Source organism: Sphingorhabdus rigui (assembly GCF_014196595.1).
Classification (GTDB): domain Bacteria; phylum Pseudomonadota; class Alphaproteobacteria; order Sphingomonadales; family Sphingomonadaceae; genus Sphingorhabdus_B; species Sphingorhabdus_B rigui.
In genome coordinates, this window is the sequence record NZ_JACIEA010000001.1 from 1,279,231 (window position 1) to 1,335,520 (window position 56,290).

At 54.9% G+C, this 56,290-nt stretch carries 57 protein-coding genes, 1 other RNA gene and 1 pseudogene (2 of these 59 running past the window's edge); 23 read left to right on the forward strand and 36 right to left on the reverse strand.

Features of this window, described 5'->3' with window-relative positions:
* The 6 genes from addB to ahcY form a co-directional block, all read right to left on the reverse strand.
* On the reverse strand, positions 1-2,695 hold the 5' portion of the coding sequence (addB, locus tag GGR91_RS05805) for a double-strand break repair protein AddB (RefSeq protein ID WP_183940930.1). Its footprint begins 281 nt before the window's first position; only the first 2,695 of its 2,976 coding nucleotides appear in the window; its start codon is at positions 2,693-2,695; its stop codon lies beyond the left edge, outside the window.
* Complete coding sequence (locus tag GGR91_RS05810; RefSeq protein ID WP_183940932.1) at positions 2,682-3,410, reverse strand: nucleotidyltransferase family protein; 729 nt, start codon at positions 3,408-3,410, stop codon at positions 2,682-2,684. The genes addB and GGR91_RS05810 overlap by 14 nt, the downstream gene beginning before the upstream one ends.
* Positions 3,403-4,377, reverse strand: coding sequence for an aminoglycoside phosphotransferase family protein (locus GGR91_RS05815; protein WP_183941576.1), 975 nt, complete (start codon positions 4,375-4,377; stop codon positions 3,403-3,405). The genes GGR91_RS05810 and GGR91_RS05815 overlap by 8 nt, the downstream gene beginning before the upstream one ends.
* 1 nt (position 4,378) lies before the next feature.
* Positions 4,379-4,810 (reverse strand): tRNA (adenosine(37)-N6)-threonylcarbamoyltransferase complex ATPase subunit type 1 TsaE, encoded by a 432-nt coding sequence (gene tsaE / locus GGR91_RS05820; RefSeq protein ID WP_183940934.1) that lies wholly within the window; start codon positions 4,808-4,810, stop codon positions 4,379-4,381.
* A complete protein-coding gene (locus GGR91_RS05825; protein ID WP_246337056.1) occupies positions 4,807-7,167 on the reverse strand; it encodes a PAS domain-containing sensor histidine kinase in 2,361 nt (786 codons plus the stop codon). The genes tsaE and GGR91_RS05825 overlap by 4 nt, the downstream gene beginning before the upstream one ends.
* A 114-nt stretch (positions 7,168-7,281) precedes the next feature.
* Positions 7,282-8,676: an adenosylhomocysteinase gene (gene ahcY, locus GGR91_RS05830; RefSeq protein WP_183940936.1), complete on the reverse strand. Its 1,395-nt coding sequence runs from the start codon at positions 8,674-8,676 to the stop codon at positions 7,282-7,284.
* Positions 8,677-8,885: 209 nt separating this feature from the next.
* On the opposite strand from ahcY, the gene GGR91_RS05835 reads away from it, so the two are divergent.
* The 3 genes from GGR91_RS05835 (at position 8,886) to GGR91_RS05845 (ending at position 11,443) form a co-directional block, all read left to right on the forward strand.
* Entirely contained in the window at positions 8,886-9,365 is a 480-nt protein-coding gene (locus GGR91_RS05835) for a peroxiredoxin (protein ID WP_183940938.1), read from the forward strand.
* 93 nt (positions 9,366-9,458) lie between these two features.
* Positions 9,459-10,904 carry an AMP nucleosidase gene (locus GGR91_RS05840; RefSeq protein WP_183940940.1) on the forward strand — a complete coding sequence of 482 codons (1,446 nt, stop codon included), beginning with the start codon at positions 9,459-9,461 and terminating at the stop codon, positions 10,902-10,904.
* A gap of 62 nt (positions 10,905-10,966) precedes the next feature.
* The gene (locus GGR91_RS05845) at positions 10,967-11,443 is read left to right on the forward strand and encodes a hypothetical protein (RefSeq protein WP_183940942.1); all 477 of its coding nucleotides are present in this window, start codon (positions 10,967-10,969) and stop codon (positions 11,441-11,443) included.
* A 45-nt stretch (positions 11,444-11,488) separates the two neighbouring features.
* Here GGR91_RS05845 and GGR91_RS05850 read toward each other — a convergent pair whose 3' ends face one another.
* From GGR91_RS05850 to GGR91_RS05865, 4 genes are read right to left on the reverse strand one after another with little or no spacing between them, the layout of a single operon-like run.
* Positions 11,489-13,363 (reverse strand): M2 family metallopeptidase, encoded by a 1,875-nt coding sequence (locus tag GGR91_RS05850; protein ID WP_183940944.1) that lies wholly within the window; start codon positions 13,361-13,363, stop codon positions 11,489-11,491.
* Between the two features lie 54 nt (positions 13,364-13,417).
* Positions 13,418-13,945 carry a hypothetical protein gene (locus GGR91_RS05855; protein ID WP_183940946.1) on the reverse strand — a complete coding sequence of 176 codons (528 nt, stop codon included), beginning with the start codon at positions 13,943-13,945 and terminating at the stop codon, positions 13,418-13,420.
* The gene (locus GGR91_RS05860) at positions 13,938-14,510 is read right to left on the reverse strand and encodes a GNAT family N-acetyltransferase (protein ID WP_183940948.1); all 573 of its coding nucleotides are present in this window, start codon (positions 14,508-14,510) and stop codon (positions 13,938-13,940) included. The genes GGR91_RS05855 and GGR91_RS05860 overlap by 8 nt, the downstream gene beginning before the upstream one ends.
* On the reverse strand, positions 14,510-15,265 hold the full coding sequence (locus GGR91_RS05865; RefSeq protein WP_183941578.1) for an alpha/beta fold hydrolase: 756 nt from the start codon (positions 15,263-15,265) through the stop codon (positions 14,510-14,512). Before GGR91_RS05865 ends, GGR91_RS05860 begins: the two co-directional genes overlap by 1 nt.
* Positions 15,266-15,405: 140 nt before the next feature.
* Here GGR91_RS05865 and GGR91_RS05870 point away from each other — a divergent pair, with 140 nt between their 5' ends.
* Genes GGR91_RS05870 through GGR91_RS05880 form a run of 3 tightly spaced genes read left to right on the forward strand, consistent with a single transcriptional unit; the run spans position 15,406 to position 18,416 of the window.
* Positions 15,406-15,846 carry a MarR family winged helix-turn-helix transcriptional regulator gene (locus GGR91_RS05870; RefSeq protein ID WP_183940950.1) on the forward strand — a complete coding sequence of 147 codons (441 nt, stop codon included), beginning with the start codon at positions 15,406-15,408 and terminating at the stop codon, positions 15,844-15,846.
* On the forward strand, positions 15,839-16,885 hold the full coding sequence (locus tag GGR91_RS05875; RefSeq protein WP_183940952.1) for an HlyD family secretion protein: 1,047 nt from the start codon (positions 15,839-15,841) through the stop codon (positions 16,883-16,885). Before GGR91_RS05870 ends, GGR91_RS05875 begins: the two co-directional genes overlap by 8 nt.
* Positions 16,860-18,416, forward strand: a complete 1,557-nt coding sequence (locus tag GGR91_RS05880; protein ID WP_183940954.1) for a DHA2 family efflux MFS transporter permease subunit — start codon at positions 16,860-16,862, stop codon at positions 18,414-18,416. Before GGR91_RS05875 ends, GGR91_RS05880 begins: the two co-directional genes overlap by 26 nt.
* Positions 18,417-18,425: 9 nt before the next feature.
* Here the strand turns inward: GGR91_RS05880 and GGR91_RS05885 are convergent, their stop codons facing one another.
* From GGR91_RS05885 to ffh, 7 genes are all read right to left on the reverse strand, one after another.
* Entirely contained in the window at positions 18,426-19,073 is a 648-nt protein-coding gene (locus tag GGR91_RS05885) for a 2-hydroxychromene-2-carboxylate isomerase (RefSeq protein ID WP_183940956.1), read from the reverse strand.
* Positions 19,074-19,077: 4 nt separating this feature from the next.
* Positions 19,078-20,103, reverse strand: coding sequence for an aspartate-semialdehyde dehydrogenase (locus tag GGR91_RS05890; RefSeq protein WP_183940958.1), 1,026 nt, complete (start codon positions 20,101-20,103; stop codon positions 19,078-19,080).
* A gap of 92 nt (positions 20,104-20,195) precedes the next feature.
* A complete protein-coding gene (rplS, locus tag GGR91_RS05895) occupies positions 20,196-20,588 on the reverse strand; it encodes a 50S ribosomal protein L19 (RefSeq protein WP_125230085.1) in 393 nt (130 codons plus the stop codon).
* A 7-nt stretch (positions 20,589-20,595) separates the two neighbouring features.
* The gene (gene trmD, locus GGR91_RS05900) at positions 20,596-21,336 is read right to left on the reverse strand and encodes a tRNA (guanosine(37)-N1)-methyltransferase TrmD (protein ID WP_183940960.1); all 741 of its coding nucleotides are present in this window, start codon (positions 21,334-21,336) and stop codon (positions 20,596-20,598) included.
* Positions 21,333-21,839 carry a ribosome maturation factor RimM gene (gene rimM / locus GGR91_RS05905; RefSeq protein WP_183940962.1) on the reverse strand — a complete coding sequence of 169 codons (507 nt, stop codon included), beginning with the start codon at positions 21,837-21,839 and terminating at the stop codon, positions 21,333-21,335. Before rimM ends, trmD begins: the two co-directional genes overlap by 4 nt.
* Before the next feature lie 3 nt (positions 21,840-21,842).
* The gene (gene rpsP / locus GGR91_RS05910; RefSeq protein ID WP_183940964.1) at positions 21,843-22,400 is read right to left on the reverse strand and encodes a 30S ribosomal protein S16; all 558 of its coding nucleotides are present in this window, start codon (positions 22,398-22,400) and stop codon (positions 21,843-21,845) included.
* Positions 22,401-22,446: 46 nt separating this feature from the next.
* Positions 22,447-23,943, reverse strand: a complete 1,497-nt coding sequence (gene ffh / locus GGR91_RS05915) for a signal recognition particle protein (protein ID WP_183941579.1) — start codon at positions 23,941-23,943, stop codon at positions 22,447-22,449.
* Positions 23,944-24,294: 351 nt separating this feature from the next.
* Here ffh and GGR91_RS05920 point away from each other — a divergent pair, with 351 nt between their 5' ends.
* The 6 genes from GGR91_RS05920 to GGR91_RS05945 all read left to right on the forward strand — a co-directional run bounded on the left by GGR91_RS05920 (position 24,295) and on the right by GGR91_RS05945 (position 30,199).
* The gene (locus GGR91_RS05920; RefSeq protein ID WP_183940966.1) at positions 24,295-25,809 is read left to right on the forward strand and encodes a putative bifunctional diguanylate cyclase/phosphodiesterase; all 1,515 of its coding nucleotides are present in this window, start codon (positions 24,295-24,297) and stop codon (positions 25,807-25,809) included.
* Between the two features lie 38 nt (positions 25,810-25,847).
* Positions 25,848-26,648 carry a diaminopimelate epimerase gene (gene dapF / locus GGR91_RS05925; protein ID WP_183940968.1) on the forward strand — a complete coding sequence of 267 codons (801 nt, stop codon included), beginning with the start codon at positions 25,848-25,850 and terminating at the stop codon, positions 26,646-26,648.
* Positions 26,645-27,910, forward strand: a complete 1,266-nt coding sequence (mtaB, locus tag GGR91_RS05930) for a tRNA (N(6)-L-threonylcarbamoyladenosine(37)-C(2))-methylthiotransferase MtaB (protein ID WP_183940970.1) — start codon at positions 26,645-26,647, stop codon at positions 27,908-27,910. The genes dapF and mtaB overlap by 4 nt, the downstream gene beginning before the upstream one ends.
* Positions 27,907-28,836 carry a signal recognition particle-docking protein FtsY gene (gene ftsY, locus GGR91_RS05935; protein ID WP_183940972.1) on the forward strand — a complete coding sequence of 310 codons (930 nt, stop codon included), beginning with the start codon at positions 27,907-27,909 and terminating at the stop codon, positions 28,834-28,836. Before mtaB ends, ftsY begins: the two co-directional genes overlap by 4 nt.
* Positions 28,833-29,462 carry an inner membrane-spanning protein YciB gene (locus GGR91_RS05940; RefSeq protein ID WP_183940974.1) on the forward strand — a complete coding sequence of 210 codons (630 nt, stop codon included), beginning with the start codon at positions 28,833-28,835 and terminating at the stop codon, positions 29,460-29,462. The genes ftsY and GGR91_RS05940 overlap by 4 nt, the downstream gene beginning before the upstream one ends.
* Before the next feature lie 173 nt (positions 29,463-29,635).
* On the forward strand, positions 29,636-30,199 hold the full coding sequence (locus GGR91_RS05945; RefSeq protein WP_183940976.1) for a urate hydroxylase PuuD: 564 nt from the start codon (positions 29,636-29,638) through the stop codon (positions 30,197-30,199).
* A gap of 51 nt (positions 30,200-30,250) precedes the next feature.
* Here GGR91_RS05945 and pspF read toward each other — a convergent pair whose 3' ends face one another.
* Positions 30,251-31,288 (reverse strand): phage shock protein operon transcriptional activator, encoded by a 1,038-nt coding sequence (gene pspF / locus GGR91_RS05950; protein WP_183940977.1) that lies wholly within the window; start codon positions 31,286-31,288, stop codon positions 30,251-30,253.
* 167 nt (positions 31,289-31,455) lie between these two features.
* On the opposite strand from pspF, the gene GGR91_RS05955 reads away from it, so the two are divergent.
* From GGR91_RS05955 to GGR91_RS05985, 7 genes are all read left to right on the forward strand, one after another.
* Positions 31,456-31,644 (forward strand): hypothetical protein, encoded by a 189-nt coding sequence (locus tag GGR91_RS05955; RefSeq protein ID WP_183940979.1) that lies wholly within the window; start codon positions 31,456-31,458, stop codon positions 31,642-31,644.
* Positions 31,645-31,753: 109 nt separating this feature from the next.
* Positions 31,754-32,437 (forward strand): phage shock protein PspA, encoded by a 684-nt coding sequence (gene pspA, locus GGR91_RS05960; protein WP_183940981.1) that lies wholly within the window; start codon positions 31,754-31,756, stop codon positions 32,435-32,437.
* A gap of 4 nt (positions 32,438-32,441) precedes the next feature.
* Positions 32,442-32,729: an envelope stress response membrane protein PspB gene (gene pspB / locus GGR91_RS05965; RefSeq protein WP_183940983.1), complete on the forward strand. Its 288-nt coding sequence runs from the start codon at positions 32,442-32,444 to the stop codon at positions 32,727-32,729.
* A gap of 1 nt (position 32,730) precedes the next feature.
* Positions 32,731-33,114, forward strand: a complete 384-nt coding sequence (gene pspC, locus GGR91_RS05970) for an envelope stress response membrane protein PspC (protein WP_183940986.1) — start codon at positions 32,731-32,733, stop codon at positions 33,112-33,114.
* Between the two features lie 14 nt (positions 33,115-33,128).
* On the forward strand, positions 33,129-33,401 hold the full coding sequence (locus tag GGR91_RS05975) for a hypothetical protein (protein WP_183940988.1): 273 nt from the start codon (positions 33,129-33,131) through the stop codon (positions 33,399-33,401).
* Between the two features lie 26 nt (positions 33,402-33,427).
* Positions 33,428-33,670 carry a hypothetical protein gene (locus GGR91_RS05980; RefSeq protein ID WP_183940990.1) on the forward strand — a complete coding sequence of 81 codons (243 nt, stop codon included), beginning with the start codon at positions 33,428-33,430 and terminating at the stop codon, positions 33,668-33,670.
* Between the two features lie 24 nt (positions 33,671-33,694).
* A complete protein-coding gene (locus GGR91_RS05985) occupies positions 33,695-34,099 on the forward strand; it encodes a SufE family protein (RefSeq protein ID WP_183940992.1) in 405 nt (134 codons plus the stop codon).
* Here GGR91_RS05985 and GGR91_RS05990 read toward each other — a convergent pair.
* The 5 genes from GGR91_RS05990 to GGR91_RS06010 are packed head-to-tail and all read right to left on the reverse strand — an operon-like array spanning position 34,087 to position 39,115.
* Positions 34,087-35,427: a PepSY-associated TM helix domain-containing protein gene (locus GGR91_RS05990; protein ID WP_183940994.1), complete on the reverse strand. Its 1,341-nt coding sequence runs from the start codon at positions 35,425-35,427 to the stop codon at positions 34,087-34,089. The two genes, GGR91_RS05985 and GGR91_RS05990, sit on opposite strands and share 13 nt — an antisense overlap.
* Before the next feature lie 10 nt (positions 35,428-35,437).
* The gene (locus GGR91_RS05995; RefSeq protein WP_183940996.1) at positions 35,438-37,411 is read right to left on the reverse strand and encodes a TonB-dependent receptor family protein; all 1,974 of its coding nucleotides are present in this window, start codon (positions 37,409-37,411) and stop codon (positions 35,438-35,440) included.
* Between the two features lie 51 nt (positions 37,412-37,462).
* A complete protein-coding gene (locus tag GGR91_RS06000; protein WP_183940998.1) occupies positions 37,463-37,855 on the reverse strand; it encodes a hypothetical protein in 393 nt (130 codons plus the stop codon).
* A gap of 39 nt (positions 37,856-37,894) precedes the next feature.
* Entirely contained in the window at positions 37,895-38,428 is a 534-nt protein-coding gene (locus GGR91_RS06005) for a J domain-containing protein (RefSeq protein ID WP_183941000.1), read from the reverse strand.
* A gap of 51 nt (positions 38,429-38,479) precedes the next feature.
* On the reverse strand, positions 38,480-39,115 hold the full coding sequence (locus tag GGR91_RS06010) for a Yip1 family protein (RefSeq protein WP_183941002.1): 636 nt from the start codon (positions 39,113-39,115) through the stop codon (positions 38,480-38,482).
* A gap of 92 nt (positions 39,116-39,207) precedes the next feature.
* Between GGR91_RS06010 and GGR91_RS11770 the strand changes: the two are divergent.
* A pseudogene (locus GGR91_RS11770) lies at positions 39,208-39,528 on the forward strand (DUF4345 family protein); the annotation flags it as partial.
* A gap of 50 nt (positions 39,529-39,578) precedes the next feature.
* Here the strand turns inward: GGR91_RS11770 and rnpB are convergent.
* The 9 genes from rnpB to GGR91_RS06060 all read right to left on the reverse strand — a co-directional run bounded on the left by rnpB (position 39,579) and on the right by GGR91_RS06060 (position 47,102).
* Positions 39,579-39,958, reverse strand: an RNA gene (rnpB, locus tag GGR91_RS06020) — RNase P RNA component class A.
* 6 nt (positions 39,959-39,964) lie between these two features.
* Positions 39,965-40,657: an N-acetylmuramoyl-L-alanine amidase gene (locus GGR91_RS06025; RefSeq protein ID WP_183941004.1), complete on the reverse strand. Its 693-nt coding sequence runs from the start codon at positions 40,655-40,657 to the stop codon at positions 39,965-39,967.
* A 64-nt stretch (positions 40,658-40,721) separates the two neighbouring features.
* Positions 40,722-41,558: a CheR family methyltransferase gene (locus GGR91_RS06030; RefSeq protein WP_183941006.1), complete on the reverse strand. Its 837-nt coding sequence runs from the start codon at positions 41,556-41,558 to the stop codon at positions 40,722-40,724.
* Entirely contained in the window at positions 41,555-42,637 is a 1,083-nt protein-coding gene (gene cheB / locus GGR91_RS06035; protein ID WP_183941008.1) for a chemotaxis-specific protein-glutamate methyltransferase CheB, read from the reverse strand. Before cheB ends, GGR91_RS06030 begins: the two co-directional genes overlap by 4 nt.
* A gap of 9 nt (positions 42,638-42,646) precedes the next feature.
* A complete protein-coding gene (locus GGR91_RS06040; protein ID WP_183941010.1) occupies positions 42,647-43,012 on the reverse strand; it encodes a response regulator in 366 nt (121 codons plus the stop codon).
* A gap of 89 nt (positions 43,013-43,101) precedes the next feature.
* A complete protein-coding gene (locus tag GGR91_RS06045) occupies positions 43,102-43,539 on the reverse strand; it encodes a chemotaxis protein CheW (RefSeq protein ID WP_183941012.1) in 438 nt (145 codons plus the stop codon).
* Positions 43,536-45,914: a chemotaxis protein CheA gene (locus GGR91_RS06050; RefSeq protein ID WP_183941014.1), complete on the reverse strand. Its 2,379-nt coding sequence runs from the start codon at positions 45,912-45,914 to the stop codon at positions 43,536-43,538. Before GGR91_RS06050 ends, GGR91_RS06045 begins: the two co-directional genes overlap by 4 nt.
* A gap of 65 nt (positions 45,915-45,979) precedes the next feature.
* Positions 45,980-46,630, reverse strand: a complete 651-nt coding sequence (locus tag GGR91_RS06055) for a histidine phosphotransferase family protein (protein ID WP_183941016.1) — start codon at positions 46,628-46,630, stop codon at positions 45,980-45,982.
* Positions 46,631-46,694: 64 nt separating this feature from the next.
* Positions 46,695-47,102: a Mov34/MPN/PAD-1 family protein gene (locus tag GGR91_RS06060; RefSeq protein WP_183941018.1), complete on the reverse strand. Its 408-nt coding sequence runs from the start codon at positions 47,100-47,102 to the stop codon at positions 46,695-46,697.
* 16 nt (positions 47,103-47,118) lie between these two features.
* Between GGR91_RS06060 and GGR91_RS06065 the strand changes: the two genes are divergently transcribed.
* The 3 genes from GGR91_RS06065 (at position 47,119) to mtgA (ending at position 49,791) form a co-directional block, all read left to right on the forward strand.
* On the forward strand, positions 47,119-48,060 hold the full coding sequence (locus tag GGR91_RS06065; RefSeq protein WP_183941580.1) for an RluA family pseudouridine synthase: 942 nt from the start codon (positions 47,119-47,121) through the stop codon (positions 48,058-48,060).
* Positions 48,061-48,132: 72 nt separating this feature from the next.
* Entirely contained in the window at positions 48,133-49,038 is a 906-nt protein-coding gene (rpoH, locus tag GGR91_RS06070; RefSeq protein WP_183941020.1) for an RNA polymerase sigma factor RpoH, read from the forward strand.
* 51 nt (positions 49,039-49,089) lie between these two features.
* Positions 49,090-49,791 (forward strand): monofunctional biosynthetic peptidoglycan transglycosylase, encoded by a 702-nt coding sequence (gene mtgA, locus GGR91_RS06075; protein ID WP_183941022.1) that lies wholly within the window; start codon positions 49,090-49,092, stop codon positions 49,789-49,791.
* 52 nt (positions 49,792-49,843) lie between these two features.
* On the opposite strand, the gene GGR91_RS06080 is transcribed toward mtgA, so the two are convergent.
* The 4 genes from GGR91_RS06080 to tig all read right to left on the reverse strand — a co-directional run.
* A complete protein-coding gene (locus tag GGR91_RS06080) occupies positions 49,844-52,483 on the reverse strand; it encodes a TonB-dependent receptor (RefSeq protein WP_183941024.1) in 2,640 nt (879 codons plus the stop codon).
* 262 nt (positions 52,484-52,745) lie between these two features.
* On the reverse strand, positions 52,746-54,017 hold the full coding sequence (clpX, locus tag GGR91_RS06085; protein WP_183941026.1) for an ATP-dependent Clp protease ATP-binding subunit ClpX: 1,272 nt from the start codon (positions 54,015-54,017) through the stop codon (positions 52,746-52,748).
* A 134-nt stretch (positions 54,018-54,151) separates the two neighbouring features.
* Positions 54,152-54,784, reverse strand: a complete 633-nt coding sequence (locus tag GGR91_RS06090; RefSeq protein ID WP_183941028.1) for an ATP-dependent Clp protease proteolytic subunit — start codon at positions 54,782-54,784, stop codon at positions 54,152-54,154.
* 265 nt (positions 54,785-55,049) lie between these two features.
* A protein-coding gene (tig, locus tag GGR91_RS06095; RefSeq protein WP_183941030.1) for a trigger factor crosses the window boundary here: on the reverse strand, positions 55,050-56,290 show its 3' portion. Its footprint extends 259 nt past the window's final position; 1,241 of the gene's 1,500 nt are visible here — the last part of the coding sequence; its start codon lies off the right edge, out of view; it ends in the stop codon at positions 55,050-55,052.

The following is a 56,290-nucleotide window of genomic DNA, read 5'->3' on the forward strand; positions in this document are numbered from 1 at the left end:
TCGCCAGGCCCGCCACACCTTTGATCGCCATCTGCTCGGCCATATAGCCGATGAGGCCAAGCTGGAGGGCAAAGCCTGCATTCACTTGCTTGGTCGATGGCGGCATGCCCGTCTTGTAATCAACGATCACCAGACTGCCGTCCGCAAGCCTGTCGATCCGGTCGACGCGGCCGTTCACGGTTATGCCCATGATGTCGACCTTGCCGGGTTGTTCGGCCACTGCGACAACGCGGCCATGGTCATGCATCTGCCTTTTGGTTTCTTCGGCCACCCAGCGCAGGCCGGCGGCAATGCGTGGTTGCCACAATGCACGTAACAACGGATCCGTTGCCTCTTGTGCCAGCAAGTCGTCCACACGCTGCACGAGCTTATCGACGGCACAATTGTCTTGTTTGAACCACTGCTCCAACAGGTCATGCACCAACGATCCGCGCCAAGCAAAGCTCGGTTCGGCATCGACCTTTTCGAGCACACGCAGGCCGAGAATGCGTTTTGCGTAAAATGAATAAGGGTCAGACTTCAGTTGGTCAAAATCCGTAACAGACAGACTAACCAATCGCTGCTGCGCCGAGGGACGTGGCAATGGGCGGCTTTCAAAGGGCACCTTATGGGCGGGTTCATCCAGCTGCGCTGCCAGCGCAAGAGACTGTTGGTCCCGTTCCATCTTGTCCGCCGTAAGCGCCTTTATCCGCAGCAGAAAGCGTGAGGCAACCGTTGGCCCGCCACGGTCACGCCGCGCACGCGTCAACAGCACTTCGCGACCACCCAATGCGGTCGCAAGATCATGCGCCGACAATCCGATATTCCGGTCCAAGGTTGGCAGTTTCAAATGCCGCCGGATGGCGGGTGCGAGCCAAGGGTCCGGCTGCGCTATTTGCGGCCATGTGCCCTCATTCAACCCTGAACAGATGATGAGGTCCGCCTGCTGCAATCGTGCTTCCAACAGGCCGTAAATGGCCACACGCGGATGTCCGCCATATGGGGGTCGCACCACCGCGCAGGAGAAGATTTCGTTAAACGTCGCCGCCAACCCCGTGGCATCGATACGTCCAAGCGTCGACAGGTCGCCGCCGCTGACTTCTTCCCACATCCGCCCAAGTTCACGACCACTTGCCCCGCGCCACACAGCGCCGTCGGTCAAGTTCGTCGCAACGTCGCGCAGTGCATCAATGATACAGCTGAACGGTTGCCCATCGACATTTTCGAGCGGCGCAAGGATTTGAAAAAAGCCCTGCCACCATTCAAGCAGCTCTGGCTTTGCTTTGCGGGCATTTTCCAACCGCCGCGTAATGGCACTCAGCCCAACACCGTTGGCGGTTCCCCGTAATTCGAGATCTAATAGCCGCACCTTATCGAGCCAATCGAGCCTGTCGGGCCCTGCAAACACCAAAGGGTGCTTGGCAATCGCCAATAGCGACGTGCCGGAAAACCGCCCCGAAATCGCGTCAACCAACGCGAGCGCCAGTGAGCCATTTGCTGTTTGCAAAAGCGGTATACCCGCGCTGTCGTCGACATATATGTCCCAACGACGCAGTTGCGCCGCAACACGGACCGCCAGCTCACGGTCAGGCGTTATCAGCGCGATCCGCTTTTCGGCCTGTTCCAACTCGCCGCGAATGCGCACCGCAATGGCCTTTGCTTCCAGCGCGCTGTCATCAGCCTCAAACCATTGCGTATGTGATAGCGCCTTGCGCGACGGTGCCAGTTCTTGCCAACCCACGCTATGTTCAGGAAGGCAGAAAATTTCCGAAATGGTATCGGCCACGCGTTCGACGCGTGCCGTTGGCAACAAATCGATTTCGCTTCGGTCTATCCCCATTAGGTCGAGCAAATGTTTCAGGTGGAATTGGGGATGCACCTCAAAACTCCGGCGGCGCGTTGGCAAATTATCGGGTTCAACTGCCGCAGAAAGACTGTCCCAACGATCCGTAGCCAAGTCGAGGTCGACGCCGGGCAAAATGACATGCCCATTTGGAATGAGGGCAACACGGCGCAGCAATTTTGCGACGGCTTTGGCTGATGTAGTTATGCCAACCGCAATGATCGGCATGTCAAAACTGCTTTCAGCCAGACGGCGTTCCAACCCGGCCAGAAGCTTGTTTCGGCGTTCGGCAGGCCCCATCAATTTTCGCGCAGCAAGTTCGGCGCGATAGGCGGGCAAGATCGTCAAAAGCTGACCATAAGCACGTTGCCAATGCCCGGCGAGGTCAGCCTCGATTGCAATGTCGGACAACGCATCGAAGTCGACCAAATCGACCTCAAGCTCATCAATGAGCTCGGCCAGCTTGCGCGCCAAACGCAGCGCTTCAGCAGACGACAAAAACGTACCTTGCGGCCGATGTTCCTGCGCCAACCGCGCCAACAGCATCAGCCGGTCAAACGATCCAATGACGGGCCAGATAATGTCTTCCGACGCAATGGGATCGAGCAATGGCCCCAATGCCTCGTCAAGTTGCATATCGCCAACCGCGACCATGCGGGGCAACAGCAAACCCGGTGCGGCTTGCCGGACGAACGCCTCTGTCATGGCCTTGATGGCGCGGTTATTGGGTAGCAGCAATATTGTGCTGCTAACCGTGAGCGGGTCCTGCCCCGATGTCTGCAATATCCATTGCGCAGTTACGTCGCATAAATCGTTCCCAAGCGGGACGTTAAAAACGCGCACGCGCTGCGCCGTGGCGTTAACAGGCGCCATGCAGGCCCAAACGTTCTTCGGTGGCGGCAATTGCCGCGGGATAGCCGACATCAAACCACATTCCTTCGTGCACCAACCCCATGCACCGTCCCTCTGCAATGGCACGATCCCAAAAGACGTTGGTCGAAAAAACATCCGACGGTGGGTCAATAATCAGCTTTTTGGAAAGCAGCTGAATACCTGTCCAGACGTAAGGCGCAGTCGCGTCACCCACGCGACGCGACAGCCGGCCATCTGCGTCCATGTTAAAGTCACCAATGCCCTGGCTATTGTATGCCGTCGCCAAAGGCACCAGCAGCATCAGCACATCCATGCGTGCAGCATCCCAATGCGCCATCAGGCGCGAGATCGCATTCTCCCCGTCGTTGGTCCACCAATTGTCGGCATTCACGCAGATGAAAGGATCGTCCGAAATCATCGGCAATGCCTGAACCAGCCCGCCGCCTGTATCGCGCAGCAAATCGCGTTCATCGGATATCAACACGTCAAAATCCGTCGCATGGGCGGCAAGATGCGCTTCAATCTGGTCGGCGCGATAATGTGCGTTAACGACAATCTTGCCAACGCCGGCATCACGCAAATGATCCAGAACATGGTCGAGCAAAGCAACGCCGCCGACCTCAACCAATGGCTTTGGGCGGTCAGCGGTGAGCGGCATCATCCGCGTCCCCTTGCCCGCCGCCATGATCATTGCAGTGTTCACATGCTTAACCATGCGTAATGTCTAATGGGCTAAGGCTGCGGACTTCGGGAGGTATGTGGGCATCGAACCATTGCTTGACGTTCGCCAGCGCCGGGTGCGCTAAATCGCGTTCCAGCAAGCCCCACATGCGTGGCAAGAAGGACAAATATTTCTCCTTACCATCGCGCTTCCACAGCCGCGTAAATATGCCGATAATCTTGGTATTCCGCTGCGCACCCAGCAACGCATAGTTCGCGTCAAAGTCAGGCCCCGGATTGGCCGCCGTCAGATAATAAGCCAGCATGTCTGCCTCAAGCTCTGGGCGGACATCGCGCCGCGCGTCTTGCAGCAACGATACCAAATCATATGCAGGATGCCCCACCAGCGCATCTTGAAAATCAATGATGCCTTGTTCCCCATCATCAAGCAGCATGATGTTTTCAGCATGATAATCCCGCAAAACTGTCACATCCTGACAAGATGCCAATGGAGCCAGCGCATCAACCCACATCTGGTCAAATGTGTTCGCGTCAAAGGGGAGCCTCATCGCCGGCATATACCATTGGGTGAGCAGCTGCACTTCGCGCAGATAGGTCGCCATGTCATAAGGTTGCGCATCCGCTGCAGGAGTGCTTGCCAATCGCACAATCGTATCAATAGCGGCGCGGTATATCTTGGCCTCATCCTCTGGATGATCATCGAGATGTTCGCGCATCCTGCGGTCGCCAAAATCTTCAAGCAATACCAGTCCACGGGTCAGGTCCGTGCCGTAAATCTGTGGCGCCCGAAATTGATGCCCCGTCAAATATTGGGCAATATCGAGGAAGGGTTGCGGATCTTCATGCGGCGGCGGTGAATCCATCAATATAGCCTTGCCGCGCGCATCGGAATTGACGCGGAAATAGCGCCGGAAAGACGCATCGCCCGCCACCGGAGATATCTGCGCATCAGTCCAGCCGTGGCGCGTCAAAAATTCGTCCAGTCCAGCGGGCGGTACCATATCAGTTACGGGTGTCATCATTATCCATTTTCAAAGTCAAAATTCTGCTGCCGTCCGCTTGCGGCACGATATCGATTAAATGGCTGGGCTGCACATAGCCGCCGCCGAAGCGTTCCGCCCACTCCACCAGCGTTACGCGATCACTGCGTTCGGCGATGAGCCCTAATTCGTCCAAGTCGTCGATATTGTCCAAGCGATACAAATCGACATGGGCAACGGCAACCAAAACCTCTGGCGGGTCATAGCTATGCACGATGGCATAGGATGGGCTCGCCACTTCACCTTCAAATCCAAGGCCTGCCAATATGCCAGCGCACAATACGGTCTTTCCAGCGCCCAGCGGCCCGTTAATGGCGACCCAATCTGATGGCGACAATGTCTTCGCCAATTCGCGGCCATATTCGCGCATATCCAAATCGGTTGCGATCATCATGGCCGCGGCAACACCATGATAACCACAGTGCCTTCACCCGGCGCAGAATGTAGATGGAAGGTCCCACCGTGCGATTCAATAATCTGACGCGCCAACGGCAAACCCAAACCCTGCGTCATGGAACCGTTGCTATCCGCGTTCTTGGGAACCGCGTTATCGGAAGAAATGCGCTGGACATCTGCCTCGCGCATACCAGGCCCGTTGTCTGACACGACGAATTCAAGGGCATCGCCTTGCCAACGTGCAAGCATTAAAACCTGCCCACCGCTTTTATTATACCGGATCGCATTGTCCAAAGCCTGCCCCACCGCTTGCATAATCCGTTTCGGATCAAGCGCCATCTCTCCAGTACCGTTGCCCGCATCGACTTGTAGCTCAACCTCAGCCGCCTGTGCCATCGCCGCTTTGCTGTCCGCAATCTGCGCGACCAATGTCGGAACATCGGTGTGCTCGAGCGCGAGCGGCAACGCTCCGGCTTCAATTTGGCTGTAATCCAGAACTGTGTTGATCTGGTCGGACAAGCGGTCAGCGGATTGCAGAATGGCATCCACATATTCCTTCGCCTGATCGCTTAGGTCGCCCGCAATACCTTCTTTTAGCAGGTCCGCAAATCCACTGATGGATGTGAGTGGCGTTCGGAATTCGTAGCTCATATTTGCAAGGAATTTGCCTTTAATCGCATCAACCTCTTGCAAGGCGCTATTCCGGTCGCGCAGTGCTTGCTCGATTTTAAGGTTGTTCGACATATCCAACATCGTGAAAAGCGCATTGCCGTCTGGTAGTGGTACCGTCGCGATCTGGAACATACGTCCGTCAGCAAAGACCGCCTTGCTCTTGCGCTGTTCGCGGCTTGACGACGTCATCCGAATGAGTTCACCCAAGGTGGTAATTTGCGATGGCTTTGACAAAAGCTGGGCCATCCAAGGCAACAGTTCATCCAAACGCGGATGTTCAAGAAGCAGGTCGTCGTTCAGCCCCCAAGTTTCGGCAAATAAACGGTTCCATATACTAAGCCGGCCGTCAGCCGAGAATACTGCAATCGCTTCGAACAAATTGTCAAAGGTTGCGCTCCGGACGCGCAGCAAAATATCGCGCGCACTGGCCAGTTGCGCTTGCTCAGTGCGGTCTTCAAAAATCATTAACAGGCCGCCGTCCGGGATTGGCTGCGCCAAAACGCGCAAATGCGTTCCGTCAGGAAGTAGCCAGTTTTCTTCGTTGGGATCGGAGGTTCTAAACCAATCTTCACGCTCCCGACGCCAGGTTGGAAAGTCCCGGACCTCAGGTACCTTCCCATTTTCGCGCATACGATCCAGTACACGCGCGAATTCCGGCTTTTCGGACAGCCATTGGTCACGGAAAGTAAACAGACTTTGGAAGGGCAAATTTGCGAAGGTCAACACATGGCGCGCGTCAAACTGGGCGACACCTGCTGACATCAGGTTCAAAAGGTCGCGCTGTGCTTCGGAAAGTTCGCGCACCTCGGACTTGGCATCAATTAAATCCTGAACATCGATCGCCAGCCCTGCAACGCCTGATTGACCCAAGGGGATATCAAACACGCGCAACTGGCGTCGTTCACCATTCAACGTCGCGGAAACAATTCGCTCACGCTGGGCGTCCGCAGCCATGGCTTCCGCTGCCCAATCAGCGGGGCTCTTACCCTTTTCAGGTTCCAGCAGTTCGATTCCCTCTTTAACCACTTGAAGGCCGTCCGTTGCGCCAACCGCATCAACATATGCATGGTTTACGAAGTGTAGGCGCATATCCGGACGTCGATGCCACATCGGAAGAGGTGCTGCTTCGATTAGGCCAGCCAGTGCAGCAAATGCGGTGCGGGCCTCTTCCGATTCCTGCGTTCGCTTCTCAAGCTCGCGCAAACTATCGGTGGAATCGAAAAACCATAACAAAGCTGCTCCATTGGGATAGATAGCTACATCGGCGATATTTCCGACAACTGTCAAACGACGTTCGGAACCTTTAATGGCCAACGCAAGGACAAAGGATTTTCCCGTACGCTGGGTCTCGCGCACTTTTGCATCAAGTGCCGCCATATCATCGATGGCAAGGCCAGCCTCATCATGCCCGCCCAAGTCCGAAAGCGTTGTCGCTGGCGTCATCAGCCCAAGCAATCTCGAAAACCGGTCTGGTGCCTCAAGTCGTCCATCGCTCTTCACCACGACCGGAAATGCAGGAGCGGTTTCAAGCAGCCTTCGTAGCCGCGACGTCTGACTTAACATTTTGCGCGATTCATTACGCAGGGACAGCCCGATCCAGATAGCGACTATGGCTCCGACGAGCCACAGCGCCATTAAAACCCCGATCAGTGCAATTGGCAGGCCGGTGCCTGTCATCGTCATGAAGCCCTTTAATTTACCCAGAACAAGCTAATGCCCAAATGCTTGCGCCGCGCAATGAAAAAAGCCCGCCACGTTTCCGCAGCGGGCTTTTCTTAGGTCTCGAAAGACGACGAATTAATAACGATAATGGTCTGGCTTGAACGGACCTTCGGTCGATACGCCGATATAACCTGCTTGCTTGTCAGTCAGCTTGGTCAGCTTAACGCCAAGCTTTTCAAGGTGCAGCGTCGCAACCTTCTCGTCGAGATGCTTTGGCAGAACATAGACTTGGTTTTTATAGTTTGCACCGTTGGTCCAAAGTTCGATTTGCGCGAGCACCTGGTTGGTGAAGCTTGCCGACATCACGAAGCTTGGATGTCCGGTTGCACAGCCGAGGTTGACCAAGCGGCCCTTTGCAAGAACGATGATCTGCTTGCCGTCTGGGAATTCAACCAGATCCGTGCCGGGCTTAACTTCATTCCAATGGTAGTTGGACAAAGCGGAAATCTGGATTTCACTGTCAAAGTGACCGATGTTGCACACGATGCTCATGGGTTTCATGTTCATCATATGCTCGGCCGTGATCACGTCGGCGTTGCCCGTTGCGGTGCAGAAAATATCTGCGCGCTGTACGGCCTCTTCCATCGTGACGACTTCAAAACCCTCCATCGCCGCCTGCAATGCGCAGATCGGGTCAACTTCAGTGACCATAACGCGCGCGCCACCATTGCGCAGCGACTGGGCCGAACCCTTGCCGACATCACCAAAGCCCGCAACACATGCAACCTTACCGGCCAACATCACGTCGGTGGCACGGCGTATGGCGTCTACAAGCGATTCCTTGCAGCCATAGAGGTTGTCGAACTTTGACTTGGTAACGCTGTCGTTTACGTTGATCGCAGGGAATGGCAGTTCGCCCTTCTTTGCGATTTCATAAAGGCGATGCACGCCCGTCGTGGTTTCTTCCGAAACGCCCTTCAGGTTCTTCACGGTTTCCGTCAAATAACCCGGCTTCTTGGCAACAAATGCCTTCAGCGCGCGCTGGAATTCAACTTCTTCTTCATTTTCAGGGTCGCCAAAGGTTTCGCCGCGCTCAAGCTTTGCGCCCCAAAGCGCAAACATCGTCGCGTCGCCGCCGTCGTCGAGGATGATGTTCGCCGTGGTTTCGTCACCCCAATCGAAGATGCGACCGACATAATCCCAATAATCGGCAAGGCTTTCGCCCTTAATTGCGAACACAGGAATGTTTTGCGCGGCAATTGCCGCAGCTGCGTGATCTTGTGTCGAGAAAATGTTGCATGTGGCCCAACGGACATCTGCACCAAGCGCTGTCAGCGTCTCGATCAGAACCGCCGTCTGAATGGTCATATGGAGCGAACCGACAATCCGCGCGCCCTTCAATGGCTGCGATGCGCCGAATTCTTCGCGCAGCGCCATCAGGCCGGGCATTTCGGTCTCGGCAATGTTTATTTCTTTGCGACCGAAATCGGCCTCATTAATATCGGCAATGACATAATCGTTGAAAGCCACAGGCTTGGTCTCCGGGAGGTTTTTGATGCGACCGCCCTTAGCCGTAGCTTTCAACGAAATCAAATATAAAGATTGCTTTATATGGCAATGCAGCCGGCTATTTCGTGATTTGAGGAACGCAATTTACGACTGAAGAGGAACCGCTACTTGACTTGCCCGAGCGGGTCCCGGAATATGCGTCCAACCCCAATTTCAAAAGGAATCCAAATATGAGCATCTCCGTTGGCGACAAAATCCCTGACGTTAAGTTGGTAAAAGCGACCGCTGAAGGCCCGCAGCCTGTTCAATCCGCAGAATATTTCGCAGGCCGCCGCATTGCACTATTCTCGGTTCCCGGTGCATTCACACCAACCTGCTCTGCACGTCACCTTCCCGGCTTTGTTGAAAAGTCGGATGAGCTTGCCGCCAAGGGCATTGATGAAATCGCCTGCACCGCCGTGAACGACGCCTTCGTACTTGGCGCATGGAACAAGTCTGGCGGATCAGACGCGATCACAATGTTGGCAGATGGCAATGGCGATTTCGCGGCTGCACTTGGCCTCGAAATGGACGGTTCGGCATTTGGCATGGGCAAGCGCGGTCAGCGTTTCTCGCTTGTCGTCAATGACGGCGTCGTGGAACATGTGAATGTCGAAGCCCCCGGTGACTTCAACGTTAGCTCCGCCGAATATATGCTCGGTCAGCTTTAATTTTACGAAAGCTTGCCCTTTTGGGTATTTAAAGGGAGGGGCAACCCTCCCTTTTTTTGTTGCGAAAATTGGAAAATTCGGTGATGTGTGTCCATGCCTAGTGAACACGCTCAAAACATCATTAATCAACTCGTTACCGAATATGACGCCTCGGTAAAACGCTTGCAAATTGCACTCGCCCATTATTTGAAGGACCGAACACCGCCTTCATCCGACCAACGCGCCAACAATGATTTCTGTTACCCCGAATTGGTCATAACCTACGCCGGTAAGCAGCGCGAGACGCAGTCCAACCTTGCATTTGGCAAGCTTGAAAAAGTCGGAACATTCCGGACCACAGTTACCAAGCCAGATTTGTTTGCAGAATATATCGGCGAGCAGCTCGATCTGCTGATGGAACAATATGAGCTGGAGATTTCCGTTGGCCGCAGCAAACAGGAAATTCCCTTCCCTTATGTTCTCGACGGGTCGGCCGATTTGGAACTGGGCACGGTTAGCCCTAACGAGCTCGCACGCCATTTCCCCACGACCGAGCTTGCCGACATTGGCGATGAAATCGCCGACGGACTACTTCGGATCAAGGGCAATGCCAGCGCCCCGCTTGCGTTGTTTGACGGCCTGCGCACAGATTTCTCGCTTGCGCGCCTGCGCCATTATACCGGCGCGCCAGCCGAGGATGTGCAACATTACATCCTGTTTACGAACTACCACCGGTACGTGGATGAGTTTGTCAGTTGGGCATGCACGCAAGTTGGCAATGGCCGCTACACCGCCTTGTCGGGTGCTGGCGGTCTGTATGTCGACAAACCTACGGACAACGCGGCGCAGCTGGTTGCCGACAGCACTTGGCGGCGGCACCAGATGCCTGCCTACCATCTTATCGCGCCGGACAGGTCGGGTATTACCCTTGTTAACATCGGCGTTGGGCCTTCCAATGCCAAGACCATCTGCGACCATTTGGCGGTGCTACGCCCCGAAGCATGGTTGATGATTGGCCATTGCGGCGGCCTTCGTGAAACGCAGCGGATTGGGGATTATGTCCTGGCGCATGCCTATCTGCGTGACGACCATATCTTGGATGACGTACTGCCACCCGAAATTCCAATTCCGCCAATCGCCGAAGTGCAGCAGGCACTGGCAAGTGCAGCAGAGCATGTTTCGGGGACCAGCGGTGCCAATCTGAAACGGCGCATGCGCACGGGCACAGTTGTCACGACCGACGACCGCAATTGGGAGTTGCGTTATTCGGCATCCGCCCTGCGCTTTTCGCAAAGCCGTGCGATTGCCATCGACATGGAGTCCGCGACCATCGCAGCCCAAGGATACCGCTTCCGCGTGCCCTATGGTACATTGCTATGCGTGTCTGACAAGCCGCTGCACGGCGAAATCAAGCTGCCGGGGCAAGCCAACCGTTTCTATGAAGAGGCTATCGCCGCCCATTTGCAAATCGGCATCCAGACATGCGAGCTGCTTCGGGAGGCGGGAAATAGCCTGCACAGTCGCAAACTTCGCGCCTTTAACGAACCGCCCTTCAGATAGGGTCAGGAACGAAAACTCAAGCCAATGATTATCCCTAAAGCATAACCAAGGAGGTACGGCCCATGCCGAAGAAACCCGAAAACACCGGACCGCTCAACAAGCTGCTAAATACATTCCGCGCATTCGCCGACGGCTTAACTGGCGGCGCACGTTCGGTCGCGCAATCCGCGTCGACGACGGCAAAATCTGCTGTCGATCAAGCGTCCACCGCAGCTGCGACGGCTGGATCCGTAATCAAAGAAAACCCCGGCAAGACCGCTGCTGTTGCAGGCGCAGTTATCGCAACTGCCGCAGCCGCCGTCGCTGGCAAAAAGGTTTATGATCGCAAAACGGGTGGAGCAAAGGCACCGGCCAAGAAGCCAGCTGCCAAGAAGCCAGCTGCCAAAAAGCCCGTTGCTAAAAAAGCTGCGGTAACCAAGCCCGCACCGAAGGCTGCTGCGAAACCGGTGGCAGCAAAGGCACCGAAGCCAACTGCGGCCGCAAAGCCTGCACCAAAAAAGGCGGCACCGGTTAAGACGCCACCTAAGACTGCAGCTTAATCAAAAACAAAATGGCCCCGCCTTTAACGGCGGGGCCTATTTTGGTTACCAGCCCTTTTTCGCGCCCTTATTCTGCGCCTTGAGCCATTTCATGAGTGGGGCGAAATATTCCAACATTGGCTTGCCCGACATTTCGCGCGTTCCCGTGAATGCTTGCAACGCATCCGGCCAAGGCTTTGATGCCCCCATTTCCAGCATCGCATTCAATCGCGTGCCGACTTCTTTATTCCCATAGAATGAGCAACGATGAAGCGGGCCCTTCCAGCCCGAGATATCGCAGGCCGCCTTATAGAATTGGAACTGCAAAATCCGCGCGAGGAAGTAGCGGGTATATGGCGTGTTACCGGGAATATGATATTTCGCGCCGGCGTCAAAACGATCCGCTGGGCGCTCGACCGGCGGGACAATGCCCTGATACTGCAAACGCAAGTCGGTCCAGCCCTTGTTGTAATTGGCTGGTGTGATGGAGCCGTTGAAGACGCCCCAGCGCCATTTGTCGATCAGCAATCCAAATGGCAGGAACGCAACCTTATCCATGGCTTGGCGCAGCAATAGTCCATTGTCCTTATCCGCTCCGGGAACCTTGCTGGCATCCAACAGGCCAATTTGCACCAGATAATTCGGCGTAATGGACAAAGCGACGGCATCGCCAATCGCTTCATGGAAACCATCATTTGCGCCATTCAAATATAAATATGACTGCTTGTTATATGCACGCTGGTAATAATTATGCCCAAGTTCGTGGTGGATGGTCACGAAGTCATCGGATTTCACCTTGATGCACATCTTGATGCGCAGATCGTCGACATTATCGATATCCCACGCAGAGGCATGGCAGACAACTTCGCGGTCGGCGGGTTTGATAAATTGCGCGCGATCCCAAAATGTCTTGGGCAATGGGGCAAAGCCAAGCGACGAGAAAAAGCCTTCGCCGACCTTGACCATATCTTTTTCCGCCTTGCCGCGATTGGCGCTGAAATCGCCGGCTTCGGTTTGCTTGTACCCCTTGGCAACCAGCAACGCGCCAATATCATATCCGATATCGCCAGCCCCCGGAGGCGCGACGACGTCATAAATATTGCCCCATTCCTGTGCCCACATATTGCCCAACAGATCGGCGCGAATGGGTCCTGTCTTGGATTGGACCGCATCGCCATATTTCTTGTTTAGCTGGGTGCGGACATAAGTGTGCAATTCATCATAAAGCGGCTTAACCTCAAGCCACAATTTGTCCGTAAGCTTGGCAAAGTCATCTGCCGGCATATCATAGCCCGAACGCCACATCGCGCCGACATCTGCATAGCCCAGCTCGGTCGCGCCTTGATTGGCGATTTCAACCATCCGGGCATAATCCTTGCCCATTGGCGCGCCGACATTGTCATGCCAGCTCACCCACATTTCTTTCAGTTCTTCGGGGTTGCGGCTTGATCCCATCGCAGCCTCAATATCGGAACCGTTGATTTCCTTGCCGTTAAGCGTGCCTCGGCCTTTGCCATAAGCGGACTGCAGTTTCGTGGTGATGGTGGCAAGTTCAGCCGCTGCACCCGCTGTCGTTGGCGCGGGCAGCACGATTCCGCCGCGTAAGATATCAAGCTTGCGCTTGGTGTCATATGACAAGCCAGGAAGCGCCTGATACTTCGCCGCGTCCAAAGCGTACCGGACCGATTTTTCGGTGCCAATCTCGCCATAGCGTGCCGCAAGTGCATCGGTGTCGTCGGTAATATGGGTTGAGTTGATCCATGCAACGCGCCCAGCCTCAATCGAAAAATCAAACAGGTCCTTTTCCGCAGCCGCGACGAAGGCATCTGCCTCAGCCACGGTCGGCGCAGATGACGCGGCAGAGGAATCCTGCGCCATGGCGACGGTCGGAAGGGAAAGTGAGGCAAATGCCAGCGCGGCGATTGATACAAGATTTTTCATGAAGGGTTCCCGGAAAACAATATGTTCCGATGGTGAAACTTTCATGTGGCGGCGTCAACCCGCCCGGCGCGTTGTTCGTCGAATGTATAACGCCGTCAGCAGACCAAAAAACGTAACGAGAAATGCGATCGTTTTAACCGGCTGCGCAGTGGCTGCGACCCCGGCCAACAGGTCGCTGCCTTTCAGCATCATTATTTGAACACATTGGCATAATGTTTCGATGGCGTCAGCCGCGCCGCCAATAATAGCTGTCACGGCGATGGTCCAACCAAGCCGCCGCAAAGCAGGCTTTGATGATTGGGAAAATAAACGCCCGCCGCAATAGGCACCGAACGCATAAATCGCGATGTAGACCAGGTCGATGGCCATGCCGAATCTCGCAAGATTCAAAACTCCGGCTGCTTGCCATGCCCCCTGGATAGCATCCACCCGCAAGGCCGTACCTGCGGTTTGATGGTCCCGCATGCCGAATGGTGAAATCTCATTTGAAAATGCCGGATTCATGGCGATCATCAGGGCAAGCAGCAACAGACCACTCAACCAAAATCGCCAAAAGCGACGCTCCAATTTACCTTCAGCCATTGTGCTTCGATTCCAACAGCATGTCCGCCGCTTTGGCATCATTCAGGTTCATTCGGTAAATGACATGCGGCACTGGCGGCACGCCGTTAATCGCTTCGGGCACATATTCACCATCCAAGCGTGCGCCGATTTTCTCAATGGCGCGGCGCGAGCGCACATTTGTTGCGCCAATATTGAACCGAACGCTGTCAAAAAATTGGAAAGCGTGGAAAAGCATGAGCGCCTTCATCTCGCGATTATAGGCTCCACCCCAATATGTGCGCGCAAGAAAGCTCCAGCCAATTTCAATCTCATTGCGGTCAGGTACGTAATGGCCATATCGGCTACCACCAATGATGCGGGTCGTCGCACGGTCGATAACCGCCAAGGCTCCGCGTGATGCCATCGCCCCCGCAAAATATTCACGAAACACGGGTTCTTTATACCGATCCCATGCCGGGTGTACTTCCCACAGCAACGGGTCAGAAGCCACCGCATACATTGCGTCCCAATCACTTTCGGTCAATGGGCGCAGCAATAGGTTATCGCCAACCAATGTTGGTTGCAAATCGGCGTGGTCGGGCATCACCATGTCGTCGTCAGCGCCGCTACAAACGCCTGACCCAGCTCAGGCTTGGTGACGGCACTCATGTGATTGCCGGGGACGGAGAACAGCTTTCCGTGGCGCAGGAGCGCAGCAAGAGCTGCGGCAGACCCGTTGTCATCATCTTGCTCGCCACACACTATGCCCACCGGCAAGTCCCAACTGGCAATCTCGGCTTCGCTAGTGTCGACAAACGTCTCCAATATATTGCGCAACGCCACTGGGTCGCCGCCCGTTGTCTTCAAAAATGCCTCGGCCATCCAAGCTGCCGTCCCTTTTTCATGGTGCCCCAGATTGTCGAAGACTTCACGAAAATGCGCGCCGCGATTTCCGGTTTGCGTCAGCCCTTGCAGACCCATTCCGGAAATGATTGCCTTCCCGGGCTGCGCGCCGCGCGCCAACATCCGCGCTACCGTTCGCCCGCCCAATGAATAACCGCCAAGGTCATAATCTTCGATCCCCAAATGCGCGAGCAATGCGAATTGGTCATCGGCCAATATGTCGGGCGGGTAACAGCTTGGCGCATGCGGCTTACCGCTGAGGCCATGGGCACGCAGGTCGGGCATGATGACGCGATACCCTGCGTCCGCCAAAGCCGCCGCATGGCCGTATTTGATCCAATTGGTGTCAGCCTCGGACATGAAACCATGGATGAGAAGTAAGGGGCGCCCCTGCCCCGTTTCACGCCAGGCGATTTCGGTGCCGTCGGTTGTTTCGAAACTGTTGGATGCAATCATATATTTGGGTCGTTCTTCTGTCGTCAGCGGATGTCTCTGGTTTGGCACGCGTAGATTGATCCGGAAAGTGTTTTCCATATTTTTGTGCGTCGCACCCAAAAATTATTGCACATAATAAGCATAGCTATTATATGGACAACATGAGCGATGATTTAGGCTTTCTATTGGGTGATGCGGCGCGTTTGCTGCGGCGTTCTTTCGATGAGCGTGCCCGCGCCGTTGGCGTGACACGGCCACAATGGCGGGTGCTGGCGCTGCTGAAGCGCTTCGACGGAAGTGCGCAGGTTACGATGGCCGATATGCTTGACGTCGAACCGATCACGCTCGGAAGAATGGTGGATCGCCTTCAGGATGCGGGGCTCGTCGAACGCCGTGCGGACCCAAATGACCGCCGCACGTGGCGGCTGCACTTGACGGCAGAAGGCGAACAAAAAATTGAAGCTCTGCGGCCGACCGCACTTGCATTGTTTGACGATGCTTTGGCGGGCTTGGACGCAACGCAACGAACAGAATTGGAAGCAATGTTGAACGTCATTCGTGCCAACTTAACCCGTAAACCGCATGAGGTGTCGAATGGCTGAGGCTGACCCAAAAATTGATGCTGGGACAACGGCCAAGACAAAGTCGCGACGCTTTGGCCGATTGGCGTTAATGGTTTCGGTTCCTTTGGTGCTCGTTGGCGGAGCAACCGCCTATTACATTGCCAACGACCATTATGTGTCGACCGACAATGCCTATGTCCAGCAAGACAAGGTGTCCATTTCAGCTGAGGTTGGCGGACGCATCATCGATGTTGCTGTCCATGAAAATGATGTGGTGAAAGAAGGCGATCTGTTGTTCCGGATTGATCCTGAGCCGTATCGTATCGCCATCGAGCAAGCCGACGCCGCCATTGCCGCAGCGCAGGTTCGGGTTTCGTCGCTTCAAACGGAATATCAGAACACGAATGTTGGCATTGACAGCGCACGTGAAGATGTCGCTTTTTATGAAAAAGAATATCAGCGGCAATCCTCTTTGATGCAGGCTGGCTTCACCACCCGCGCTAGGTTGCAGGCCGCAGAACATGCCTTGTCCGACGCAAGGAGCCGCGTGGCCTCAGCGCTAGCCGACGCAACCAAGGCACGCGCCGCACTTGCCACAGGATCGGCGGCACCGGGAATAAACCCCGCAATTAAGGCTGGCCAAGCCCAACGCGAACAGGCCCTGCTGAACCTTTCGCGCACCGAAGTGCGCGCACCTATCGCAGGCGTCGTAAGTCAGGCCGATCGTTTGCAGCCTGGCCAAATGATGGTGCAGGGATTGCCCGGTGTGACGATTGTCGCCAGCAACAAAAGCTGGATTGAAGCCAATTTCAAGGAAACCGATCTTGCGCATATGCGCGTTGGCCAACCTGCAGAGATAAGCTTCGACGCCTATCCCGACCTAAAGGTCCGCGGTAAGGTAGCAAGCATTGGCGCTGGCACGGGGTCCGAATTTTCTGTCCTTCCGGCGCAAAATGCCAATGGCAATTGGGTCAAGGTAACGCAGCGCGTCCCTGTACGGATATCGATTACCGACAAGCCGAAGCGTGCAATGATTGCAGGATTGTCGGCCCATGTCCGCATCGACACCGACAAGTAATCCGCTCGATCAAGCCGCTTATCCGGTCAAGAACAAGGCGCTTTTGACGCTTGCCGTCATGGGCGCGACGATTATCCAAATTCTGGATTCGACGATTGCCAACGTCGCCATCCCGCACATGCAGACCAGCCTTGGTGCGACGATGGACACCATCACCTGGGTGTTAACAAGCTACATCGTCGCCAGCGCGGTGGCCATGCCCATCACGGGTTGGCTTGCCGACAGGATCGGTTCACGAAATCTGTTTCTCGGCGCGGTTGCCGGGTTCATTCTCGCATCTATGCTGTGCGGCATTGCGACAAGCCTGACGGAGATGGTGGCGTTCCGTGTTTTCCAAGGTGTGTGCGCGGCATTCATTGGGCCGCTTTCCCAAACGATCATGCTGGATATCAATAAGCCGTCGGAGGCACCCCGCGCGATGTCCATCTGGGGCATGGGCATCATGATTGCACCAATATTGGGCCCAATGATTGGCGGCTGGCTGACCGAGAATTACAATTGGCGCTGGGTATTTTACATTAACCTGCCCATCGGCATTCCGACGCTGGCCCTATTGTGGTGGCTATTGCCTTCACGCCCCATCAATCGCCGTGAACTGGACCGTTTTGGTTTTGCGATGCTCGCTATTGGCCTCGCCACCTTGCAGTTGCTGTTGGATCGCGGCCAACAGGAAGATTGGCTGCAAAGTTGGGAAATCATCATTGAGCTGTTGGTTGTCGTGGCGGCGCTCTGGATGTTTGCGATGCATCAGATGACGACTAATCGTCCGATGTTTGAACGGCTTTTGGTCACCGACCGCAACTTTTTTATCTCGCTAAATATGATGCTGTTGGTTGGCATGATGATGTTCGGTATCTTTGCGTTGCTGCCGCCTATGCTGCAGAATCTCTATGGCTATTCGGTATATGATACCGGCATATTATTGGCGCCCAGAGGTGTCGGCATCGTGCTCGCTATGTTCATCGCGGCGAAAGTTGGCGGTAAGGTAGATCCCCGCATCTTAATCTTCGCCGGCTTTTTGATGACTGCGGCATCGATGTGGATCATGACAAGCTGGTCTTTGAATATGGACTGGCACTTGATTGTGTACACTGGCTTGTTTCAGGGTTTTGGCATGGGCTTTGTCTTCATCCCCCTGAACGGCGTCGCGTTTTCGACATTGCCCATGCGCCTGCGCACAGATGGCTCCAGCCTGCTTTATCTCTTCCGCAGTCTGGGTGGTAGCTTCGGCATCTCCATCATGACAACCATGTTGGCGCGCAACATGCAGACGAGCCATGAAGACCTGGCATCGCACGTCACGTCTTCATCTATGAGCGCAATTGACCCCGCGAGCGCCGACCGCCTTGGCGGGATCGGAGAGGCTGCATTGCACATGATGAACCTTGAAATCAACAGACAGGCCGCAATGATTGCCTATCTCGATGATTTCCAACTGATGATGATATTGCTGATCGTCATCAGCCCGCTGATCTTCTTTTTGAAGCCGGGTACAACCGCCCCCGGACAGCAGCCAGTGATGGCTGACTGACGATAAGGCTTATCGCGCAACCAGCCCCTTTTGCTGCATCCGCCATACCGCCATATCAATGCGGTCCTGTCCAAAAAACGGCTCTCCGTCGAATACCAAAGTCGGGACACCCCAGTGCCCCGATGCTTCGAGAGACGCTTGGTTGGCCGCAATTTCGGTGTCGAGCGCATCAGCATCACTGATGGCTTCAGCATCCAGTTCAGCTAAGTCTAAACCTGCGCGCGTCGCTGCGCCAGCGAGATGGTCCCCTTCATGCCAGTTTTCGGCACCGCCCCAGATCAGGCGTGATACCTCATCACAAAATGCGAGGCTTTTCCCGCGTCGCGCCGCTGCCTGTCCCAAGCGCGTCAGGCGGAAGATATAGGGCTGCTCATCAGCAATTTTGCGGGTGCGGACATCCTGCACAATCGGGTCGGGCCGTGGCGGGCCGAATGGAATGCCATGAAACTGCGCAACGCGGAACATATCGGTAAAGGTATAGCGCAACCAGTTCGGGTGGCTGCGTTCAAAAAAGTCCGGCTCACGCACCGCCAAAGGATAGACCGGACGCAAGTTGATGGTCAGGTCATATTGTTCGGCAAGCGCACGATAACGGCGCGTCGCCAGATAGCTATAGGGGCTGCGAAACGACCAAAAAACATCAGCTTGCAGCCCCATATACTTATCCCTTTTTTAAATGCCGCCGTCCAAGCAGTTCGGCGATTTGCACCGCGTTCAGCGCGGCCCCCTTGCGCAAGTTATCGGAGACGCACCAGAACGCAAGACCATTGTCTACCGTCGGATCTTCGCGCACGCGGCTTACATAAGTCGCATCGTCGCCAGCGGCTTCAACGGGCGTTGTATAACCGCCATCTTCGCGCTTATCGATCAACATTATGCCAGGCGCCTCACGCAGGATGTTTTGCGCGGTTTCGGCGGACATTTCGCGTTCATATTCGATATTCACCGCTTCGCTGTGGCCAACAAAGACAGGAACACGCACGCACGTCGCGGTGAGCTTGATTTTGGGATCGAGGATTTTCTTAACCTCGACCATCATCTTCCACTCTTCCTTGGTATAGCCGTCGTCAAGAAAGCTATCGATGTGCGGAATGACGTTGAATGCAATCTGCTTGGTGAACTTTTTCGCATCTGCGCTATCACCGACGAAGATGTTGCGGCTCTGCTCGAACAATTCATCCATGCCCTCTTTGCCCGCGCCAGAGACGGACTGGTATGTCGAGACAACGACGCGTGTGATCTTGGCATAATCGTGCAGCGGCTTGAGCGCGACGACGAGCTGGGCCGTCGAGCAGTTCGGGTTCGCAATGATATTCTTGCGCTTGTATGTGTCGATCGCGTCTGGGTTAACCTCAGGGACGATCAAAGGGACATCTGGGTCCATGCGGAACAACGAGCTGTTATCGATGACCACACAGCCCGCAGCAGCCGCAATCGGCGCATATTTCTGGGTTGCTTCGGAACCAATGGCAAAAATCGCCATGTCCCATCCCGACCAGTCGAAATTCTCGATATTCTGGATTTTGAGCATCTTGTCGGTATCGCCATATTCGATTTCGATGCCTTGGCTGCGCGATGACGCCAGCACAGCCACTTCATCGGCAGGGAATGCGCGCTCGGCCAGAATGTTGACAACTTCGCGGCCAACATTGCCCGTCGCGCCTGCAACTACGATACGATAACCCATGTTAACTTCCTTCAATGGCAATAAAAAAGGCCGGGCTCTTTATGGGAGCCCGGCCTTTTGTGTTTGGTTAGAAACGCAACGCGGCTCCTGCCTTATTCGGCAGCCTCGGTGGTTTTAATAGGACGCGGGTCGCGGCGTTCGGCAATACGTGCCTTCTTACCGGTCAAGCCACGCAGATAGTAAAGCTTCGCACGACGTACGACGCCCTTACGGACAACTTCGATGCTGTCGATATTTGGGCTGTACAGTGGGAATACGCGCTCAACACCTTCGCCGAACGACATTTTGCGTACGGTGAAGTTGGAGCCCATGCCCTTGTTCGAACGTGCGATGCATACACCTTCGTAATTCTGAATACGCGTGCGCTCACCTTCGATGACCTTCACGCCCACCTTAACGGTGTCACCTGCACGGAATGCAGGAATTTTTTTGTTTTCTGACAAAGCTGCAATAGCTTCGGCTTCGAGTGTTTGGATGAGGTTCATGCCCCATTTAATCCTTATTCTTTTGTCGCACGTTAGAGGCAGGCTGAACCCGGGCGTCTTTGTAACGCCCCCAAAGGTCCGGTCTGCGTAACCGAGTATCTTCCTCCGCCCTTTGTTTCCGCCAGGTGGCTATTTTCGCATGATCCCCCGATCGCAACACTTCAGGGATCATACGCCCTTCCCAATCATTGGGTCGGGTATAGTGCGGATATTCAAGCAATCCTTGTTCAAAGGACTCCTCATCACCGCTGGAAGTCGCGCCCATTACGCCGGGAAGCAGCCGAATGCAAGCATCTAAGAGCATTAAAGCGCCAATTTCGCCGCCCGAAAGGACGATATCGCCCATCGAAACCTGTTCAATATGGGGTCGGGCATCAAAAATACGCTCGTCAAAGCCCTCAAAGCGGCCGCAAAGCACCGTAACGCCTGGGCCTGCAGCAAGTTCGCGAATGCGGCTTTGCGTGATCGTCTTGCCACGCGGCGTCATCGCCAAAACGGGAACATTGGGCTGCTGAGCAGACGCGTGATCAACCGCTGCGGCGAGTATATCCGCGCGCAGTACCATCCCTGCCCCGCCGCCTGCTGGCGTGTCGTCAACGGTCCGATGCTTGTCGGTCGCAAAGTCACGAATATGGATGGGCGCACATGACCATTTGCCCTCTTCAAGCGCGCGGCCAGCCAATGATATCCCCAGAGGACCGGGAAACATTTCTGGATGTAGCGTCAGGATCTGGGCGGCGAACGTCATATGACGAAGTCGGCATCAATGACGATACGTCCGCCCGCTTGTGCGCCCCATTCCGGCACAGCCTCGGCAGTCATTGGGACCATGAACTTTTTGCCCGGCTTGCCATCAGCAGACGGCATCTGGATTTCCAGAACGTCGCTCGCGCCGAAATTTTCGACGGCTATGCAGCTACCAAGGTCGGTGCCATCGGTTGAAATGCAAGGAAGCCCGAGAAGGTCGCTATAATAATATTCGCCCTCACCCAGTTCAGGCAAGGCATCGCGCGGCACGGTCAACAATGTGCTGCGCAGTTTTTCCGCCGCATTGCGGTCATTTATTTCGGCAAAGCGCACAATCGCGCCGTCTTTTGTTGGGCGGAGGGACTTAACCGTCAACGCACCATCATTAAAACTTTTGTAGCGTTTCAAGCTGTCCACATTTTCTGCAAACAGCTTGAGACGAACTTCACCCGTCACGCCGTGCGCGCCAGAAACGGCGGCAAGCGTGACGGTTGAGTCAGCCAAGGCTTAGCCCTCAGCCTTTTCTTCGGTAGCTTCTTCAGCTGCAGGTGCAGCTTCTTCAGCCGCAGGTGCTTCTTCAGCAGCAGCTTCAGCAGGCGCAGCTTCTTCAGCGGCAGGCGCTTCTTCAACCGCAGGTGCGGCTTCTTCAGCGGCTACTTCTTCAACTACTTCTGGCTCAGGCTCAGGTGCTGGAGCGGCTGCAGCTGCTGCTGCGGCTTCTTCGGCTTCTGCAAGCTTGGTTGCCTTGTCTTCAGCGCGATCCTTGGCCTTCTGGCCTGGCTCGCCCTTGTTAGGGTTGCTCTTAACCTTACGCTCTTTGACGCCAGCGACGTCAAGGAAGCGTGCAACGCGGTCCGATGGCTGCGCACCAGCGGCAAGCCAATGTTTCGCACGCTCGGTGTCGAGGATCATACGCTCTGCGCTGTCCTTCGGAAGCTGTGGGTTGTAGCTGCCGATACGCTCAATGAACTTACCGTCGCGTGGTGCGCGGGCGTCGGCTACGACGATTTTATAATAAGGACGCTTTTTCGAACCGCCCCGTGACAAACGCATGGATAATGCCATAAAACTAACTCACCTTTCTGAAATATTTTTAAATTAAATGTGATACTTATTTCTTTTTACTAAGAAGTCTTGCGAGGTCTGGCGGCATTCCGCCACCGCCGCCCATTCCGGGCAGACCGCCGAAACCGGGTGGCAAAGCGCCGGGGGGAAGTCCGTGCATTCCCTCCATCGCGCCACCTAAGTCGCCGCCGCCCATGCCACCTTTGCCGCCACCGAACATGGCGGCGAGGCCTTTGAGGCCGCCCATCTTGCGAATGCGCTTCATGGCGCTCGCCATTTCCTGGTGCATTTTGATCAGCTTATTAACGTCTTGAACGGTCATTCCCGAACCCTTGGCAATCCGGATTTTGCGTTTGGCGTTCAACAATTCAGGCTTGGCGCGCTCTTTTGGCGTCATGGAACCAATGATGGCGTCCATATGCACGAGCAATTTGTCGTTCATGCCGCCGGCATCCATCGCCTGCTTGGCCTTTTTCATGCCCGGGATCATACCGGCAAGCGCGCCGAGGCCGCCCATTTTGGACATTTGGCGGAACTGCATGCGCAGGTCTTCCATGTCGAACTGGCCCTTGGCCATTTTGGCCGCGAGCTTATCCGCGTCCTCTTTTTCGACCATTTCGGTCGCACGCTCGACAAGGCCGACAACGTCGCCCATGCCCAATATGCGTCCGGCAACCCGGCTTGGGTTAAACGCTTCGATGGCGTCGAGCTTTTCACCGACGCCTGCAAATTTGATAGGCTTGCCAGTAATTGCGCGCATCGATAGCGCAGCGCCGCCGCGTGCATCACCGTCCATGCGGGTTAGCACGATACCGGTTACATTGACGCGTTCACCGAAGCTTTTGGCGACATTGACGGCATCTTGACCCGTGAGAGAGTCGACCACGAGCAGGATTTCCTGCGGGACGGAGACCTTTGCCACCGCGTGCATTTCGTCCATCAACTGCTGGTCAACATGCAAGCGGCCAGCGGTGTCGAGGATCAGGACGTCAAAGCCCTGCAACTTTGCAGCCTGCATCGCACGCTTGGCAATATCGACGGGCTGCTGCCCCTGCATAATGGGAAGCGTCGCAATTTCTGTTTGCGTACCAAGCGTTGCCAGCTGCTCTTGTGCGGCAGGACGATTGACGTCCAACGAAGCCATCAGGACTTTCTTGCCCTGCTTGGCCTTCAGCATCTTCGCAATCTTGGCCGTGGTCGTCGTCTTGCCTGAGCCCTGCAGACCGACCATCATGATGATCGCTGGCGGCGCTACAGCAAGGTCTAGGTCGCTTTGTTCCGCGCCGAGCATCTCGACAAGGGCGTCATTGACGATTTTGACGACTTGCTGGCCGGGCGTTACTGACTTCAGAACTTGCGCGCCAACGGCCTGCTCGGTAACCTTCTCAACGAAGTCACGAACGACGGGAAGTGCAACGTCGGCTTCAAGCAAAGCCACGCGGACTTCGCGCATCGCTTCACGAACGTCAGCTTCGTTCAACGCACCGCGACCGCGCAGGCGATCAAACACCCCTCCTAACCGGTCGCTCAGCTTGTCAAACATCGACATTCCTTACCACAATGCCCCATTCGAGGCATAAACGAACAAAAAGCCGGTGAGCGAATCTTCGCCAACCAGCTTGGAAACAACGGATTTCCAACGAAATATGAAAGACAATATCCTTGCCTTGGATGCGCCTTTACCAACCTTGGCATAGCAAATCAAGTTTTTCCATCTGCTGGAACACGCACGCCCTGTGCGCAATCATGGCCGCTCCATTAACATTATGTTGACCATTTTCTCCGAGTGGGGTCGCGGGATGGTAGGGTGATGGTGCAACAGCAGGACGAGTCCAAGTTAGACGTTTCTGGACAGGATAAACAGGAACGGAATGATGCATTATACAGCGTCATTATGTTTGCAGCAATCACGACGCTGGTCGTTACCGGCGGACAAGTTGGTGTGCAGGCGGTTCGCACATTTTTGGGTTACAGCCAGGGCACCAACCCGGTCATGGTCACCATTTTTCTGCTGAACATTGCGATCATTCTGATGACATGGCGCCGTACCAATGCGTTGCGCAACGAAATCGGCGTGGACCGGCAGGCGGAAGTCCGCGCACAGCATTTGGCAATGACCGATCCGTTGACACATCTGTTCAACCGACGCGCCATCAAGGAAAAGACAAGCGAATTAAGCGCGCGCGCATCGCGGCGTGGCAAATCCGTTGCGTTCCTAATGATTGACCTTGATGGGTTTAAAAAAATCAACGACATCTTCGGCCATGACAGCGGTAATGTAATGTTGCGCGAAATCGCAGACCGTATGCGCGACATTGTACCCTCCAGCAGCATCATCGCCCGCCTTGGAGACGACGAATTTGGCATTTGCATAATGTTTGAACCGGAATATCCCGAAACCGTAGATCATATCGCCGAAGGCCTTGTTGAAACTTTGGCGCGCCCGGTGCCAATTGGCGATTCTGCTCAGTCAGTGACGGCCTCTATTGGCATAAGCCGGCCCGAACGTGGTGGTGACTCAATCGATATGCTCATACGCCGCGCGGACATTGCGCTTTACGCCGCGAAGGAAAACGGCCGAAACGGTTACAGCTGGTTCGACAACGGTATGGAAGTTGAGCTTAGGTCGCGCAACTCGCTTGAAGGGGATATCAGGGTCGCCATTCCAAACGATGAATTTGTTCCCTATTTTGAACAGCAAATCGATTTAGCAACAGGTGAACTGGTCGGTTTTGAAATGCTGGCACGGTGGGCTTCGCCGGTGCGCGGACTTATTTCACCCGATGATTTTATTCCCGTGGCGGAAGAAACCGGCATGATCGGTGATCTTTCGATGAATATCATTCGAAAAGCCATGCTGGAAGCCAAAAATTGGGATCCCAAGCTGACAATGTCGGTCAATATTTCACCGGTGCAGCTCAAAGACCCATCGCTCGCGCAAAAGATAATGAAGCTGCTGATTGAAACCGGTTTCCCTGCTAGCCGGTTTGAAGTCGAGATTACGGAAAGCTCGCTGTTTAAAAATCTCAGCCTCGCACAATCGAGCGTTATTAGCCTTAAGAAACAAGGCATTTGTATCGCGCTGGATGATTTCGGCACGGGCTATAGTTCGCTTGCTTATCTTCGCGCGCTGTCCTTCGACCGCATCAAAATCGACCGTAGCTTTGTCTCGTCAATGTTGGAAAATGCGGAAAGCGCCGCGATTGTAAACGCCATCGTTGGGCTGGGTTCAAGTTTGCAGGTACCCATTACTGCCGAGGGTGTGGAAAACGAGAGCATCAACGAGAAGCTGCGCGCATTGGGCTGCAACAAGGGTCAAGGATGGTTATTCGGGCAACCGCTAAACATTGACCAAGTCCGTGCATTGCTTTTGCAAAAGAACCTTTTGCCACATCGGCATCAACGGTAGACTTGATGCGCGGCTGCGCCTAAATCGCCGCCATGACGATGGGTGAATTTCACAAGATGCATGGGCTCGGCAATGACTTTGTCATTATAGACGCACGCCTCCAATCCATCGAAATATCCCCTACCCGCGCGCAAATGATCGCGGATCGCAAGTTCGGGATTGGCTGTGACCAGCTTATCCTTTTGCTGACTTCAGAAATCGCGGATGTCCGCATGCGGATATTCAATCCCGACGGCAGCGAGGTTGAGGCATGTGGCAATGCGTCACGCTGCGTCGTTGCGCTGTTGAACCAAGACCTCAACATTGAAACATTGGGCGGCATTATTTCGGGCAAGTTGTCGGGCAATGACGTCGAAGTGTCGATGGGTGAAGCCACTTTTGGATGGCAAGACATTCCTCTGGCGTTCGCTATGAACACTGACGCGATGCCGCTGGCTTGGGACAATCTTGCCGCGCCCATGGCCGTCAATATGGGCAACCCACATGCTGTGTTTTTTGTCGATGATGTTGATGCCGTCGACTTGCGCCAGCTGGGCCCGACAATCGAAAACGATTCCGTGTTCCCAGAACGGGTAAACGTAAATGTCGCCTCGATTGCCGGGAACGAAATCCACCTAAATGTTTGGGAACGCGGTGCCGGCTTGACCGGCGCTTGCGGAACCGGGGCCTGCGCCACCGCCGTTGCGGCGATCCGTCAGGGCAAGGCGACATCCCCCGTGACAGTCCACCAATCGGGCGGAACCCTGACCATCGACTGGAGCCCGGGACAGCCCGTCATCATGACCGGCAGCGCCACTTATGTGTTCAAAGGTCAGGCCGACTGGGATGCATTTGGATGAACGCGCCCGTCAAAAAGCCTGAAGTCATCAGCATGGGTTGCCGCCTGAACTTGGCGGAGAGCAACGCGCTGGCTGAACAACTCGCAGGCCGCGATGACATTGTCATCATAAACAGCTGCGCGGTGACCAATGAGTCTGTGCGCCAAACACGGCAAGCCATCCGTCAGGCGCATCGACGTCGCCCGGACGCGTCTGTCTGGGTCACTGGCTGCGCTGCGCAGGTGGAGCCCGAAACATTTCGGGCCATGCCAGAGGTTGCGGGCGTCTTTGGCAATCATGAGAAACAAGACGCGACCTTGTTACGCGATTTGATGGATCGTTCCGACAGGCCAGTCATTGTCTCGGACATCATGACCATCGCGCAAACCGCGCCGCATCTCGTTACCGCTTATTCCGGCAAAACCCGTGCTTTCGTCGAAGTACAAAATGGCTGTGACCACCGCTGCACATTTTGCATCATCCCATATGGCCGCGGCAACAGCCGCTCCGTGCCGGCTGGCAGCGTCATTGAACATATTCAGAAGCTCGTCGACACTGGCTTTAAAGAGGTGGTTCTAACCGGTGTTGACGTGACCAGCTATGGCCATGATCTTCCGGGCAGCCCCAATTTAGGATCACTGGTCGAACGGATATTGAAACTCGTTCCCGATCTTGCCCGCCTAAGGCTGTCGTCGATTGATGGTGTTGAGATTGACGATCGGCTTTTCGATTTGCTCACGGGCGAAGCGCGCGTGATGCCGCATGTTCATCTGTCGTTACAGGCAGGCGACAATATGATCCTGAAGCGCATGAAACGACGCCATAGCCGCGAACTCGCGATCGATCTGGTCGCGCGGCTTAAAGCAAAGCGTCCCGAGATCGCCATTGGCGCGGATATTATTGCGGGCTTCCCAACCGAGGACAATGCGATGTTTGCCAACAGCATGGATCTGGTTGCACAATGCGGGATCGTACATGGGCATATATTCCCATATTCGCCAAAAAAAGGCACGCCAGCCGCGCGCATGCCGCAACTACCCCATCCCGTTATAAAGGCTCGTGCCAAGGCGTTACGCGAAGCTGTAGCCGCAGAAAAATCTCGCTGGCTGGAGGGGCTGATTGGCACCATCCAGAATGTCGCGGTCGAAAATGGCGGCAGGGGTGGCCACGCGGAAAATTTCGCGTATCTGCAGCTCGATAAAGTCATGTCCGAAGGCAGCATTGTCGCCGCGCGGGTTTTGCGGTCAGCAGACGGAATATTGCAGGCAGAGGTTGTAGAATGAGCGAGAATGCTGGGTGGAAAGACCGACTGTTTGGCGGCCTGAAGAAAACATCAGGAAAGCTGACGGAGAATATCGCCGGGCTTGTCACCAAGGCGAAGCTGGAAGCGCGCGACCTTGACGAAATTGAAGATGCGTTGATTGCTTCGGACCTTGGTCCAGCCATGGCAGCACAAATCCGCGACAAGATTGCTGCTGGACGTTTTGACAAAGGTATTGATGCAGAGGGCATTCGGCAGATTGTCGAGGACGAAGTGGCTGCCGTGTTGGCCCCCGTCGCATCGCCGCTCGAAATTGACGCCTTCCCGCGTCCTCAGGTCATATTGGTCATCGGCGTAAATGGATCGGGTAAGACGACGACGATTGCAAAGCTGGCCCACCTTTTCCTTGAACAGGATTATGGCGTCATGTTGGCCGCGGGCGATACGTTCCGCGCTGCAGCCATTGGCCAGTTGAAAGTTTGGGCGGAACGCCTTGGCGTACCCATTGTGACTGGCCCCGAAGGCGGCGACGCTGCTGGTGTCGTGTTTGACGCGGTAAAAAAGGCAACCGCAGAAGGCATCGACGTGCTGATCGTCGACACTGCTGGACGGCTTCAGAACAAACGCGAGTTGATGGATGAACTGGCGAAAATCCGCCGGGTGCTTGGGCGTCTTAACCCTGCCGCGCCGCACAATGTGGTGTTGGTTCTGGATGCGACGACTGGGCAAAATGCGCTATCGCAAATCGAAACCTTTAAAGAAGTCGCTGACGTGACCGGGCTTGTGATGACCAAACTGGACGGCAGCGCGCGCGGCGGGATCTTGGTCGCAGCAGCCAAACAATTTGGCCTGCCCATTCACGCCATTGGCGTTGGCGAGACCATCGATGACTTGCGCCCCTTCAATGCGCAAGATGTTGCCCGTGCCATCAGCGGAGGTTCGTTGTGAGCGACGCAGCCACGCCCAAAAAGCCGTCGGGCACCTTGAACTTCATTCTCGATTTTGGGCCGTTGCTGCTGTTTTTTGTGGCGTCAAAATTGGGCAGCTCGGACACCGATCCGAAACAAGGCGCGATTGTCGGCACCGCCACATTCATGGTCGCCATTCTGATTGCGGTCATTGTCTCAAAGGTAAAACTGGGCAAAATTTCGCCCATGCTGAAGCTCACGGCAGCTTTAGGTGTGTTTTTCGGCGCGCTGACGATCTGGTTCCATGACGAACGCTTCATCCAGATTAAGCCAACCATCATATACGCCTTTTTCGCGCTCCTGCTGCTTGGGGGATGGGTCCGAGGCAAGGCCATGCTCAAATATGTTCTGGAGCATGCCTATCAAGGTCTGGACGAAACCGGCTGGTTAAAACTGTCGTTGAGTTGGGGCGTGTTTTTCCTCGTTCTCGCCGGAATGAACGAGATTTTTCGCCGGCCCGAATGGTTCTCGTTCGATACCTGGCTATCCATCAAGGTGTGGGGCGTAACGGCCTGCACATTCCTGTTCGCGCTTGCCAATATCCCGATGCTAATACGCCACGGGCTAAAACTGAGTGATGACACCGAGACACCACCCAAAGCATAAATCAGCGCTGGCCAGCGTTGGCATTGCGACGCACGCCAAGCAAATAAATGGGGCGTCACCCATTATATTGGTTACCCCATGATTTCGCAGAAATTATGTGACAAGCGCCGCCTACAAAGATAGGCTGCTATCCATCAGGGGCAAAATCACCTGAATGCCTACAGGAGGAAAAAATGGCGAAATTTTTTGGAAATCTACATCTGGTGCTGGTCGCCGGTCTCGTGCTGTCATTGGCACTTATGTTCGGTTTGCACGGCGACGCATTGACCGCGCAGTCTGTCACACGTTGGCTGCATACATTCTTCGGGATCGTCTGGATTGGGCTGTTGTACTATTTCAACCTCGTTCAAATTCCGACCATGCCGAAAATTCCCGCAGAGCTTAAGCCAGCTGTGTCGAAGCATATCGCACCATCTGCGCTGTTTTTCTTCCGCTGGGCCGCGGCATTGACCGTGTTGCTGGGACTGATCATTTCGGTTCAGGCCGGTTACGCCCATCAGGCATTCACACTGCAAGATCCTTACAGACTGATCGGTGTTGGCATGTGGCTCGCAGTTATCATGGCATTCAACGTTTGGTTCATCATCTGGCCTAACCAGAAAAAAGCACTTGGCATTGTTGAAGCCGATGATGCGGCAAAGGCAAAGGCAGCAACGACAGCGATGATGACGTCGCGTTTGAACACGTTGCTGTCGATCCCAATGCTCTACACGATGGTCAGCTTTAACGGCGGCTAATCGTCACGATCTTCGTAAAGTTAAAAGGGGTGGCCAACGCCACCCCTTTTTTTATCCCAAAAGGTCATGCTTCTTAAGCGTATGACGCAATTGGTCGTAGCTCAGGTTCAGCGCCTTGGCCGTTTGCCGCTGATTATACCGACACTTCGCCAATGCCTGCTCAAGGACCGCCTTTTCATATTTTTCGGTCGCTTCTCTAAAGTCGGTAACGTCAATCGCCTGACTTAAGTCGCTGGAGACACGCGGCTCGGCACTGGCTGCCTGATTATCGGACTGCACCTGCGCAGGCGATGAAGCAGCTACACCGCCGCGCCACGGGCTATCGAACGGATCAAACTGGATATAATCGACCGGCTGTTCTGGGTCAGCCCAGCGATAGACCGCACGTTCGACCACATTGCGCAATTCGCGCACATTGCCCGGCCACAAATGGTTTTCGAGGGCCTGGGTCGCAAGCGCGCCGAAACCCGGCCACCCTGCCCAACCGAGCTCGGCCGCCATCCGACGCCCATAATATTCAGATAGAACCTCAACATCGCCTTCGCGAACACGCAATGGCGGCAACGTTATTACCTCAAAGCACAGCCGGTCGAGCAAGTCCGCACGAAAGCGCCCCTTATCCACCATGTTGGGCAGATGTTCATTGGTGGCGGCGACAATGCGGACATCGACCCGCATCGGCCTTGAGGAACCAATACGCGTGACCTCTCCATATTCGACCGCGCGCAACAACCGTTCCTGCGCGCCCATGCTCAACGTCCCAAGTTCGTCGAGGAACAGCGTGCCGCCGTCGGCTTCTTCAAACCGGCCCTCGCGTGCACGTGTCGCTCCGGTGAAAGCGCCAGCTTCATGCCCGAACAGTTCAGCCTCAATCAATGTTTCTGGCAGCGCCGCGCAGTTAATCGTGACCAAAGGCCCATCCCAGCGCGAACTCAGGCGATGGAGGCGTTCCGCGATCAATTCTTTCCCGGTTCCGCGCTCCCCCACCACCAGCACGGGCCGATTAAGCGGCGCGGCGCGGCTTGCGCGCTCGACGGCATCAAGAAAAGCGGACGATTGTCCAATGAATTGATGACTATCCCGTTCCATTTTCAAAGATTGGCATATTTCACCATAGTGTGGCAATAATTACCAGCGCCCGAATGTCACATTTTTTCACAAATGGCGGATTTCCGGCTTTTATTCAAATTGGCACGCTCCCTGCAATACATCTTGCAAGCCGGAACATCACCGGCATGCAAAAGGGAAGACACAAGATGCGTAAAGATATCGGAACCAGCTACAAGGCAAAGGGAAGCGAAAGCCGTCTATGGCTGGCGGTCGCATTGTCCCTGTCCATGATCTTCACCAGCTATGCAGTGTCGGTTTTCAACCATTATGACGATATTGACATGAACGCCCCAAATTACACCCATCGGCCAATCGTTGTCAGCTATCTTGCCTGACGTCGATAGCCTGCGACCGGCGTACCCCCGGCTCCCCCTACCTCCTAAAGGTACCCGGTCGCCCCCTTTTTTCAGTACGCAAATAAACAGTTTTAACCGGAGTTACCCAATGGGCATATTTTCACGAACCCGCGATATCATCGCCGCCAACGTCACGGACTTGCTCGACAAGTCGCAAGACCCGGCGAAGATGATCCGCATGATCATTCTGGAGATGGAGGAAACGTTGGTTGAAGTCCGCGCTTCCGCAGCCCGGACCATTGCTGACCAAAAAGAGCTGCGCCGGCACATCGACAAGTTGAACACGCTTGAAGCTGACTGGACCGACAAGGCCCATCTCGCGCTGTCAAAAGATCGCGAAGACCTTGCCAAGGCGGCCTTGGTCGAAAAGCGCAAGGCGACCGATATGAAGGACCAGCTAACGGCGGAAGTCGATGTTCTCAACGATGCGTTGAAAGCTTCGGAGCAGGATATTCACAAGCTGCAGAAAAAGCTCGCCGACGCCCGTAGCCGTCAGAACGCGTTGATGACGCGGCTTGAAAGCGCTGAAAATCAGGTCAAGCTGCGCACGATGTATAATGGCGACAAGGTTCGCGAGGCTTTCTCTCGCTTTGACGTGCTCGAACGCCGCGTGGATGAAGCGCAGGGATATGCGGACTCGCTGTCCATCGGTTCAGACGCCCCACGCAGTCTAGGCGACGAAATCGCAGCGCTTGAATCCTTCGACGTTGTCGATGCCGAGCTGGAAGCGATGAAAAAAGCCATGAAACAAGACGCAAAGAAGGAAGGTTAAACTGATGGAAGATACTGTCGTCCCCATTTTCGTTTGCGGCATACTGTTTATTGGTTTGCCTTGGATCATCCTGCATTATGTCACACGCTGGAAAACCGCCGCAACTCTAACCAATGATGACGAGCGGATGCTCGGCGACATGAACGAACTTGCCCGCCGTCTCGAAGATCGCCTCGATACCGTTGAGCGTCTGGTCGCCCAGGAAAATCCTGAATGGCAGCCACGTCGCATCGATCATGAGACAAAAGATTTCGACCCCAAAAATGTCCGCAGGCTGGAAAGGAACCGCTAAAATGGCTGGTACACATACCAAATTCTATCTCGATAAGATGAACGCGAAATGGAAAGGCGTTTGCGCCGGGATTGCCGACTATACCGGTGTGGACGTTCTCTGGGTTCGGCTTGGCGCGGTGATGCTCACTTTGATGGGCGGTTTTCCGTGGACGCTGATCGCCTATGTGATCACCGCGTGGATGGCCAACCCGAAGCCAGTGCATCTCTATACCGATGACCGCCAAGACCAGAAATTCTGGCAAGGCGTGCGTCAGTCACCTGCCCGCACAACACGCGACATTCGTTCGCGCTTCCGCGAAATCGACCGCCGGCTGGCCGAAATGGAAACCTATTATGTCAGCAACAACAAGCAGCTGGCGGACGAGATCGAAAGCCTACGCTAAAATTGGAGGAAATTATGGATCCGTTTCAAATGGTCGTCGCAATCATTGCTATCATCACGATCGGCAGGGTTATCCAGACGAAGCAAAAGGCAAAGCACGGGATCGTTGAAGACGAAAACTTCATGGGCACGAAAACCCACCGTCTTTTGAACAATGCGGATACGCAGCAGATGCAGGACGAAATTCGTGCCTTGAAGGAACGCATTCAGGTTTTGGAACGCATCGCGACAGACAACAATAGCGCGAGCGATATCAACCGTCAGATTGAGGAACTGCGCAGCCGGTAACGGCGCGCGGACGGAAAGGAAGGACTATGCAACAGGATCCCAACTTCTACATCATCATCGGCGCCTTTGCCGTGCTGTGTGTCGGCATCGTGTCGTCACTAAGCCTGCGTGGCTGGCGCGACTGGATTGCGCTTAAGCATGCCGAGCTGGAAACCATGCGGCACGGCAATGATGCACCTGTGCCCTCGGCCACGTCGCGTATTGAAGTCGCCGATTTGAAAGAGCGCGTAAAAAGGCTTGAGGCCATAGCGGCAGGGATTGATATCTAAGCATCGCGGCCATATGCGCAGTGCATGACAACATTTGCCGACATTACCGAAGAATATGAATTTCTTGAGGCCGATGACCGCTATCGGTTGCTTATCGACCTCGGTCGCGAATTGCCCGAAATGCCCGCCGCGTTGAAAACCGATGCGACGCTGGTTCGGGGATGTTCCGCAAGTGTGTGGGTCTATCCCGTGACCGCAGATGGCACGCTGACCTTTCTGGCAGACAGCAACGCCGCGATTACCAAAGGCATCATCGCACTGGTCCTGAAAACGGTTGAGCATAAAAACGCCGCCGAAATTCTGAAGACCGACATCGAGAACGCCCTTGCGCCGTTCGACCTCAAAAATCAGTTAAGTTCGAACCGGACACAGGGCATTCCCAATATGATCTCGCTTATCCGCGAGACGGCCGCGCGTTACGCCGGCTGAGCCGGACGCAACCCAAGCCACATCGCAAGTGCAGGCAATCGGGGCAGCAGCAGCCGGTCGAACAGCCACAGCGCGCATAAAGACGCGGCAAGCAACGGCAAGAGCAACGCCATGACGCCGATGATCACCGCAACCCCGCGCATTTTCGGCGGCACCGCAGCAACGGGCGGTGCGCCGAGCGCGTCATCGGGCTTGCGCCGTCGCCACATCAGGAAACCCGATATCACCAAGGTGATCAGACCAAGCGCCGTCAGAACGCCGACCAACTGATTGAACCAGCCAAAAAGCTGCCCCTCATGCCATGCAATTCCATAATTGACCGCCCGATCAATGACATGCTTGTCGGAAAAGCCTTTCCGCGACATCTCCTTGCCCGTTGCAACATCAAACGTGATCTCGCGGTTCAATGGCCGGTTCTGCGCCTCCGACTTAATGGTCCATGCCATCGGTGTAGGCGGACCAAAACGCTCAGACGCGCCTGGTGCTTTCACCAACGCCGGATGCGGCAGTCGTTCGGCTTTCGCTTTGGCGACCATGTCCGCCAAGCCAACCAGCGGAATTCCGGCAGCCTGCATTTTCATCATCGCATCATGGTCATGCTCGGCATGCGGCGCGGCACTGCCCGTTTTCCAGTCTTGCGCGCCTTGAACGAGGCCCAGCTCAGTCCGAGCCAGCCGGAAAGCTTCGCCCCAGACGCTCGCCCAAGGCAGTCCCGTGGTCAGCAGAACAAGCGCCAGCCCTGAAACCCAGAAGCCAGTGACCGCATGCAGGTCGCGCAGAAATACGCGATTGCCCTTCCCCAACCGGGGCCACACGACACCGGCAAAGCGCTGCCCGCGCGGCCACCACATATACAGACCGGTCAGGATCATGACGATCGCCCAGCACGCCGCCAGTTCAACAATCCAGTCGCCGATTTTACCGATCAGCAGCGACCCATGTATCCGCGACACCGTGGCCGATATCCGGCTTTCCGGATCGATGCTGCCCAACACTTTACCCTGCGGTGACACATAGACGTCGCGCATGGATTGGCCGTCGGCGAGGCCGATATGTATCATCGCCGCGTCACCTGCACGTTCGGGCAAGCGATAGCTTTGGAACTGCGCACCAGGATTGGCTGCCATGACAGCGGCCAACTGCACATTGGGCGACACTGCCTGTTCAGTCGGCAGGTTCGTAAATGCGCGCTCTTCCCAACGATCCAATTGCGGCTTGAACAGATAGATTGCGCCTGTTGTGGCAAGTATGAGGATCAGCGGCATCACGAAGAGCGAAGCATAAAAATGCCAACGCCAGATCGTGCGGTAGAAAGACGTATTTTCCATCTCTGCTCTCCTAAAACCGCGCACGGACGCCGCCGTAGATGGCACGGCGTTCAACCGGGTAGTAAATGGCCGATGTTGCGGAGGCAAGGATAGCGGCCGACACGTCGCCGATGGCTTTCTCTGCGGTCAGGTTCCGCGCATCAAGAAATAGATCAACCCCCGCCATAACGCGCGCGCCGGCAGATAAGCCCAAGAGGGTATAGCCTGTCGTGCGTGTCGTGTTCCGATAGTCGGCCCATGCACCCTGCGGCACCCATTCGGCATTCGGGGAAATATGCAAATCGTCATTCCCAAGTCGAAGCTCCGACCGCAAGACATGCTTTGGCACCACAGGCAGCCGGTTGTTGCCATATTGGGCATCGGCGACAAAGCGGAAGTCCGAATATTGCCAGATTTGCCGGAAGCGCAGCCAATCGGTCGGCGCTGCACTAAACGCAGCCTCGACGCCCTGATGCCGTGTTTTATCGGCGTTGAACGTTGTGGCTGGAATGTCCCGCCCTACGGTAAATTGCAGCATTTCGCGTTTTATGTTGGCGCGGTACAGGGCAATATCCCAGCTCGCCCATCCCATTTTCCCGCGTGTCCCGATTTCGGCTGTCCATGCTGTTTGTTCCTTTACAGGAACAAACGCCGCAATTTGTGCGAGTTCAACGAAGGTCGGGAATTCTGTGGATTTGCTATAATTGGCAAAAATTTGGACGTCGTCGGACGGTTCCCAGAGGACGCCAAATTTGGGCGAGAAGGCGTCGAACGACGCTGCACCCGTTGTGGCAGACGGAACGATCTGAAGCTGCTTTCGGAAGCCATCGGCATATATACCGCCTGCAATAAGCGTGACGCCCGCAACCGGCGTTGCACGCAGCTCTCCATACATATTCGACGTCCGGGCCGTCTGATCAGCATCGAAGGTAAGCGCGCCACGCTTGCCGTTCACATTGATAAAGCGCGTTGAGTCAATCGTTCCCCAACGGGACTCTCCGCCAAGGGTGAAGCTCCATATATCGCCTTCACGGTCATAACGGGCGAACACGCCGCGATCTGCCGATGTCTGATCAATGACCTGATAAATCGGGTGATATAATTCTTTGGCGTTCAAGAACGCGCCAACATCCAATTGGCTGTTGCCCCAGTCGAAACGGGTCCGGTTCTGGATACGAACCGAATTGATATCGCGCGCCTGATCCCCGACAAAATTGCCGCTGCGTGGCGCAGTCAACGCCGTTGCGCGGGTCAATGCACCGGGCAATTCCTGATTAAGCGTGGTCGCACTTGCGTAAAATCGCGTCGACACGACATCCGAAATCCTAAGCCCAACATTTCCGTTAAAGCGGATTGAATTTCGCCGGGCGTGTTGGCGATCCCCCTTGTGGCTATCGGCGCTAATCGCTGCCCAAGCATTGGCATCGCCGTCACCCACTCCAAAAGACGCCAAGCCGCGATAAAAGTCAGAGCTGCCAACATCGCCGCGAAGGTAAAGACCCGCCGCATTATCTCCCGTGGGCGTAACGCCGTTGATTGCGCCGCCCAATGTACCGGAACCAAATCTCAACGCGTTTGCGCCGCGATATACCTCTAAATGGTCGAAGAATGTGGGTTCAAGCTCTTGAAAGTCGCCATTGTCGTCGGCCAGATTGATGGGGACCCCATCCTGCAGCAACGTCAGTCCGCGCATGTGGAAGCCACGCGAAAGACCGGAACCGCGAATGGAAATGCGGACCTCCTGCCCAAAACGCGGCTGGGTATACACGCCGGGCGAAAAAGCCAAAGCATCACGCAACGACACGACGGTCTTGTCTGCATAATCTTCGTGGCTAACGACGTCGGTGCCGCCTGCGGTGGTGTTTGCCGATACTTCGGCCTCGTCAGCGGCTGCACGGCCGGTAACAATAATCGTGGCGTCAGCAGCCTCTTCAGCTGCCGCAGGGGTAATGATGGCAATAACAGAGCACGCGACAGACGCGCGCAAAATGGACAAAAATTTCATGATATTTTCCTAAATCTAAACGAGAGATAGGCCGCGAAGCAGCCCTGTGGTTTAGATGTAAGAAGGTGGCCCTATGGCTGGGGGCGGCGGAGCAGCGAGGCCAGCACCAACCGATACTTCGCGTTTGGCAAAAACCGGAATGGCAAGCGCAACAGGTGCTAGGGCAATTTGGAAATCAGCGGCCAGAAAATCCGCCGCCATCGCGGTTCCCGCAAAGGCACAAGGTTGATGCTCAACCGATTTGCCTTTTGATGGATCTTCTTTGTGCAGCTTACCCGATTTGTCCATCCAAACGGTCTGGGTGTCCATTCCCGTACAGATGGTCAGCGCAAATCCACGCTCCGACGACGGCATGAAACCGGACGGGATGATTACGCGCAAAGCGAGTGCCAGCAATATCAGTGCTGCAGCTATATTCCGGAAAGGCGAAGATGCGCGAATCACGCGCGCCCTATGCGCTTGCAATTTGGCCCACGCAAGAAACTAGCCCTTCCACTCCCGACGTTCTTCGGCAACGCGCAGCACGTCATAAGCAGCCTGCCCTGCCTGAAAAGCTTTCGCAGCGTCAGCGTTGCCGGGGTTTACATCTGGGTGCGTTTCCTTGGCGATTTTGCGCCAGGCTTTTTTGGCGTCATCAAACGTGGAGTCGCTTTCAAGGCCCAGAATATCGAGCGCATGCATTTCATCACGGCTTCGGCTACCATCGCCGGACCCCGCCCAACCATAATGCGCGGATTCTTTATAGCCCGACGAATCCCTGCGCTCATTGGCTTCGCGCTCGTCCGCTTCTTCTTTGGTCAGACCTTCGAAATAGTCCCAACCACGGTTATACTCCCCGGCATGTTCTTCACAGAACATCCAGCGGTCCGGGCTGTTGGGTGATTTCGGTGCGGGGCAGTTTCCCGCTTTCGTGCAACCATAGCGGTCGCACAGACGCACCTGTTGGGCGTCCGTGCTGCTGCCATAGCCACGCCAGCGGGGAAAACCCCAGTCATTTCGTCGAGTGGTACGCACCATGCCGCCGACTTAGCGACGGCACGCGCATTTTGCTAGTGGCGTAAACGCAATTTATGCGCCGGACAGAGCGCCGCCCACCATCCCGCTGCCGAACAAGGTCGAAAAGGCAATGCCGATCAGGATGCCGGAAATAATGACCGACAGAACGACATAAATGAGCACGATGACAACGGTGAACCCCGCGACCTTTTCCTTCGGCACGCCGAGCACAGGCTGCAGCCCCAGATAGATCAGGTAAACGACATACGCGATTGCGGCGAAAGAAATTAGACCGCCCAATATGGGAATCCAGCTGACCGAGCCCGCTACCCAAGTTGGGGTAGATGCGTATGTCATCAACTTCGTCGACTGAACCATGTCGGACTTGCCATTAAAGCTGGGGGACACCGCATTCACGAGGAATGACATCACAAAAAGCGTGAAGAGGGAAAACACATATCCCACCACCGCCATTGCCGCGATGGCGCCAAAGCCCATTTGCATAGCCCCGCCGCCCATGCCGCCAAGGCTAGCGGTATTAATTCCCAATGCGCCTGTAAATATTATGCCGGCTGCCAAAGGAATAGCTGCCAAGATCATCGCATATCCGGTGAACAACCCGCCAACCGTTGCGGGTTCGTCCGCAATGACATTCCATTCGTCGGTCGGTTTTAAAATGATATTCTTCGCGCGAGCAACAATCGACATTGACTTATCCCTCTGAAAAATGTGTTTCTTGGCAGAAGAAAACATAATGGCGCGAATATGTAAATGTTGACGTTCGCGTAAACGGAGGGGTCATGAATATAATATTGCGGGTATTGCTGGGTGCAATTGGCGTGTTTGCGCTGTTTGGCGCTGCACAGCATTGGTTTAGCTTCGACGCAGCGTTCACAGGGCGCGGCATTGCAGCAATCGATGACATCGGCCGCGCAAACCTGCGCGCCGACGTCGGAGGATTGTTTTTGGGAATAGGTGCATTCACCTTGTTCGCCGCCTTCCGGCAGCATCGGGGCGCGCTTATTGCGACTGCCGTCCTTTTGAGTGCAACGTTAATCGGCCGTATTGTCAGTATCGCGTTTGACGGGTTCAGCGCCCCCGTTGCCCCGCCGATCATCGTCGAGGCGGTTGTCCTTGCCATATTGGGCGCCGCTTATTGGGCGTGGGGTAAAAAGCCAGAGGGTCTGTAAGCCGGGTTCTGTCCTCCGCTGCAGCCGAGGCATACGCGGATGTGCGACCATTCATCTAGGCGACGCATTGCTGCGGCACTCATGCAACCAACCCGGGCGACTGGCAGGAGGATGCCATATGCCGCCCCTATTCGGTTTTGCTCCCGGTGGGGTTTGCCTTGCCGCTTCTGTTACCAAAAGCGCGGTGCGCTCTTACCGCACCGTTTCGACCTGGCCGCATCGAAATGCGGTGGACTGTTTTCTGTGGCACTTTCCCTAAAATTGCTTCCGCCGGACGTTATCCGGCACCGTTCCTCGCTGGAGCCCGGACTTTCCTCCCCATAGCAGTTACCCACTAAGCGGCGGTCGCCCAACCCTCTGGCATGGCTTAGATAGCAGGTCCGCCCTCATACTCCAAGAGCAAGCTCAGCAATATCGCCCGGCATTCTCCATCGATCACGCCTTCAATATTTTCGGGGCGAAAACGGCGCTGGAATGCAACCGTCGCCGCACGTCCATCTGAAATGCTGTAACCATAACGTTCTAACGCCAAAAGAAACGCGGCGTCGGGCCAACCTGGATCAACCAGCTTTTCCCGCGGCCGCGGAACAGCAAGGCCAAGCTTTGCCAAACGTTCCCAGTCGAAGTACTCACCCGGATCTTCTTTACGTGTTGGCGCGACGTCGCTGTGACCAACGACGTTTCGCGGATCAATTGCGTAGGTACGGACAAGTTCGGCGACCAATCGCGTCACTGTGTCCATTTGCGCTTCGGGAAACGGGCGATAGCCAAATTCATGCCCGGGATTGACGATCTCAATACCAATGCTGGCGCTGTTACAGTCCGTCACACCGCGCCAATAGGAAAGCCCGGCATGCTGCGCCCTTTGTTCCTCACGTACCATGTGGACCAGTTGGCCGTCTTCATCGACGACATAATGCGCCGACACTTTGGACGCGGGGTTCGCAAGCCAATCAATGGCTGCTGCACCCGACTGCATGCCGGTATAATGCAAAACAAGCATCGTGATCGGCAAGCTGCGCTCGCCAAAATTGGGTGATGGGTTCCAGATCATGGTCATAAGGCGACCATAGGTAAGTCGACCGTTGCACGCAATATCAGCCGGTGCGGGAAACTTTTGCGGGTTACGCGCCTTGCCGGTTCGGCGTTAACTCGTAAAAACCGCGAAACGCCCTGCTGGCGCAAAACTTTTGGGTTTGCCCAATGACGGTTTCGGCGGCACCCAGCATCAAAAGCCCGCCCTCTTCCATCGATGGCGCAATCGCTTCCAAAATATGTGTGCGCTTGTCATCGCTGAGATACATAAGGACGTTTCGGCATAAAATGACGTCAAAACGGCCAAAATGGCGCACGGGCGTCAGCATATTATGCTCCGTGAACGTCACCATTTTGCGCAGCGCATCTTTGGCCACCCATTCTTCGCCCTGTTGTTCGAAATAACGGAGCATGTAAGTTACGGGAAGACCACGCTGAATCTCAAACTGCGAATACCGCCCTTCCCGCGCCTGTGCCAACGCCGTGGCAGATACATCGGTACCCAATATTTGAATTGTCCAACCCCGCCATTTCTCGGCGTTTTCCAATATTGTAATGGCGAGAGAGTAAGCCTCCTGCCCCGTCGAGCAGGCCGCCGACCAGATACGCAGCCTTTTGGTGTCCGAACGTAATTCACGAATGTGGTCGAGCACGGGCCCAGCCAGCAGCGCAAAGTTGGGCTGGTCACGGAAAAAAGAAGTTTCGTTATTCACCATTGCCTCCACGCACGCACGCGTCAATTTGGGGTCCGTATCCGTCTCGATTAACGCAGCGAGCGTTTGTAGGTCGGGCACAGAGTTACGCCGCATCAATGGCTTAAGCGCCATATCGATTCGCCAATGTCGGTTTGTAGGAACCGTTTGCCCGGTATGTCTTTCCAGCGCCGCCGATAGCGTCCTGTAAGCTTTGGCATCAGCGATGCTCATGATGACGTCGTAAGCCGTGAAAGCATTTCGGTCATGTGGGCTGGTGTCATAATCGCTGCGGCCAAGCCTTCCTTCACGATTGCACCCGGCATACCCCAGACGACCGAACTTTGCATATCTTGAACGAAAACGGGTGCTGCACATGCGTTAAAGGCGCGCGCGCCGACGAGTCCATCATTACCCATGCCGCTAAAAACAAGCGCCAATCCATCGCGTCCATAGGCTCGCGCCACCGACACAAGCATGGCATCGACCGACGGGCAATAACGGCTTGCGCTATAGCGCGATTGATGGCCGATGATGACATCATTGCCCTCATTGCGGCACACTAAGTGGGCGTGACCCGGCGCGACGTAGATATGATTGTGTTTCACCCGCTCTCCGGCTTCAGCGACCTTCACCGTTCGCTTTGTGAGACCATCGAGTTGCCCTGCAAAAAAGTTCATGAATGCAGCGGGCAGATGCTGCGTGATAAAAATAGGACAGTCGAGAGAGTCATCCAAATTGCGCAATATGTGTTGGATTGCCGGGATGCCGCCCGTCGATGATCCAATCGCGATACAGCGTGGCTTCGTTAATGCGCGATAATCCGGAAGAGGCCGTGCTGCGTATTTGCTGTCGGTGCGCTCCAGCGCCGACCGACCCAAGCGCAATACTTTGTCGATCAAAATTTCTGAGAAACGTCCCGAAAAGCCTGCGCGGCCGGGCTTTGCCAAAGTGTCGCATGCGCCAAGCGAAAGGGCCTGAACCGCAGCGGGGCCGTTCTCCTCAGCAAATGACGACACGACCAGCACCCTCGCGCCATTCGCCTTTGCGAGAATATCGGGAAGCGCATCCAATCCCGAACGCTTCGGCATTTCTATGTCCAGCAATATGATGTCGACGTCATTTTCTTCGAGACTGGCAACGGCAGCGTCGCCGTCCGATGCTTCGCAAATGATTTCTATGCCGCCGCAATTACCCAGCATGCGTGCAAAAATCGAACGTGCGACAACACTATCGTCGACAAGCATGACCCTAATCGGGGTTACCGCCGCCTGTGGCCAACTGCCATCCAATGCTGCCGATCTGCTGCGCATTTTGACGCGTCAAATGCAGCCAACGATTTGCAGCTTCGACTCAAGCGTTTCGCGGTCAAACGGTTTCATCACATATTCATCGGCACCGGCATCTATGGCCGCTTGAATGTGCCCAATGCCATTTTCCGTCGTGCAGAATATCACCTTGGCTGATGGCACCGCATGCATCGAACGATAGGCCCGCAAAAAATCCATCCCGCTCATGATCGGCATATTCCAATCGAGCAGAATCACGTCGGGCGTCGCCTGCGCAACAAGGTCCAGCGCTTCTTTACCATCTGCTGCCTCAGCAACGTCGAACTGCATGGTTTCGAGAATATGACGGGCCACCTTGCGAATGACCTTACTGTCGTCGACAATCAAACAGGATTTCATGCGACATACCCACCTTTTTCCAACCAGAATGGCGACCATATATCGGCCATCTTATCGACACGTTAATTTGCGCAGCAAACGTGTCGAATTTAAGCAGCCAGAGCGGGTTGACCTGAAACCAACGCCTCTGTTTTTAATATCATCACCAATTCGCCTTGATGCGCGGCGACCTGATCGACGTAACGGTTCCACGCGGTCGGTGGCAGGATATTTGATTCGGCCTGCGCGATGGCAATTGGAACGACGTCATGGACCTTGTCGACGAGCAGCCCATATTGATGCCCCGCAATTTCCGTGACGACTGCCAAAGTGCCTTTATGGGCGGGTTGCTGCACGCCCGTAATGAGGAACTGGGTGTCGATCAGCGTCAGGACACGGCTTCTCAGCGCAAAAATTCCCGCGATGGACGGATCACACATCGGCACTGGGACGACGTCCGGTAAATGGACAATGGATTCCACGTGGCGGCTGTCAATCGCAACCCGCGAACCTGCCAAGTCGGCCATCAAATACAACTTATTGCTCATGCGCGCCCTGCCAATTTTTCTTCGATAGCGGATATCAAACCTACCCCGTCGTAACGGTAGATGCTGGCAATCGGCTCGTTCAGACCGTGGCTCGAGTCGCGCAGGTGGAGTGCTCGTGGGTCGGTTGCCCGTTCAGGCGCCGTGGCCACATCACGGTGGAGGATGATGGCCGCACGGGATTGATCATGTTCATCAAAACTCACCGCATATCCCGATGCTGTCAGCAACGGCGCCAATATCATACGTTCCCATTGGGAATCTTCTGGGCAATCAATGAAGCACAATGCGTCAGAACTGCGATTTCGGCGCGTGCGATCAGATGTTTCGAAAAACGCGAACATGTTGCGCAGTTCAACCGGCTCTCCAAAGGCATAGACGACGCCTTCATGCTGTTCCGGTTGTGCGCTTGGCACCATATCTCCTGCGATGCTAAAGATGTCGATGACGTCGCTGACGGCAAGATAGCAAGCGCTGTCACCATCGCTAAGTCTCAACACTTTCACCAAACCATCGTCGGGTGCGGATTCATATTCCCATAAATCATACAATCCACCGTCGGCAGAGACCCGCGTTCTTCCGCCAACATATTGGATCTGGGCAACCTCGATATCTTCCATGCGCTCGATTGCTGACAAACGAATGGCTTGTTTGCGACCATCCGTGGCAATGAACAGCAAGGCAGATGGGCTATTCGTGTTGCTCTCGGCATCCGCGCGGCTGTTGGTCTCGTCATCTTCATTGGCTGTGGCAGACAGCCCCATAGCAGTGCCGAGCCCGCTCGCGTCGAGCAACAACATAGGTCGGCCATTGTCCGGCAGCGAGGTTCCAGCGAACAGACCGTTGCCCATCACCAATGGCGCCCCCGGCTTCACGACAAGCTCTTCATTGTCGATAACGGCGGCAACTTCCAACACGAATGTGGTTCCCACCGCCGGACGCATCACGATGAGCGTGCGGCTCTCGCCAAGGGTATGTGCCTCGTGCGCAATCCCCAATATGTCTTCGAGCGATTTGAAAGGATAACGCCTTTTTCGAATGCTCACGATTTTGCGACCGCCCAGTTCTTCGAATTTAACGTTGGGGTTCGATGTCGAAACCATCTCAACGACCGAGCTGCGCGCGATGCCAAAAATCTGCGAACCAGCGCGCACCGAAAGCCCTGCGATGATTGAAAGCGTTAGTGGCAAACGCAAAGTTATTTTTAGCCCATGGCCTTCATGATTCTCTAACTCAATCGTGCCGCCGATGGCTTGCAAATTGTTGCGAACAACGTCCATGCCAACACCGCGACCCGATATCGACGTCACGCTATCCGCGGTCGAAAGGCCGGGCGTAAAAATGGTGTTCAGCCGCGCGCGCGGTGACATTTTCTGCCATTCACCGACCGTCATTATATTGGCGGCTATGGCGCGAATGCCTAGCTTGTCGACGTTTATCCCCCGCCCATCATCCGCAATTTCAATGATAATCTGGTTGCCAGACTGGCGGGCAGAGACACGAATATGGCCTACTGGGTCTTTGCCAGCAGCGCGCCGTTCGTCGGTACTTTCAATTCCGTGATCGGCTGCATTGCGCAGAATGTGCGTTAGGGGATCGCGCAACGCTTCGACCATTTCGCGGTCAACTTCGACTTCGCTTCCGTCGATGCGCAATTCTATTTCTTTGCCAAGTTCGATTGCTATGTCGCGAACAAGCCTTGGAAGCGCCGAGAATAATTTGTCGATATGCTGCATGCGCATCATGCCAACGGCATCGCGCAGCTCGGCCACAGTGGAAGACAAACGCCCAAATGACACATCGAGATCTGCGTTCGAGCTAACCTTGCGAAGCTGACGCGACACTTCGTTGCGGGCGAGCACCATGTCCGAAACACCGCTCATCAAATTGTCGAGCAGGCTAAGCGACACCCGCACAGTTCGCGTTTTGCCGCGTGATATGGTGTCTTCATGTGCCAGTGTGTCGCCCGATTCATCAACGGGGCCGGTGGCCAGATCGGTGGGTTTGTCTCCCAAATATTGGCGCAGGGCCCCAATCAAGATGTCATCGTCATCATAGACAGATGCGCCAGTATCAAGTGCCTCGGTTAGAATGGCGACACGGTCGATCACGGCGAGCACCGCGGTTACCAGATCTGCCGACACCTCGACCTCGCCATCGCGTGCAGCGCTCAATACGTCCTCGGCCGCGTGGCTCAGGCGAAGCAGCCTTGGGAGTGACAGGAAACCGCAGCTTCCTTTTACGGTGTGCACAAAGCGAAATACGCTGTCGAGCAATGCGCGATCATGCGGCCGGCGCTCCCACTCGACCAACTGACTTGTCAGCGCCTCAAGCGTCTCGCGCGTTTCAGCAATAAAGTCTTCTATCAAGTCGTCCATGTCTGCCGATCCGTTTTAACGGAAACGACATGTGACATCATATGGTTAAAAAGATATTGAGAACGCTAGACCTGCGAAGTGCGCACCAGCGCGCCGATGACGAGATGTTCAGCGTCGGGTTCAGCGAGCTGGATCATCCCGCCGCCCTGCAGGGCAAGCGTGTGCGCCATCCAGGCCGCAGCGGTGCGGGAATCCACCATCGAGGCATCAAGCTTCCCCGTCAGCGCGTCACGCACAGCGGAATCCATAACAATTTTGGTTCCACTCGCCCGAATAACGATTTCCTGCTCGTTCAATCCTGCTTCAGCGCCCACGAATAAAGTGCCGCCACGTACCAGCGCTTCATTTGCCAACAGCACGAGGTTCAAGAGGATTTTGACCGCCCTTTTTGGCATCATCTGCGCAGGAACAGCCCATTCCAACACCGTGCGACCGCTTGAGGTTATTAGCGGTTCAATCACCATCCGCGCTTCTTTAGGGTCGACTTCTGAACCAAAGCCGCCGGCAGCACCAAAGGCGAGGCGGAAAAACTTCAGCTTATCGGCCGCAGCCTTGGCGCTTTCCGCCAGCAAATCCATGCACCGTTGCCGCATTTCGGGATCATGCTCGTCGGCCAGCAACTCAAGGCCATTATTCATGGCTCCGACAGGGCTCAAAAGGTCATGACACAGGCGCGAGCAAAGCAGGCTGGCAAAATCGATTTCCGTGTCGGACATTAAAAATGGTTCCTTGGGCTGGCTGGCATATTGATGGCGGTCATGGACTGTGTTTTCACGCGATTCAACCCTCGACGATCAGCGGTACTGGGGTAAATCCCGTGACGTGAGCGCCAAGAGCGATGGGTTGCCATGCCGTAACTGCTCCCCCCGCAATGATGAGCCATATCAGGCCATCGGGTGCGGCCTGCGCGATGTCAGACGCAGAGGGCCGCGCCAAGCCATTCGGGTGCGAATGAAAATACCCCAAAAGCGGCATGCCGTCCGCTCTGGCATCCTTATGGACGGCGATAAGCGCGGCAGGATCGATTTCAAAATTCCGTGATGGATCGGCGGCAACATTGGCTGCCCATTGCACGGAAATGACCTTCCGGTCCCTTCCACGCAACACGCCACAACATTCATTTTGGTCGGCGTCCGCCGCCCAACGCAGAAGTTGTTTCTGGTCATTGCTTGATAAATGCAGGGCCATAACCCATGTGTATAAGATGGTTGGAGAAAATGCCACATTTACAGGTATTTTGGGCGAAGGAAGGCTCGATAGCGCGCTTGCTGCCGCGCTGCCGCAATTTTCACGCGCGCGTATTCAGGCACTGATCGCTGACGCAGCGTTGCGCATCAACGGGCAAAGCTTCGCGGACCCCGCAAGCAAGAAAATGTCCGGGAAGCATTTTGAACTACATGTCCCTGCCCCCAAGCCTGACAAAGCTATTCCGCAAGATATTCAGCTCGACGTCGTTTATGAAGATGCGCATCTGATCATCGTCAACAAACCCGCTGGATTGGTTGTGCACCCTGCCGCCGGGCATAGCGATGGCACATTGGTCAATGCGCTGCTGCACCATTGTCACGGCAAATTGTCCGGCATTGGCGGCGTTCAGCGTCCGGGCATTGTCCACCGTATCGATAAAGACACATCCGGGCTGCTGGTCGTGGCGAAAAGCGACGTCGCGCATGAGGGCCTGGCAAAATTGTTCGCCGCGCATGACATCGAACGCAAATATATCGCGATCGTCAGTGGCATCCCTGCCCCACCTGCAGGGACGGTGCGCACGCAAATTGGCCGGTCAACGACCAACCGCAAAAAAATGGCGGTGCTGCCCGATACCAAGGGCAAGCATGCGGTCACGCATTTTCGTATGACGGAGGCATTTTCCAAAACCGCAGTCGTCGAATGCACGTTGGAAACGGGACGGACACATCAAGTCCGCGTCCATATGGCCCACATCGGCCATCCACTAATCGGCGATAGCGTTTATTCTAATCGACAAAACCCCTACAGAATCGGACCGGATCAGGCTCCGTTCGACCGACAAGCATTGCATGCTGCCTCATTGGGGTTTATTCATCCGATATCCGGCGAAACCTTACGGTTCGAATGCGGTTTACCAGAGGATATGCAGCTTCTGTTAAGCCAAATGCGTATATAGAGTTTCAAAGGGAACGCTTTGCTAGCGGGTGCTTGATGAGGCCCGGTGGGAAGCACAATGAAAGAGGAAAACATGTCTGAGAAAAAGAATGTTCCGGCTACAATACCTGCCCTTGGGGGGGACGCGAGCCTAAACCGTTACCTAAGCGAAATCCGGAAGTTTCCGGTTTTGAAGCCTGAGCAAGAATATATGCTCGCCAAACGCTTTCAAGAACATGGCGATACCAAAGCTGCCGAGCAGCTTGTGACGTCACATCTTCGCCTCGTATCAAAAATTGCCATGGGCTATCGCGGCTACGGCCTGCCGGTGTCCGAGCTTATTTCCGAAGGCAACATCGGATTGATGCAAGGTGTAAAAAAATTCGATCCAGACCGCGGTTTCCGCCTCGCGACTTACGCGATGTGGTGGATTCGTGCGTCGATGCAGGAATTCATTCTGCGCAGTTGGAGCCTGGTCAAAATCGGCACGACTGCCGCGCAGAAAAAGTTGTTTTTCAACCTACGCCGGATGAAGAACAACCTTCAGGCGTTTGAAGATGGCGATCTCAACCAAGACGCCTTGCGTAAAATTGCCACCGACCTTGGCGTGTCCGAGGAAGAAGTGAACAACATGAACCGCCGCATGGCGATGGGCGGTGACACGTCACTGAACGTCCCGATGCGCGAAGATGGCGATGGCCAATGGCAGGATTGGTTGGTCGATGACACGCCATTGCAGGACGAACGCGTTGCCGACGCTCAAGAAGGCGATATGCGTCATGCCCTGCTCTCCGAAGCAATGGACAGCCTGAATGAGCGCGAGAAGCATATTCTGACACAGCGCAGGCTGATTGAAGAACCGCAAACGCTCGAAGAGCTGAGCCAGACTTACAGCGTTAGCCGTGAGCGCGTGCGTCAGATTGAGGTGCGGGCTTTTGAAAAACTGCAAAAAGCAATGCTGCGGATCGCTGGCGAAAAGCGGTTACTGCTCACCGTCTAATCCCATGTAAAAATAGATGACGGGCGGAGAACGCTGCGCTAGCTTTTGATAATGAAAAAACCGAAGCGCTCGTTTTCCGCCCGTATCTTTCGTTCCAGCCTGAAAACGGCTATATATCTTACCGGCGGAACGGTCGCGTTGACGGCCATTTATGCCGTTGTTCCCGTGCCGACAACGCTGACCATGCTGTTCGACAGTCATGGCGCAAAGCGCGACTGGACCTCGCTTTCCGACATCTCACCAAATCTCGTGCGCGCGGTCATTGCCGCCGAGGATGGCAAATTTTGCAGCCATGATGGTTTTGACCGTGAGGCGATTGAAAAGGCGCTTAAACGTAATCAGCAGGGCGGAAAAATGCGCGGTGGCTCAACCATCAGCCAGCAAACCGCGAAGAACGTGTTTCTGTGGCAGGGGTCCGGTTGGACGCGTTACCTGCGCAAAGTGCCAGAAGTCTATTTCACATTCCTGATCGAAAAAATCTGGGGCAAACGCCGGATTATGGAAGTGTATCTGAATGTCGCTGAAACCGGCATTGGCACCTATGGCGCCGAAGAAGGCGCGCAGCGTTACTTCAACAAATCTGCCAAAGATCTCACACGCACGGAAGCCGCACGATTGGCTGCTATTCTGCCATTGCCCAAAAAGCGTGCGGTAAACGGCGTGGGTGGTTTTACCCGCCGGTATGGGAACAGCATCGCTGCGCGCATTCGCGTCGTCAAACGCGACGGCCTCGATAGCTGCATTTACCCATAAAAAAAGGGCGAAGCCGAAGCCCCGCCCTTTTTTAATTTTCTAGTTCAATGACTTAGAATACGAACGTAAGCGTTCCGCTCACGGTGCGTGGTGCACCGATTTGAACGAAGCCGGGGCTACCGTAAGTCCCAACACCCGTTGCACGGTTATACGTTGCGCTCTGGGCCAAACCGCCGCCAAAACCGCCGACATAGAATTGGTCGAACAGGTTATAGACGTTGAGCTGGAAGCGGGTCTTGTCGCTCACGCCCAAGAAGCCAAGGTTAACGCTCGCATCAAGGTTGACCATCCAATAAGCAGGCGCAGCTGCACCGAAGATTTCGGTCCGCGATACTGTACCCAAAGTGCCGGTTGGAACCGCACCAGTTGGAATGAACGTACCTGTGTAGGTTGCTGAACCCGTATCGAAGATGTTCCGTGGGCCAGTGCGCTTTGCCGTAATGCCAAGTTCAACTGGTCCAACTTCACCGCGGACGGTTCCACCGAACGAATATTTCGGCGAACCACCTTCACGCTGGCCAGCAGTCGCAGCAAAAACAGGCGTTCCGTCAGTGTTTTCACCGATAGCAACGTTGTTCTTGATTTCCGACTTCATGTACGAACCGAAGACATACAAGGCCAATTGAGGAATTGGCTGATATGAAATCGAACCATCAACACCGTATTTGTCGACATTACCAAGGTTACGATACACGTTCTGGTCCAGTTCTGGATCGTAAGCCGAAGCCAAACGGTTCTGGAACTTGGTCAACCAACCCGAAAGCTGTGCCTGGATGTTACCCGAACGGTAACGAGCGCCAAGGTCAACGCTGTCCGTTGTTTCTGGAGCAGGACGCGCACGTGCGGTCGTGATCGGGAAGAAGAACGCGTTGTACAAGCTGTCTGTGCCTGGAACCGAAAGGCCCTGCGCAAAGCTTGCGAACATGCTGAATTCAGGCGTAAACTTGTAGTTGAAGCCTACGTTTGGCAAAATCTTGTCATATTTGAAGACGCGGTTTTGTGGACCAGCCTGCGTTGGGTTGAGCGTTGCGTTCACGGCGTTCTGGCTTGCATCACCGAAGCACTCAACAAAGCCGCCAGCTGAGCTGGTGAAGCAATAGTTGGTCAGGTCACGCTTGAAGAACGGTGCACGAACACCGGCTGTCACGACCAGATTGTTGTCCATGAATTCACCGCGATATTCGCCAGAAACCTGCTGCAAAATTGCATAAGACAGACGGTTACGCTTTTGAAGCGTTACGCCGTTGGCAGCAATTTGCGGGCCGTTTACTGGGAAAACATCAAATGGCTCGCCATTGACGTCCAACAAGCCAACTTCGCCTGTCTGACGGTGACGTGCACGGTCAAAGGTGTAGGCAAGACGAACCGAATGTGCATCGTTGATTTCATAACGCAGCGAGCTGATCACGCCATAACGATGTGTTTGGGTCTGGCTTGGCGCCATCATGGTAACCTGGTCGAGGATGTCGCCATCGCCGTTCAGATCCTTACCAAAGAATGGTGAACCCGAGAGGTATCCAGCCTGGCAGTTTACGCCAGCACCGCTTACCACGGTCGTGCAGTTTGCTGTGCCGCCAGTCGGATCGATGTCACGACGTGCTTCACGTGCAGTAACGGTGCCACCACCATTTGCCTTTACGTACTGATAGCTTGGATCGACGGTCAACGTCAGCTTTTCACCGAAAGTGAATTTTGACGAACCACGGATGTTGCCGGTGTTTGACGGGTTATAACGACGGTCGAATTCCGTACCGCACGTTGTTGCCGACTGAGCCGTTCCGTTAACTGGCGTTACCGTTGTCGTGCAAGGGAAGTTAATCAGATATTCCCGCTCATTGTTGTTCGCTGGAAAACGGTTGGTCGAAGCGGCACCAACAACACGGCCGGCGTCGTTGCGCAATGGCAGCGAACCGAAGAAGTTGTTGCGGTTTTCATTGTAGCTACCGGAAATCGCAATGAAGTCACCATCGCTGCCAATTGGCTGATAGATTTTTGCGTTATACTGTTGCTTGTCGATAACGCCATAATTGTTGAACGGGTTGTTGTTGGTCGCCTTTGAAGCCGAGAAGAACGCGCGTGTTCCGAACGACGTCAGGTTGCCAGTGTTGACCATGCCAAAAAGACGATCAAAGTTAAAGTCGCCAAGCGAGCGCGAAACCTTAACACCGAAATCTTCGGTCGGGGTCATCGTGCGGTAGTTGACGGTGCCGCCAACAGCCGATGCTGTAGGGCTATCGACGTCAGTCGTACCAAGGTTAACGTTAACCTGTTCAATCAATTCAGGGTCAAGCTGCTGGTTCGAATAGATGGCGTAGTTGCCGGAGTCATTCAAAGGGACACCGTCAAACGTCAGCGAGATACGCGACGAATCAAAACCACGGATGTTCAGCGTGCCGCCCCCCGAGCCATAAGCATCGTTATTCTGGAAGCTTACGCCTGGAATGACGTTGATGGTGTCGAGAATTGTCTGGCCTGGGTTCTGGCGTTCGATCAGCTCTTGCGTAAGAACTGCTTTTGCCTTGGTCGAGTCAGGTGCCTGAATTCCGGCAACGTCCTGCGAACGAGAACCGGAAACAACGATTACTTCTTCTTCGAAATCGACTGAACCAGTCGACTGCGCGAAGGCAGCGCTTGAAAAGCTGCAGATGGTAAGTGCAACCGCACTCGCCGCAAGCTGATAACGAATTTTCATTTCTAAAACCCCTTTGGTTTCCACATGCCAATTCACTGGCAACCAAGCGTTTCGCTCGAATCATCCATATGAATTGAACCGCGCCATCCCCTTGGGGCCGGTGAATGACAGTAAAATGACACCCCGCCCCGCAGATGATTCGCCCTTAACCGACCGCGTCGGACAGGCAAAGTATTGCAGTGCAGCAACCTGTGTAAATTGGCCTATTTAAACATTTTGTTAATAGCTGTGGCCTGTTTGCCACAGTCAGTGGGAAATGCGCTTATGCGGCATCCTCTTTGTTCGATTTCGCCGATTTTGCGTAAACGAGGACCGGTGTCTTGCGACCTTCAACCACATCCTTGTCCACGACAACCTCGTCAACTCCGTCAAAGGTCGGAAGATCAAACATCGTATCCAACAATATCGCTTCCAGGATCGACCGCAGTCCGCGAGCACCAGTTTTGCGTTCAATCGCTTTCTTCGCGACCGCTTCCAACGCCTCATCGGTAAAGCTCAGGCCGACATCTTCCATCTCGAACAGTTTGCGATACTGCTTCACGAGCGCGTTTTTCGGCTCCGACAGGATCTTGACGAGCGCGGGGATATCGAGATCTTCCAGCGTCGCAGTGACCGGCAAACGACCTACGAATTCCGGAATCAAGCCATATTTCAGCAAATCTTCCGGTTCAACCTGCTTGAGGATTTCACCCGTTCCGCGTTCATCAGGATCGGCGACATGTGCGCCGAACCCAATCGACTTGCCTTCAAGACGATTGGCAATGATCTTTTCCAGCCCGGCAAACGCGCCGCCACAGATGAACAAGATATTCGTTGTATCGACCTGCAGGAATTCCTGCTGTGGATGCTTGCGGCCGCCCTGCGGAGGCACACTAGCGGTTGTGCCTTCCATAAGCTTCAGCAAAGCCTGCTGAACGCCCTCACCGCTTACGTCGCGCGTAATGGACGGGTTTTCGGCCTTACGGCTAATCTTGTCGATTTCGTCGATATACACGATACCGCGCTGCGCCTTTTCGACATTATAGTCAGACGCCTGCAGCAGCTTCAGGATGATGTTTTCAACATCTTCGCCAACATAGCCCGCTTCGGTCAGGGTCGTCGCGTCGGCCATCGTGAATGGCACGTCAAACGTCTTTGCCAACGTCTGGGCAAGCAAGGTCTTTCCGCAACCTGTTGGGCCAACGAGCAGGATGTTCGACTTGGCCAATTCAACTTCGGCACCTTTGGCACCATGGTTGAGCCGCTTATAATGGTTGTGCACAGCAACCGACAGCACACGTTTCGCCTGCGGTTGACCAATGACATAGTCGTCGAGAACTTCGCAGATTTCCTGCGGTGTCGGAACTTCACCTTCCTTGCGGCCAGTGAGTGCACCCTTGGTTTCTTCACGAATGATGTCGTTGCAAAGCTCAACACACTCATCACAGATGAAAACGGTCGGGCCAGCGATCAATTTGCGGACTTCGTGCTGTGATTTTCCACAGAATGAGCAATATAATGTGCTCTTAGTGTCGGATCCGCTTAACTTCGTCATAATATGTCCTGCTACCACGCCGAAACGGGGCGTACTTTATTGAACCAACATCCTAAAGATGCGTTCCGATTTGGCAATAGCCCAAAATGGGCTGTGCCATCTTGGCAAAGGCCTGAGCGCGATTGCTAACGCAATCAGTCTGCGCCTGCCTCAGAATTTAGCGGACGCTTGTCAAACACTTCGTCCACCAGACCAAATGCCTTGGCTTCGTCCGCTTCCAAGAACGTGTCGCGATCCATCGCTTTTTCAATGTCCTTCAACGGCTTGCCCGTATATTTGGCGTACAGGTCGTTCATACGCTTGCGAATGCGGAGGATTTCATTCGCCTGAATTTGGATGTCGGATGCCATACCACGCGCGCCGCCCGAAGGCTGGTGGACCATGATACGCGAATTGGTCAGCGCAACGCGCATGCCGGGCTCGCCAGCTGCCAACAGGAAGCTACCCATCGATGCGGCTTGTCCGATGCACACTGTCCCGACCTTTGGACGGATGTATTGCATGGTGTCATGAATCGCCATGCCAGCGGTTACAACGCCGCCCGGCGAGTTGATGTACATCCAAATATCTTTCTTTGGATTGTCCGACTCAAGGAACAACAGCTGCGCGGTGATAACCGACGCCATATTGTCCTCGACCTCACCCGTCACAAAAATGATCCGCTCGCGCAGAAGACGCGAAAAAATGTCCCAGCTCCGCTCTCCCCGGTTCGATTGCTCGATAACGACGGGAACTAGGGCTTGTACCGGATCAAATGGGACGTGCATGAAATACCTCTGGGCTGTTCTGTTTTTACGCTGATGCCTACATCGGCGCGGGCAGACAAAGTTTCAAGCAGGAAAAGGTTAAACTGGCGTGCAATCCACAGAGAGTTCATCAAAATTACGCTGCAATTTAGATGGTAACATCGATTAGTTGTTAGATTTTGAATGATCTGGCCATTTAAAAACCAAATGTGACGCACGTCAGAGCGACCGAAACAAAAAAGGCCCCGGAATCCCGAGGCCTTTTCGTTTGTTCAAAACTGGACGATTATTTCTTAGGTGCAGCCTTCTTGGCAGGAGCCTTCTTGGCAGGCGCTTCTTCCGCGTCCTTCTTAGGAGCAGCTTTCTTTGCAGCAGGCTTAGCTTCCTTTGCAGGCGCCTCTTCCTTTGCTGCAGCCTTTTTCGCAGGAGCCTTTTTCTTCGCCGCTGGCTTTGCGTCTGGTTCAGCTTCAATCGCTGCTTCAAGAACGTCCTTGGTTACGGTCTTTTCCGTGATCGTCGCCTTGTCGAACAAGAAATCTACAACCTTGTCTTCAAACATTGGCGCACGCAGCTGGGCCGCTGCCATTGGGTTTTCCTGCAGATACTGCACAAAACGCTGACGGTCTTCAGGACGATATTGCTGCGCAGCTTGCTGCACCAGCATGTTCATTTCCTGTTGGCTGACTTCAACGCCATTTGCCTGACCGATTTCGGACAGCAACAAACCAAGGCGAACGCGGCGGACGGCGATATCGCGATACTCTTCGCGCTCGGCTTCCATTTCCTTCTTCGCAGCTTCGGCGTCTTCTTCGCGGGCAGCTTCCTGCTCCAACTGCGCCCAAATCTGTTCGAATTCTGCTTCGACCATCGATGGCGGCACGTCAAAGTCATGATCTGCAGCAAGCTGATCAAGCAACTGGCGCTTCATGTAGGTGCGGGTCAGACCGTTATGTTCTTGCTCAACCTGAACCTTCATCAGTTCACGCAGCTTGTCGATACCTTCAAGGCCGAACATCTTTGCAAGATTGTCATCCGCTTTCGCTTCGACAGGCTTGCGCACTTCGGTGACGACGATGTCAAAAGTCGCGGCCTTGCCCTTCAGGTTTTCGGCATTGTAATCTTCGGGGAAGGTTACGTTCAGAACCTTCTCGTCATTGGCTTTGACGCCAACGAGCTGGTCTTCGAAACCGGGGATCAACTGGCCTGAGCCAAGCTCAACGGCCATGCCTTCGCCCTTGCCGCCTTCAAATGGTACGCCGTCGACCTTACCTTCAAAGTCGATGACGACGCTGTCGCCCATCTTTGCGGCATATTTCTTGTCAGCCGCTTCAAAGCTCTTTTGTCCTTCAGCAAGCTTCAGGATCGATTCGTCTACCTGCGCGTCGCTGACTTCAACCGTCAGGCGCTCAAGCGTGATGCCATCGATCGACGGCGCGGTAATGGCGGGCAGGACTTCGAGATGGAAATCAACAACCGCGTCTTTGCCTGGCTCGTACCCATTGTCGAGATGCACGTGCGGCTGAGTCG

Excerpts from the sequence above, each read along its gene's own strand:
- GGR91_RS05810 (WP_183940932.1), bottom strand. The coding sequence starts at position 3,410 with ATGGTTAAGCATGTGAACACTGCAATGATCATGGCGGCGGGCAAGGGG.
- GGR91_RS05815 (WP_183941576.1), bottom strand. The coding sequence starts at position 4,377 with ATGGTACCGCCCGCTGGACTGGACGAATTTTTGACGCGCCACGGCTGG.
- tsaE (WP_183940934.1), bottom strand. The coding sequence starts at position 4,810 with ATGATGATCGCAACCGATTTGGATATGCGCGAATATGGCCGCGAATTG.
- GGR91_RS05825 (WP_246337056.1), bottom strand. The coding sequence starts at position 7,167 with ATGACGATGACAGGCACCGGCCTGCCAATTGCACTGATCGGGGTTTTA.
- GGR91_RS05835 (WP_183940938.1), top strand. The coding sequence starts at position 8,886 with ATGAGCATCTCCGTTGGCGACAAAATCCCTGACGTTAAGTTGGTAAAA.
- GGR91_RS05840 (WP_183940940.1), top strand. The coding sequence starts at position 9,459 with ATGCCTAGTGAACACGCTCAAAACATCATTAATCAACTCGTTACCGAA.
- GGR91_RS05845 (WP_183940942.1), top strand. The coding sequence starts at position 10,967 with ATGCCGAAGAAACCCGAAAACACCGGACCGCTCAACAAGCTGCTAAAT.
- GGR91_RS05850 (WP_183940944.1), bottom strand. The coding sequence starts at position 13,363 with ATGAAAAATCTTGTATCAATCGCCGCGCTGGCATTTGCCTCACTTTCC.
- GGR91_RS05855 (WP_183940946.1), bottom strand. The coding sequence starts at position 13,945 with ATGGCTGAAGGTAAATTGGAGCGTCGCTTTTGGCGATTTTGGTTGAGT.
- GGR91_RS05860 (WP_183940948.1), bottom strand. The coding sequence starts at position 14,510 with ATGCCCGACCACGCCGATTTGCAACCAACATTGGTTGGCGATAACCTA.
- GGR91_RS05865 (WP_183941578.1), bottom strand. The coding sequence starts at position 15,265 with ATGATTGCATCCAACAGTTTCGAAACAACCGACGGCACCGAAATCGCC.
- GGR91_RS05870 (WP_183940950.1), top strand. The coding sequence starts at position 15,406 with ATGAGCGATGATTTAGGCTTTCTATTGGGTGATGCGGCGCGTTTGCTG.
- GGR91_RS05875 (WP_183940952.1), top strand. The coding sequence starts at position 15,839 with ATGGCTGAGGCTGACCCAAAAATTGATGCTGGGACAACGGCCAAGACA.
- GGR91_RS05880 (WP_183940954.1), top strand. The coding sequence starts at position 16,860 with ATGTCCGCATCGACACCGACAAGTAATCCGCTCGATCAAGCCGCTTAT.
- GGR91_RS05885 (WP_183940956.1), bottom strand. The coding sequence starts at position 19,073 with ATGGGGCTGCAAGCTGATGTTTTTTGGTCGTTTCGCAGCCCCTATAGC.
- GGR91_RS05890 (WP_183940958.1), bottom strand. The coding sequence starts at position 20,103 with ATGGGTTATCGTATCGTAGTTGCAGGCGCGACGGGCAATGTTGGCCGC.
- rplS (WP_125230085.1), bottom strand. The coding sequence starts at position 20,588 with ATGAACCTCATCCAAACACTCGAAGCCGAAGCTATTGCAGCTTTGTCA.
- trmD (WP_183940960.1), bottom strand. The coding sequence starts at position 21,336 with ATGACGTTCGCCGCCCAGATCCTGACGCTACATCCAGAAATGTTTCCC.
- rpsP (WP_183940964.1), bottom strand. The coding sequence starts at position 22,400 with ATGGCATTATCCATGCGTTTGTCACGGGGCGGTTCGAAAAAGCGTCCT.
- ffh (WP_183941579.1), bottom strand. The coding sequence starts at position 23,943 with ATGTTTGACAAGCTGAGCGACCGGTTAGGAGGGGTGTTTGATCGCCTG.
- GGR91_RS05920 (WP_183940966.1), top strand. The coding sequence starts at position 24,295 with ATGTTTGCAGCAATCACGACGCTGGTCGTTACCGGCGGACAAGTTGGT.
- dapF (WP_183940968.1), top strand. The coding sequence starts at position 25,848 with ATGGGTGAATTTCACAAGATGCATGGGCTCGGCAATGACTTTGTCATT.
- mtaB (WP_183940970.1), top strand. The coding sequence starts at position 26,645 with ATGAACGCGCCCGTCAAAAAGCCTGAAGTCATCAGCATGGGTTGCCGC.
- ftsY (WP_183940972.1), top strand. The coding sequence starts at position 27,907 with ATGAGCGAGAATGCTGGGTGGAAAGACCGACTGTTTGGCGGCCTGAAG.
- GGR91_RS05945 (WP_183940976.1), top strand. The coding sequence starts at position 29,636 with ATGGCGAAATTTTTTGGAAATCTACATCTGGTGCTGGTCGCCGGTCTC.
- pspF (WP_183940977.1), bottom strand. The coding sequence starts at position 31,288 with ATGGAACGGGATAGTCATCAATTCATTGGACAATCGTCCGCTTTTCTT.
- GGR91_RS05955 (WP_183940979.1), top strand. The coding sequence starts at position 31,456 with ATGCGTAAAGATATCGGAACCAGCTACAAGGCAAAGGGAAGCGAAAGC.
- pspA (WP_183940981.1), top strand. The coding sequence starts at position 31,754 with ATGGGCATATTTTCACGAACCCGCGATATCATCGCCGCCAACGTCACG.
- pspB (WP_183940983.1), top strand. The coding sequence starts at position 32,442 with ATGGAAGATACTGTCGTCCCCATTTTCGTTTGCGGCATACTGTTTATT.
- pspC (WP_183940986.1), top strand. The coding sequence starts at position 32,731 with ATGGCTGGTACACATACCAAATTCTATCTCGATAAGATGAACGCGAAA.
- GGR91_RS05975 (WP_183940988.1), top strand. The coding sequence starts at position 33,129 with ATGGATCCGTTTCAAATGGTCGTCGCAATCATTGCTATCATCACGATC.
- GGR91_RS05980 (WP_183940990.1), top strand. The coding sequence starts at position 33,428 with ATGCAACAGGATCCCAACTTCTACATCATCATCGGCGCCTTTGCCGTG.
- GGR91_RS05985 (WP_183940992.1), top strand. The coding sequence starts at position 33,695 with ATGACAACATTTGCCGACATTACCGAAGAATATGAATTTCTTGAGGCC.
- GGR91_RS05990 (WP_183940994.1), bottom strand. The coding sequence starts at position 35,427 with ATGGAAAATACGTCTTTCTACCGCACGATCTGGCGTTGGCATTTTTAT.
- GGR91_RS05995 (WP_183940996.1), bottom strand. The coding sequence starts at position 37,411 with ATGAAATTTTTGTCCATTTTGCGCGCGTCTGTCGCGTGCTCTGTTATT.
- GGR91_RS06005 (WP_183941000.1), bottom strand. The coding sequence starts at position 38,428 with ATGGTGCGTACCACTCGACGAAATGACTGGGGTTTTCCCCGCTGGCGT.
- GGR91_RS06010 (WP_183941002.1), bottom strand. The coding sequence starts at position 39,115 with ATGTCGATTGTTGCTCGCGCGAAGAATATCATTTTAAAACCGACCGAC.
- GGR91_RS06025 (WP_183941004.1), bottom strand. The coding sequence starts at position 40,657 with ATGACCATGATCTGGAACCCATCACCCAATTTTGGCGAGCGCAGCTTG.
- GGR91_RS06030 (WP_183941006.1), bottom strand. The coding sequence starts at position 41,558 with ATGAGCATCGCTGATGCCAAAGCTTACAGGACGCTATCGGCGGCGCTG.
- cheB (WP_183941008.1), bottom strand. The coding sequence starts at position 42,637 with ATGCGCAGCAGATCGGCAGCATTGGATGGCAGTTGGCCACAGGCGGCG.
- GGR91_RS06040 (WP_183941010.1), bottom strand. The coding sequence starts at position 43,012 with ATGAAATCCTGTTTGATTGTCGACGACAGTAAGGTCATTCGCAAGGTG.
- GGR91_RS06045 (WP_183941012.1), bottom strand. The coding sequence starts at position 43,539 with ATGAGCAATAAGTTGTATTTGATGGCCGACTTGGCAGGTTCGCGGGTT.
- GGR91_RS06050 (WP_183941014.1), bottom strand. The coding sequence starts at position 45,914 with ATGGACGACTTGATAGAAGACTTTATTGCTGAAACGCGCGAGACGCTT.
- GGR91_RS06055 (WP_183941016.1), bottom strand. The coding sequence starts at position 46,630 with ATGTCCGACACGGAAATCGATTTTGCCAGCCTGCTTTGCTCGCGCCTG.
- GGR91_RS06060 (WP_183941018.1), bottom strand. The coding sequence starts at position 47,102 with ATGGCCCTGCATTTATCAAGCAATGACCAGAAACAACTTCTGCGTTGG.
- GGR91_RS06065 (WP_183941580.1), top strand. The coding sequence starts at position 47,119 with ATGGTTGGAGAAAATGCCACATTTACAGGTATTTTGGGCGAAGGAAGG.
- rpoH (WP_183941020.1), top strand. The coding sequence starts at position 48,133 with ATGTCTGAGAAAAAGAATGTTCCGGCTACAATACCTGCCCTTGGGGGG.
- mtgA (WP_183941022.1), top strand. The coding sequence starts at position 49,090 with ATGAAAAAACCGAAGCGCTCGTTTTCCGCCCGTATCTTTCGTTCCAGC.
- GGR91_RS06080 (WP_183941024.1), bottom strand. The coding sequence starts at position 52,483 with ATGAAAATTCGTTATCAGCTTGCGGCGAGTGCGGTTGCACTTACCATC.
- clpX (WP_183941026.1), bottom strand. The coding sequence starts at position 54,017 with ATGACGAAGTTAAGCGGATCCGACACTAAGAGCACATTATATTGCTCA.
- GGR91_RS06090 (WP_183941028.1), bottom strand. The coding sequence starts at position 54,784 with ATGCACGTCCCATTTGATCCGGTACAAGCCCTAGTTCCCGTCGTTATC.